This is a genomic window from Chitinophaga barathri (genome assembly GCF_003807585.1).
GTDB classification, from domain to species: Bacteria; Bacteroidota; Bacteroidia; order Chitinophagales; family Chitinophagaceae; genus Chitinophaga; species Chitinophaga barathri.
Map to the genome: position 1 here is coordinate 115,343 of NZ_RMBX01000010.1, position 57,671 is coordinate 173,013.

At 53.0% G+C, this 57,671-nt stretch carries 38 protein-coding genes (1 of these 38 cut by a window edge); 19 read left to right on the forward strand and 19 right to left on the reverse strand.

What is annotated here, in order from left to right; genetic code table 11:
• Window positions 1–3,263: the 3' portion of a SusC/RagA family TonB-linked outer membrane protein gene (locus EG028_RS18215; RefSeq protein WP_120515765.1), read on the forward strand. Its footprint begins 88 nt before the window's first position; only the last 3,263 of its 3,351 coding nucleotides appear in the window; the start codon falls outside the window, past its left edge; its stop codon occupies window positions 3,261–3,263.
• 26 nt (window positions 3,264–3,289) lie between these two features.
• Window positions 3,290–4,990, forward strand: a complete 1,701-nt coding sequence (locus tag EG028_RS18220; protein ID WP_120515766.1) for a RagB/SusD family nutrient uptake outer membrane protein — start codon at window positions 3,290–3,292, stop codon at window positions 4,988–4,990.
• Window positions 4,991–5,104: 114 nt separating this feature from the next.
• On the opposite strand, the gene EG028_RS18225 is transcribed toward EG028_RS18220, so the two are convergent.
• Window positions 5,105–6,004 carry a helix-turn-helix domain-containing protein gene (locus EG028_RS18225; protein ID WP_120516015.1) on the reverse strand — a complete coding sequence of 300 codons (900 nt, stop codon included), beginning with the start codon at window positions 6,002–6,004 and terminating at the stop codon, window positions 5,105–5,107.
• 258 nt (window positions 6,005–6,262) lie between these two features.
• Between EG028_RS18225 and EG028_RS18230 the strand changes: the two genes are divergently transcribed.
• The 3 genes from EG028_RS18230 to EG028_RS18240 all read left to right on the forward strand — a co-directional run bounded on the left by EG028_RS18230 (window position 6,263) and on the right by EG028_RS18240 (window position 8,894).
• Window positions 6,263–6,709, forward strand: coding sequence for a nuclear transport factor 2 family protein (locus EG028_RS18230; protein ID WP_120515767.1), 447 nt, complete (start codon window positions 6,263–6,265; stop codon window positions 6,707–6,709).
• Between the two features lie 229 nt (window positions 6,710–6,938).
• Complete coding sequence (locus EG028_RS18235) at window positions 6,939–7,754, forward strand: class I SAM-dependent methyltransferase (protein WP_120515768.1); 816 nt, start codon at window positions 6,939–6,941, stop codon at window positions 7,752–7,754.
• 207 nt (window positions 7,755–7,961) lie between these two features.
• Complete coding sequence (locus EG028_RS18240) at window positions 7,962–8,894, forward strand: alpha/beta fold hydrolase (RefSeq protein ID WP_120515769.1); 933 nt, start codon at window positions 7,962–7,964, stop codon at window positions 8,892–8,894.
• 85 nt (window positions 8,895–8,979) lie between these two features.
• Here EG028_RS18240 and EG028_RS18245 read toward each other — a convergent pair whose 3' ends face one another.
• Window positions 8,980–9,681 (reverse strand): hypothetical protein, encoded by a 702-nt coding sequence (locus EG028_RS18245; RefSeq protein WP_120515770.1) that lies wholly within the window; start codon window positions 9,679–9,681, stop codon window positions 8,980–8,982.
• A gap of 34 nt (window positions 9,682–9,715) precedes the next feature.
• Window positions 9,716–9,991, reverse strand: coding sequence for a hypothetical protein (locus EG028_RS18250; RefSeq protein ID WP_120515771.1), 276 nt, complete (start codon window positions 9,989–9,991; stop codon window positions 9,716–9,718).
• A gap of 367 nt (window positions 9,992–10,358) precedes the next feature.
• Here EG028_RS18250 and EG028_RS18255 point away from each other — a divergent pair, with 367 nt between their 5' ends.
• The 4 genes from EG028_RS18255 (at window position 10,359) to EG028_RS18270 (ending at window position 25,808) form a co-directional block, all read left to right on the forward strand.
• Window positions 10,359–22,340 carry a Calx-beta domain-containing protein gene (locus tag EG028_RS18255; RefSeq protein ID WP_120515772.1) on the forward strand — a complete coding sequence of 3,994 codons (11,982 nt, stop codon included), beginning with the start codon at window positions 10,359–10,361 and terminating at the stop codon, window positions 22,338–22,340.
• Window positions 22,341–22,378: 38 nt separating this feature from the next.
• Complete coding sequence (locus tag EG028_RS18260; protein ID WP_120516016.1) at window positions 22,379–23,380, forward strand: PorP/SprF family type IX secretion system membrane protein; 1,002 nt, start codon at window positions 22,379–22,381, stop codon at window positions 23,378–23,380.
• An 18-nt stretch (window positions 23,381–23,398) separates the two neighbouring features.
• Window positions 23,399–25,234, forward strand: a complete 1,836-nt coding sequence (locus EG028_RS18265; RefSeq protein ID WP_120515773.1) for an OmpA family protein — start codon at window positions 23,399–23,401, stop codon at window positions 25,232–25,234.
• Between the two features lie 163 nt (window positions 25,235–25,397).
• Window positions 25,398–25,808, forward strand: a complete 411-nt coding sequence (locus EG028_RS18270; RefSeq protein ID WP_162946350.1) for a response regulator — start codon at window positions 25,398–25,400, stop codon at window positions 25,806–25,808.
• 18 nt (window positions 25,809–25,826) lie between these two features.
• On the opposite strand, the gene EG028_RS18275 is transcribed toward EG028_RS18270, so the two are convergent.
• From EG028_RS18275 to EG028_RS18285, 3 genes are all read right to left on the reverse strand, one after another.
• Window positions 25,827–26,405 (reverse strand): dihydrofolate reductase family protein, encoded by a 579-nt coding sequence (locus EG028_RS18275; protein WP_206614406.1) that lies wholly within the window; start codon window positions 26,403–26,405, stop codon window positions 25,827–25,829.
• A gap of 208 nt (window positions 26,406–26,613) precedes the next feature.
• Window positions 26,614–27,660 (reverse strand): serine hydrolase domain-containing protein, encoded by a 1,047-nt coding sequence (locus EG028_RS18280; RefSeq protein ID WP_162946352.1) that lies wholly within the window; start codon window positions 27,658–27,660, stop codon window positions 26,614–26,616.
• Between the two features lie 45 nt (window positions 27,661–27,705).
• A complete protein-coding gene (locus EG028_RS18285; protein ID WP_120515777.1) occupies window positions 27,706–29,346 on the reverse strand; it encodes a glycoside hydrolase family 32 protein in 1,641 nt (546 codons plus the stop codon).
• Between the two features lie 237 nt (window positions 29,347–29,583).
• Between EG028_RS18285 and EG028_RS18290 the strand changes: the two genes are divergently transcribed.
• Entirely contained in the window at window positions 29,584–31,050 is a 1,467-nt protein-coding gene (locus EG028_RS18290) for a hypothetical protein (RefSeq protein ID WP_120515778.1), read from the forward strand.
• Between the two features lie 306 nt (window positions 31,051–31,356).
• Here EG028_RS18290 and EG028_RS18295 read toward each other — a convergent pair whose 3' ends face one another.
• Both EG028_RS18295 and EG028_RS18300 read right to left on the reverse strand, forming a co-directional pair.
• Window positions 31,357–32,037, reverse strand: a complete 681-nt coding sequence (locus EG028_RS18295) for a LytR/AlgR family response regulator transcription factor (RefSeq protein ID WP_120515779.1) — start codon at window positions 32,035–32,037, stop codon at window positions 31,357–31,359.
• 3 nt (window positions 32,038–32,040) lie between these two features.
• Window positions 32,041–33,036, reverse strand: coding sequence for a sensor histidine kinase (locus EG028_RS18300; protein ID WP_120515780.1), 996 nt, complete (start codon window positions 33,034–33,036; stop codon window positions 32,041–32,043).
• 176 nt (window positions 33,037–33,212) lie between these two features.
• Between EG028_RS18300 and EG028_RS18305 the strand changes: the two genes are divergently transcribed.
• A complete protein-coding gene (locus EG028_RS18305) occupies window positions 33,213–33,629 on the forward strand; it encodes a nuclear transport factor 2 family protein (protein ID WP_120515781.1) in 417 nt (138 codons plus the stop codon).
• A 57-nt stretch (window positions 33,630–33,686) separates the two neighbouring features.
• Here the strand turns inward: EG028_RS18305 and EG028_RS18310 are convergent, their stop codons facing one another.
• On the reverse strand, window positions 33,687–34,706 hold the full coding sequence (locus tag EG028_RS18310) for an alpha/beta fold hydrolase (protein ID WP_162946354.1): 1,020 nt from the start codon (window positions 34,704–34,706) through the stop codon (window positions 33,687–33,689).
• 48 nt (window positions 34,707–34,754) lie between these two features.
• On the opposite strand from EG028_RS18310, the gene EG028_RS18315 reads away from it, so the two are divergent.
• The 4 genes from EG028_RS18315 (at window position 34,755) to xrtN (ending at window position 41,063) form a co-directional block, all read left to right on the forward strand.
• Window positions 34,755–35,288, forward strand: coding sequence for a GNAT family N-acetyltransferase (locus EG028_RS18315; RefSeq protein ID WP_120515783.1), 534 nt, complete (start codon window positions 34,755–34,757; stop codon window positions 35,286–35,288).
• A 388-nt stretch (window positions 35,289–35,676) separates the two neighbouring features.
• Window positions 35,677–37,047 (forward strand): alpha-L-fucosidase, encoded by a 1,371-nt coding sequence (locus EG028_RS18320; protein WP_120515784.1) that lies wholly within the window; start codon window positions 35,677–35,679, stop codon window positions 37,045–37,047.
• Window positions 37,048–37,161: 114 nt separating this feature from the next.
• Window positions 37,162–39,750 carry an XrtN system VIT domain-containing protein gene (locus EG028_RS18325; protein WP_123864711.1) on the forward strand — a complete coding sequence of 863 codons (2,589 nt, stop codon included), beginning with the start codon at window positions 37,162–37,164 and terminating at the stop codon, window positions 39,748–39,750.
• On the forward strand, window positions 39,729–41,063 hold the full coding sequence (gene xrtN / locus EG028_RS18330) for an exosortase N (RefSeq protein ID WP_162946356.1): 1,335 nt from the start codon (window positions 39,729–39,731) through the stop codon (window positions 41,061–41,063). Before EG028_RS18325 ends, xrtN begins: the two co-directional genes overlap by 22 nt.
• Before the next feature lie 3 nt (window positions 41,064–41,066).
• Here xrtN and EG028_RS18335 read toward each other — a convergent pair whose 3' ends face one another.
• Window positions 41,067–41,846 (reverse strand): M90 family metallopeptidase, encoded by a 780-nt coding sequence (locus tag EG028_RS18335; RefSeq protein ID WP_120515787.1) that lies wholly within the window; start codon window positions 41,844–41,846, stop codon window positions 41,067–41,069.
• A gap of 81 nt (window positions 41,847–41,927) precedes the next feature.
• On the opposite strand from EG028_RS18335, the gene EG028_RS18340 reads away from it, so the two are divergent.
• Together EG028_RS18340 and EG028_RS18345 are read left to right on the forward strand one after the other, a co-directional pair.
• Complete coding sequence (locus tag EG028_RS18340) at window positions 41,928–44,360, forward strand: AsmA family protein (RefSeq protein ID WP_120515788.1); 2,433 nt, start codon at window positions 41,928–41,930, stop codon at window positions 44,358–44,360.
• 119 nt (window positions 44,361–44,479) lie between these two features.
• Window positions 44,480–45,064, forward strand: coding sequence for a type 1 glutamine amidotransferase domain-containing protein (locus tag EG028_RS18345; RefSeq protein ID WP_120515789.1), 585 nt, complete (start codon window positions 44,480–44,482; stop codon window positions 45,062–45,064).
• A 110-nt stretch (window positions 45,065–45,174) separates the two neighbouring features.
• Here the strand turns inward: EG028_RS18345 and EG028_RS18350 are convergent, their stop codons facing one another.
• Genes EG028_RS18350 through EG028_RS18365 form a run of 4 tightly spaced genes read right to left on the reverse strand, consistent with a single transcriptional unit; the run spans window position 45,175 to window position 51,914 of the window.
• Entirely contained in the window at window positions 45,175–46,287 is a 1,113-nt protein-coding gene (locus EG028_RS18350; protein ID WP_206614407.1) for a cytochrome-c peroxidase, read from the reverse strand.
• A gap of 38 nt (window positions 46,288–46,325) precedes the next feature.
• Window positions 46,326–47,864: a DUF6850 family outer membrane beta-barrel protein gene (locus EG028_RS18355; protein ID WP_120515791.1), complete on the reverse strand. Its 1,539-nt coding sequence runs from the start codon at window positions 47,862–47,864 to the stop codon at window positions 46,326–46,328.
• On the reverse strand, window positions 47,864–49,162 hold the full coding sequence (locus tag EG028_RS18360; RefSeq protein ID WP_120515792.1) for a DUF4876 domain-containing protein: 1,299 nt from the start codon (window positions 49,160–49,162) through the stop codon (window positions 47,864–47,866). Before EG028_RS18360 ends, EG028_RS18355 begins: the two co-directional genes overlap by 1 nt.
• A 10-nt stretch (window positions 49,163–49,172) precedes the next feature.
• Complete coding sequence (locus EG028_RS18365) at window positions 49,173–51,914, reverse strand: TonB-dependent receptor (protein ID WP_123864712.1); 2,742 nt, start codon at window positions 51,912–51,914, stop codon at window positions 49,173–49,175.
• Window positions 51,915–52,179: 265 nt separating this feature from the next.
• Between EG028_RS18365 and EG028_RS18370 the strand changes: the two genes are divergently transcribed.
• Window positions 52,180–52,899, forward strand: a complete 720-nt coding sequence (locus EG028_RS18370) for an SRPBCC family protein (protein WP_162946358.1) — start codon at window positions 52,180–52,182, stop codon at window positions 52,897–52,899.
• A gap of 126 nt (window positions 52,900–53,025) precedes the next feature.
• Here EG028_RS18370 and EG028_RS18375 read toward each other — a convergent pair whose 3' ends face one another.
• The 3 genes from EG028_RS18375 to EG028_RS18385 form a co-directional block, all read right to left on the reverse strand.
• A complete protein-coding gene (locus EG028_RS18375) occupies window positions 53,026–53,274 on the reverse strand; it encodes a hypothetical protein (protein ID WP_120515795.1) in 249 nt (82 codons plus the stop codon).
• 39 nt (window positions 53,275–53,313) lie between these two features.
• On the reverse strand, window positions 53,314–53,664 hold the full coding sequence (locus tag EG028_RS18380) for a hypothetical protein (protein ID WP_120515796.1): 351 nt from the start codon (window positions 53,662–53,664) through the stop codon (window positions 53,314–53,316).
• A gap of 144 nt (window positions 53,665–53,808) precedes the next feature.
• A complete protein-coding gene (locus tag EG028_RS18385) occupies window positions 53,809–54,624 on the reverse strand; it encodes a mechanosensitive ion channel family protein (RefSeq protein ID WP_120515797.1) in 816 nt (271 codons plus the stop codon).
• 124 nt (window positions 54,625–54,748) lie between these two features.
• Here EG028_RS18385 and EG028_RS18390 point away from each other — a divergent pair, with 124 nt between their 5' ends.
• Entirely contained in the window at window positions 54,749–56,116 is a 1,368-nt protein-coding gene (locus tag EG028_RS18390; RefSeq protein ID WP_120515798.1) for an exonuclease domain-containing protein, read from the forward strand.
• A gap of 87 nt (window positions 56,117–56,203) precedes the next feature.
• Here EG028_RS18390 and EG028_RS18395 read toward each other — a convergent pair whose 3' ends face one another.
• Together EG028_RS18395 and EG028_RS18400 are read right to left on the reverse strand one after the other, a co-directional pair.
• The gene (locus EG028_RS18395) at window positions 56,204–57,331 is read right to left on the reverse strand and encodes an alpha/beta hydrolase (protein ID WP_241559075.1); all 1,128 of its coding nucleotides are present in this window, start codon (window positions 57,329–57,331) and stop codon (window positions 56,204–56,206) included.
• Between the two features lie 72 nt (window positions 57,332–57,403).
• Complete coding sequence (locus EG028_RS18400) at window positions 57,404–57,601, reverse strand: hypothetical protein (protein WP_120515799.1); 198 nt, start codon at window positions 57,599–57,601, stop codon at window positions 57,404–57,406.
• Between the last annotated feature and the right edge of the window lie 70 nt (window positions 57,602–57,671).

Here is a 57,671-nt window from a genome sequence, read left to right on the forward strand (position 1 = left end):
TTTCCGCATCCGGCAGCGCGCAGGACATGACGACCAAAAAGATCACGTTATCGCTTACCAAAGAATCCCTTCGCAATGCGCTGGTAAAAGTAGAATCGTTATCCGGTTTCCGCATTGCCTACCCACCGGACCAGGTGGCGCGTTTCCGCAGCGTCAGCCTGCCCAAAGGCATACGCACGGTAAAAGAGACGCTGAACCTGTTGCTGCTGAATACGCCTTTACAATTCCGCCAGCAGGAGGATATCATCGTCATTTACCTGCAGGAAGAGAAAGGGGAGGCGGATACCACGGTGACGCCCGCCGCCGCACCCCGCCAGGAAGTGAAGGTGCGCACCATTATCGGCTCCGTAACAGAGACGCGTACCAATATTTCCCTGCCCGGCGTTACCGTGATGGTGAAGGGGACCAACCGCGGCACACAAAGCCAGGGAGACGGTACCTATAGCCTGCAGGTGCCGCCGGGGGCCGCCACACTGGTGTTTAGCTATATCGGCTACACGCCCAAAGAAGTGGAGCTGACCTCTTCCAACCAGCTGCATGTGGCGCTGGATCCCTCGAATACCGGCCTGGACGAGGTGGTGATTGTGGCTTACGGTGAACAGAAAAAACAGACCGTAACAGGATCCATCGCCTCGCTTACCACGAAGGAGCTGCAGCAAAGCCCTGTGTCCAACCTCACCAACGCGCTGGCCGGCCGCCTGCCGGGCCTCATTACCACGCAGCGCAGCGGCGAGCCCGGCGTTGATGCCAGCACGCTGTATATACGTGGTATTGCCACGCTCAACAGCGCCACGCCCATTTTTATGGTGGACGGTGTGGAGCGCAGCATCGATTATGTAGACCCAAACGATATTGAGAGCCTCACCATTCTGAAAGACGCCGCCGCCACGGCCGTACTGGGTATGCGCGGGGCGAACGGCGCGGTGCTGATCACCACCCGCCGTGGTAAATCAGGCGCGCCCAGTGTGAACTTCCGTGCTTCCGCCGGTATGCAGGAAGCCAATAAACTGCCGGAGTACCTGGGCTCGTACGACTATGCCCGGCTCATGAACGAAGCGCTGGTGAACGACGGCGCGCAGCCCGCCTTTACAGACGCGCAGCTGGAGGCCTTTCGCAACGGCTCCGCACCTAATACGGACTACTACAAGTTCATTATGAAATCTTCTCACGTAGGACAGGCGAACCTGAACGTAAGCGGCGGCGGCAACGTGGCGCGTTATTTCATTTCAGCCGGCTACAACATCGCGGAAGGTAATTACCGTCATACCAAATCCAACAAAGAAGGGTACAACGGCAACAATATCATGAAAAGGTATAACCTGCGCGCCAACGTAGATGTGGATATTACCCCCAACCTCTCCGCCCGCCTGGACCTGGCCGGTATCCTGACAGACAGGACAGACGGCAACAATTCCGCCGGTACCATCATGAACCTGGCGAACCGTATGGCGCCTATTTATCCCATTTTTAACGAAGACGGCAGCATGTGGGGCAACGGCACTTTCCAGAGCAATATTTACGGGGAGCTGTCGCAGAAAGGCTACCGGCGCTGGTATAACAATACCACGCAAGGTACTTTTGCCCTCACCCGCAAACTGGATTTCCTGACGAAGAACCTCAGTGCCAAACTTTCATTTTCTTATGACAACACCAATACTCCCAATGCCAGCTATGGCCGAAATTACGCTGTGTTTGAGCCGCTCCGCAATGCGCAGGGTGAAATTACGGGCTACAAACAATTCGGTAACGATACCCGCATAGACCCCAACGGCGGCTTCAGCGGCGGCGGAGCGGTGAGGCAGACATACGTGGAAGCCACCGCCAACTGGAACCGTTCTTTCAAAAAACATAACGCCACCGCCATGCTGCTGTGGAACAGGCGCCTGCTGGAAAACGGCTCCAGCATTCCCAACGCATACCAGTCCCTGCTGTTCCGCGGTACCTACAATTACAACCAGAAGTACCTGCTGGAACTGAGCGCTTCTTACCAGGGCTCTGAAAACTTCCCGAAAGAAAGCCGCTTCGGGTTGTTCCCTTCCATATCCGGCGGCTGGGTACTGTCTGAAGAACATTTTATCAAAGACAATGCGCCTTTCATCCGTTTCCTCAAACTGCGCGCTTCATATGGTGAAGTAGGGAATGACCGCAGCGGCGGCGACCGTTTCCTCTGGTTCACTTCCTGGGGCGGCGCGGACCCCTATTATTTCGGCAGCAACGCGAACCAGGCCAACGGCTGGGGTCAGGGCGCCATCGGTAACCCCGGCGTTACCTGGGAACGCGGCAAACAAATGGACCTGGGCCTCGATCTGCAAATGTGGAACGGCAAACTGGACCTCACACTGGACCTGTTCTCACAGAAAAGAAGGCAGATACTCATTTCCCGCAGTACCCTTTCCGACGTATTCGGCCAGAGCATCAAAGCGCAGAACATCGGCGCGGTAGACAACAAAGGCATAGAGTTTGAAATTTCCCATCGCAACACCATCGGCAAATTCCGCTACCAGATCAAACCCAATTTCACCTACGCGAAAAACGTGATCGTGTACAGTGACGAAGTGACCCGCAGCTATTCCTGGATGAAGAGGACCGGCCATCCCATCGGTACCAAGTTCGGCCTTATTGCCGACGGCTTTTTCACGGACGCGGCGGACATAGCCAACAGCCCCTTCCAGAATTTCTCCGCGTATGGCCCCGGCGATATCAAGTATAAAAAACTCACCGGCAAGGAATACGATTATATACAGGCCAGTTTTGATGAAACCCGCATAGGTTACGCCCGCACACCGGAAATTATGTATGGCGCCACATTGGGCGCCGGCCTGGGAAACTGGGATCTCAGCGTATTATTCCAGGGCGCCGCGCATGCTGATGTGTTGCTGAACAACGAAGCCGTGTACGAATTTTTCCAGAGCGGTAAAGTGAAACCCTTCCACCTGGGCCGCTGGACGCCGGAAACGGCTGCCACAGCCACTTATCCGCGACTGCACAGCAACACCCACGGCAACAACCACCGCGCTTCCTCTTTCTGGATACGCAGCGCCGACTACCTGCGGCTCAAAAACGCGGAAATAGGTTATTCCCTGCCCAAACGCTGGATTGCCCCGCTGAGCCTCTCTTATTTCCGTATTTATTTCAACGGCATGAACCTGTACACCTGGGACCAGCTGGACGATTTCCAGGTAGACCCGGAAATAGGCGACGGCAACGGTGCGATGTATCCGATTCAGCGTATCTGGAACTTCGGGATAGATGTCAAATTTTAACCACTCATCATTTAAGCTGATTCAAGATGAAACGTAATATTCACTTTACTATATTCTTACTTTCGGCGCTCGCCCTGCTGCCGCATTGTAAAAAAGGCTTTCTCGACCGGGCCGCCACCACACAGCAGCAGGACGTAGACATCTTCACCAGTTTCGCTATGACGGACCAGGTGGTGAACAACCTGTACAGCAAAATGCGCGGTACTTATACTTACCTTGGCGGTTACAACATGGGCTCGGCTACGGACGAGGCCAAAGACGCCTCCAACTGGATGGGCTCCATGCGCTTCAACAACGGTTCATGGTCGGGCAACGACAATCCCATCGGCAATACCTGGCGGGACAACTACGTAGCCATTCGCCAGGCGAACACCATTCTGGAGAACGTAGCCAGGTTCAACACGCCGGATGACGCGAACAACCCGGGCACCCTGGAAATCAGGCTGGGAGAAGTGTATTACCTGCGCGCCCATTTCCTGATGGAACTGATGCGCCAGTTCGGCGGCGTGATCATTGTTACTAAATCCATCGAGCAGACGGATGAGGTGGCGCTGAACAAGCCCCGTAGTACGTACGATGAGTGTGTGGCCCAGGTGCTGGCAGACTGCGATGAGGCGTTCAAACGCGTACGTTACACTTATGATCCAAATACGGAAGCGGGCCGTGTTACCAAAGGCGCCTGCCTGGCCCTGAAGGCCCGTATATTATTGTTTTCCGCCAGCCCGCTGTGGGCCAATGCAGGTAAAACCAGCTTCCTGGCGGATATCACCCCCGGCAGCATGCCCTCAGATCCCGCCAAATGGAAAAAAGCGGCGGACGCTGCAAAAGCGGTGATAGACCTGAAAGACGGCGGCAATACGGTATACGGCCTGGAACCTACGCTGGCCGCGCGGCAGGATATGTTCAAGAGTAAAACACTGCAAAGCAGGGAAGTGATCTTTGTGCGCATGCGTGAAGCAAACCAGGACTATGACCGTTATATTTTCCCCAAGGGTTACGGCGGCTGGAGCGGCTGCGCGCCCGCCCAGGAACTGGTGGACGATTATGAAATGAACAACGGCCTGCCCATCGACGACCCGCTTTCCGGCTACGACGATACCCGGCCCTATACCAACCGGGATCCCCGTTTTTATTCGGACATCCTCTACAACGGCGCCAACTGGAAAGGCCGACAGGTGGAAACGTATGCTACCGGCCGTGATAAACAAAGCACGGAGACAGACCATACCCGCACCGGTTATTTCACCCGCAAGCTGGCAGACGAGGCCATTACGCCCGGGCAGAGCGGCAGCCGCTTTATTCACGGGATTAACTACCGCCTTGCGGAAATGTATCTTAGTTATGCGGAAGCACTCAACGAGTGCGAGCCTTCCAATTCCGATGTGCTCACCTATGTAAACCTGATACGTACCCGCGCGGGACAGCAGCCTCTGCCGGCCGGCCTTTCGCAGCAGGAAATGCGTAAACGCATACAGAACGAAAGACGTATAGAATTGTGTTTCGAGAATCACCGTTTCTGGGATGTACGCCGCTGGAAAATAGCGGAAGCCACGCAGAAAGAGCTCTGGGGCATGCGGCCGGTCATTGATAATGCCGCGCCGGGCGGTTTCCGGTACGAACGTTTCAAGGTGGAAGACAGGCTGTGGAGAAGCGCCATGTACGTGATCCCCATCACAACTGACGAAACGCTGAGGAATCCCAACCTGAAGCAGAACGAGGGCTGGTGATGATCAGGCTGTAACAGTTAATCATACAAACAATCAGGAGGCCGGATGGTCCCCTGATTGTTTTTCTACCGCATAGGTCAATTGAATGGTATTGCCGTTTAATGGCTGCTGCCTTTAATTCCGCCCGTTCCTGTATTCATTCGGCGTACTTCCGACCCGTTGTTTGAACAGCCGGCTGAAGTGTTGCGGGTATTTGAATCCCAGCTCGAATGCAATTTCGTTCACGGATTTAGACGGGTCAAATAATTTGGATTTTGCCGTATCAATGAGTTTTGACTGGATGTATTCCTGCGCAGACTTCCCGGTTTCTTTTTTGATAAGGTCCCCGAAATAATTGGTGGAGAGATGCAACTCCTGCGCGCAATAGGCGACGGATGGCAGTCCCAGTTTCTGCGGCATATCGGATTGCAGATAGTTATTCAGCAGTTGTTCAAATTTCTCCAATATGCCCCTGTGTACGGTATCCCGTGTGATGAACTGCCGGTCGTAGAACCGTGTGCAGTAATTGAGAAAAAGTTCAATGTTGGATGCGATCAGCAATTTGCTGTGTTTATCTACCCCATGTTCCAGTTCAAACCTGATCTTATTAAAACAATCGAGCACAATCTGCCGTTCCCGCTCAGACAGGTGAAGCGCTTCATTCACTTCATAACTGAAAAATGAGTAATCACCGATGCGTTGCCCAAGCGGCGTACCGTGCAGCAGGTCCGCATGGAACACCAGCGCATATCCCTGGGGCTGGTAATATTCGCCGTTGTTTTCAACTCCTATCAACTGGCCGGGCGCAAGGAATATCAGTGTGCCTTCCTGGTAGTCGTATAGCTGTTTTCCATATCTTAAATCGCCGCACACCACGTCTTTCAGGAATATGGTGTAGAAGCCGTAGCTCATCCGGGCAAATTTCCTCGGCGCCGCTTTCGACAGGTCTATGACGCTCACGAGCGGATGCAACGTTTCATGGTTGTTGAAGTCGTTGTACTGGCTGATAGCGTCAAATCGCACAATTGCTCCCATATGCAGTGTTTTACTCCCCAAATGTAGGTTATTGCCCTGTTTGACACGCATCTTCAGGGCCGGAACAGTGATTTTGGTAGATATTCCGGTGATCTGTATACGCCCCGGCCCGGAGATAGGCGGACATTTGCACTGAGTTTTACCTGGGGTTTTCAGATTTATCATTTAATAAAAGAATAAGATAATGAAATACAGGGAATTAGGTAAAAGTACACTGGAAGTATCCGCTAATCCTTCACTTAAAATATCAATCCTCTTATGAAGACATTATTTCTCAGCGTCTGCCTGATCATTCTCTATGTACAATTGTCCAGCGCGCAAACCACCGCCCCAGCAGTGACTGAGCAGGAAATAATTACCCTGTCGAAGGAAAAGTGGCGCTGGATGTCGGAGAAAAAAGTGGATACACTGGCGGCCCTATTTCATGAAAAAGCCATGTTCGTCCACATGGGGGGCTCCATGAACAGGGACCAGGAGCTCAACGTTATTAAGTCTGGCGGCATACATTACAAACAGGCGGATATTCATGACGTTTCCGTGCAGTTCATCGGCCAGACAGCCATTCTGCTGAACCGGATCACACTGCTGGCGGTGGTTGGCGGCAACGAGGTGACGAATCCGTTTGTGGTCACGGAAGTGTATATCCGGCAGGGCGATGTGTGGAAGCTGGGCTCCATGTCTTTTACGCGGCTGCTCACGCGGTAGTTCAAGGGATTTGTCATAACCGGCCTTTTAAGTCGTGTAATTGGACGCCGTACCTGCCGGAAATTATCCCATAATCACTACTTTTGCAGATATAACAGGAACCTGATACGGCTCCTGGAAGAAAATATATTTTATAACCCCTGAGATATTGCCCGCCAGGTTAATCCCAAATTAGTCTGCATAAACGCCGGTAGGCCGGGGCAATATTTTTTACGAAAAAAGAATCAGCATGAATCCAAACAAAGCATTGTGGGAAAAGGGCGACTTCACCAAACTCGCTGAAAGTATGAGGGAAAGCGGTACCGCGCTTGTTTCCCGGTTAGGTGTTACTGAAGGTCTTAAAGTACTGGACCTCGGTTGTGGTGACGGTACCACGGCCATTCCTGCCGCCAAACTCGGAGCGGACGTTTTAGGTGTGGACATTGCAAGCAATCTCGTGGAAGCGGGAACCCAACGCGCAAAAGCTGAAGGGCTTTCCAACATTGAGTTTCGTGAAGGCGATGCCGTTGATCTACATGAGCTCGATGACCAGCGTTTTGACCTGGTAGTCAGCATCTTTGGCGCCATGTTCGCACCCAAACCCCAGGATGTGGCCAAAGAGATGGTACGTGTTACCCGCCCCGGCGGTAAAATTGTAATGGGGAACTGGATACCGGGAGATCCCACCCTGGTAGCCCAGATACTGAAGATCAGCTCCGCGTATACACCGCCGCCGCCGGAGGGTTTCATCAGCCCTATGTTGTGGGGGGTAGAAAGCCATGTCATAGAACGTTTTGCCAACGCCGGTGTGGCAAAAGAAGACATCTCCTTTGAGAAGGAAACTTTTAATTTTAGCATCAACAGCACACCCTCGGAATTTGTGGACAGGTTCAAAAACTACTATGGCCCTACCATGAATGCATTCGAGGCCGCCGAAAAAAACGGCAAGGCCATGGAATTGCAGCAGGAGCTGGAAACCTTGTTTAACAGTCAGAATAAAAGCGGGACCAGCGATACCACGCTTATTCCTGCCACCTTCCTGAAGGTGACAGTGACACGCAGGTAGTGGCAATACTACCCGGTTCTTAACAAACTCATCATCGTCAATCAAACAGGATAAAGAAGGTGTGGGCAACCGCGCCTTTTTTCATTTATACCGCGGAACAGAAGGGGGTTTGATGCGTACTGTCGTTTTTAACCCTGTGATTGTCGCATACAGCCTGTACCTGGCATGTGATTGTTACCGAGATTTGTATTGTAAAAAAAGCACGATATGAAAAAGCATATTATAATCGGTCTTTCAGTTGTTATTGCAGTGGTGGCATCCTGCCAGCCACGTACGAAGGAAGCGCAAAACGTTTCGGCGGAACAAAAGGAAACGGCCGTAAGCCAGGATATAAAGCCGGCTGAAAGCGGCTACGCGGACGTAAACGGGCTGAAAATGTACTATGAGGTATATGGCCAGGGTAAGCCTATCGTACTGCTGCATGGGTCGTTTATGACTATCCCCTTGAACTGGTCGCACATCATACCGCTGCTGGCTAAAGACCGGAAAGTGATAGTAGCGGAAATGCAAGGGCACGGCCGCACAAAGGATATCGCCCGGGAATTTAGCTACGAAGGCATGGCGGACGATGTATCCGGGCTGCTCAGGCACCTCAAGACAGACAGCGCGGACATATTGGGATATAGCATGGGAGGCGGTATCGCCTTCCAGGTTGCAGTACGTCATCCTGAGCAGGTCCGCAGGCTCATCGTATTGTCCGGCACTTATGCGCACGACGGGTGGTGGCCGAATGTAGAAGCCAGTTTTGCTACATTCACGCCGGATATGTTTAAAGGCACGCCTATAGAAAAACAATACGACAGTCTCGGAAACGATCCGGCACATTTCCCGGAATTTTTGAAGAAGGTGATGAGCATCGATCTGAAGTCGTATGACTGGTCCAAAGACGTCAAAAAGATACAGGCCCCGATCTTCATGGCCATTGGTGATGCGGACGGCGTACGGTATGAGCATGCACTGGAACTGTTCCGTGCCAAAGGCGGCGGGAAAATGGGGGACTTACACGGGCTGCCCGCATCCCGCCTTGCCATATTACCGGGAACCACGCATATAGGGATGATGCAGCGGACGGATCTGCTGATACCCATGATCACCGATTTCCTGGATTCAGACCTGAATACAGCTCCGCCTACTTTTTAAAAACCTTGTTACCATACAACACAAAGCCGCACAGAACTTATTATCTGTGCGGCTTTTTTAAATTAATCCGGAAGACTATTATCGCCTAAGCTGAAAGATGCGGGTATTGTTCATAAAACTTCTTTTTGAAATACCTGCCCATCAGGCCGAATTTCCCCTGAAGGTCGCCCATGCCCTGTACTTTCATAATACCTTCCCCGTAAAGGGCCGATTCAGGCGGGCGGCGTACTTCGCCGTAGTAGATCACGTCGGTGTTATTACCTTCAATGTCCATGCTCATTTTCAAGGGTTTCTGTCCCATAACGGACGAAAGGCGGGTTACTTTTTCGGCATTGGTTATGGCGGCGGTTTTGGCGCTGAGTAGGCGGAAACGGTCAAAGATGAGGTGTTCTTTGGCTTCGCCCTCTTCGAAGAACAGATAATGCAGGTTGTCACCGCTCAGTACCAGGTAAGCCGCATTGTCGGCCTCATGATAACGCGCTTTTACGCCCACCATGGCCCAGGCGGCGGTTTTGGCGGCTGTGGCGGCGGCGGATTTCATTTTGTTGCCCACCGTGGTGATGTAGGCGCATTGAGTAAAGGCATCCACCGGCGCGCCCTGCATTTGTTCTTTAAGTGCCAGGAAATGACTTCTCATGAGCTCGTCCTGTATGTGCGGGGCCTGGGCCAGGGCATCGTCCCCGGCATATTTTTGCCGGGTGGCTTTGTATTTTTTCATGTAAAAGACCATGAACACGCCATAGGCCACAGCGACGAGAATGATAATGGTGATAACAGTAGATGACATGCTGAAATGCTTGAGGTGGTTAATAATACAGAGGTTATACCTTTTTCGATTCAACGATCTTGTCTTTGTTTCCTTCATCATCTTTATCGACAATGAGGAAAAAACAACCGGCGATACCGATAACGGCGGTGATAACTGCCGCGATAATCTTACCAAAAATGCCGGTCATGACTGAAGCGATGAGAATGACAATGCGGAACTGCCTGCCCTGGAGGTGGTCGATATTATACATGGTGTATGCCAGGTAGCCGCATACGGCAAGGAAGATCAGCGCTTCACCTATTTTTAGTATAGAACGCGTTACCGTCATAGTTTTTCATATGGTTTTAGTTACGGCCCTAAAACTACGAAGTACCGGTATCCCGGGAGTGGCCATTCGATATTCGCCGGGGATATTTCCATATTCGTTGAAAATATGACCGGATTTAGAAGGGGAGGGGAATTTTGACCTGCGGGAAGGCTTGTAGTATTCGTACTACAAAGAAATTCAATAACAACATCTAATTTTGCCTCCATCCCATGCAAATGTGATTGTATATGTCCTGACCGATTAACCAAACCCAGATCCTATGTAAACATTTTACTTACCCGGAAACATTGCAGCCTATACATAATAGTCGTCATCCTTCTATACAGGATGGCCTGACTTCTTTTTGTTCCTCATATCCCGTATTAGAATGAAAAAACTAATCCTGTTCAGTATTCTCGCATTATTTGTGTCCCGTTCCTATGCAGACGACTACTATTGGGTAGGCGGCTCCGGCAGTTGGAGTGAGATCACCCATTGGTCCTCCACTTCAGGCGGCGTACCTAATAAATCAATCGTACCGAGTACCGGCGATGATGTGTATTTTGATGCGAACAGCGGCCTGATCGCTGGTTCCGTTGTAACTTTCCCCACCTCCGGCCATGCGGTTTGCCGCAACATGTCGTGGGTGGGCGTTACTACCGCCGCCATCTTCAGGAACAACGGCTCTTTCCAGTTGCAGATAAACGGCAACCTGGAGCTCTCCGCCACTGTGAAGTATGCGATGACGACCATCAATTTTCTCAACCCAACTGCCGGCCCGAACAATGTCACCTACCGGACAAACGGTGCGGTAAGGCTCGCTGCGAACTTGTATAACAATTTCATCGTCAATAAACCCGGCGGCTCGCTCACTTTGCTGGACGGGATGACCGCAAATTTGGGCACCAGTAATCTTGTACTGGCTGAAGGAACATTGAATCTGTCCGGGCAGACCCACGTATTCGGGAGTTTATCGGCGGGTGGTGCTACTGTCAGGAGCGTGAACATCAGCAATTCCACGATTACGCTCACCGGTACCTGGGAAACCAGGGGCACGAACATCACACTGAATGCTACGGGCTCTACCGTCACTGCTGACATGTTCCACTCGGCGGGCCTTACGTTCGCGAAAGTGATCGCGGAAAGGAATAACCCGGATATGGATATCAGCGGCAATACGTTCGCGGAGCTGATACTCAATGCCGAGGAGGCAAACATAGGAACCCAGCGTATAGGCGCGAACAATACGATCGCACGCCTTGAGTTTAAGGGCGGCGGCCGGCTTGCGGGCGCGGGCAACGTAATCGGCGAACTGGTGCTGGCGCCGGGGAAAGGTTATATTTTCCACGGCAACAATACGATCAATACCAGCATGCTGGCGAATACGCCGGACTGTGATGCACTGGGAGAACTAAGGGGCATTGATGCGAATGCGAGGCTTACCTTTGGGCCAGGCGCTACGGCCGATATACGGAACGTTTTTATGACGAGCCTCACTGCCGCAGGCAGCATTGTACCTATTACAGTTGTGGGGGTAGATGGAGGCAGCAATACAGGCTTCAATATTCAGCCGCGGGCGGCCGGCAATGCCACCTTGTACTGGGTAGGCGGCGGCGGCGAGTGGAACGACAAGGCTCACTGGAGCGCCACCAGCGGCGGCGCGGGCGGCGCCTGCGTACCGTTTATGACGGACAATGTGGTGTTCGACGCAAACAGCGGTTTTACCAGTGCCAGCAAAACGGTTATTTTAACATCTACCTCCTGGTGCCGCGACATGACCTGGACGAATGTGGCGAATTCCCCCATTTTTTCGACGAATGGGTACCCGATGGAGATCTGGGGCTCGGTGGAGCTGGATCCTACGCTGACCCTGCAGGCGGTATCCACTCAATATGTAAGGGATTTCATCACGATAAAAGGCAGTGAAGCTACTACCTTTACTGCCAAAGGATGTAAGCTGGGCAACCCCTTGTTTAATATCGACAAAACAGGCCCGAACGGCGGAGTGACCCTCACCGACAATATCGCGTTCCCTGCCTGTAGCCTGAGAGTAGCCAGCGGTAAACTCCTGATGCCCGGGCGCACTGTAAATATTGCGGAATTCAGAAGCCAGACCAACACGGTCCGTACCATAGACTTTAGTAATGCCACGATCACTGTGGACGGCTGGGCACTGGACGAAAGGAACGTCACTTCCCTGAATAATGGTGCCGGTTCGTTTATCACTGCCAAGACTTACTTTACTGCAAATGGCCTTACCTACCCGAAAGTGCATTGCGATGCCATCCAGAACACGGTGAACATCTACGACAACACCACTATCGGTGAGCTGGTGTTTACCAATACCAGCCCAAGCACCTTGCTCATTGCATTGAACGGCAATAATAATATTGGCACGCTCGATATCCGTGGCGGCCGCGTCCATATCCGGGGCTTTAATACGATCAACAACCTGCTGCTGACCCCTTCACGTATTTATTATTTCCGGGGCACCCAGACCATCACCGGCCTGATGCGCTTCAACAACCCGGCATGTAATGGCCTGGGTGAAATAAGGGATTTTGAAGGCACCGGGGCTACACTCAACTTTGGGCCTTCCTCCACACGGGATTTTGATAATGTGTATTTACAGAATATCACCGCTACCGGCAGCGGCGTCCCTATCTCCGTGGCGGGCGCGGATGCGGGCGGCAATACAGGTTTTAATATCACGCCTTCCGCGGCTGGCCCGCGTTACTGGGTAGGCGGTTCCGGCAACTGGAACGAATCCGCCCACTGGAGCACTACCAGCGGCGGCCCTGGAGGCGCTTGTGTGCCCACCGTAGCGAACGACGTATATTTCAACGCAAACAGCTTTACTGCCGGTAGCAGCACCGTTACCATTTCAGAGGGTAACGCTTATTGCCGGAATATGGATTGGACCGGCGCCGCATTTTCGCCTGTCTTTTCTAAAGCAAGCAACAATCTCTATATGGAGATATGGGGGAATCTTACGCTGAACAATGCGGTAACTATCAATGCACAGCTGCTTCCCACCGGGACCACGAACAGTACCTTTACTTCCAACGGCAACGCATTGGGTAACCTGGATTTTCTTTTGACCAAATCGGTGGGGTATTCGTTCCGTTTCATGGACAATTTCTCCAATCCCCGGACCAGGATAGATATCAGGGGTGGCGGCCTTGATCTGAGCGGCCGTACGATAACATTGGACGCGATAAGCGACGGGAACCAGAACGGTGCCACCAGTATAAACATCACCAATACCACTGTCAATGCGGGAGCCTGGGAATACCAGGGGGGCAACAAGTCGTTGCAGGCTGTGGGCTCAATCATAAACACCTCCGGGTATTTCGTGGCAGACGATGCTGCTTACAACAAAATAAGCACTGGCGCTACCGCATCGTCGTCTATAAGCCTCCTCAGAATATCCGCAACAGAGATTATTTTCACTCATCCCTCTGCTGCATCAGAGGCCCGTATTTATAGCGGTAATACCATTGGCAAGCTGGAGTTCAAAGGAAAAGGGTACATCGCCGGACCGGGTAATATCATAGATACGCTGATCTTTTCTCCTGGTAAGCAGTATGTCTTCTACAGCGGCTCCAATACCATCATCACCAAAGAATGGTTTGGCAGTGGTACACCCTGTAACCTGACAGAGATTACCAGTTCAGCTGGCACCCCCTTTACCGTTACTAAAACGGCAGGCGAAGTGAATTTTGATTATGTGAGGCTACGCAATATAACAGCGGCGGGCATTACACCGTTCAAAGCGCTGGAACACAGCGAAGATCTCACGGGTAATACGAACTGGAGCATTGCGCCGTATAACGGCTCAACACCTATCCTCGGTCTCGGGCCGGATATCACGCTTTGTGCAAATGAATTCCCGTATACATTAAATACAGACGGCTTCTTTGCCTCACCGCTGGCTTCCTTCTTATGGACCGGCGGCAGCACGGGAAAAACGCTGGTAGTCAATGGCCCCGGCACCTACAGCGTAACGGTAAGTTACCCTGATGGCTGTAGCCGCACCGATGCGATCACCATCACCCGCAGCGATGTGGTGATAGCTCCCATCACGGGCACTGCCAGCGTGTGCGTTGGCAATACGACACCGCTCGCCACTACCACGCCCGGCGGCACATGGAGCACCAACGCCGCCACGATCGCTACCGTAAGTACCACCGGCGTAGTAACCGGCATTGCAGCGGGCACGGCTACCATCACTTATACCTTTACCAATGGCGACGGCTGTACCGGTACGCAAACACGCATAGTGACTGTAAATGCCCTGCCAGTGGTAAATGCCATCACCGGCACTCTCACCTTATTTGAAGGCGGCACTACCGCGCTTTCCAACACCACGCCCGGCGGCTTATGGTCCACCGGCAATCCCGCCGTAGCCACAGTGAACGGCACCGGCGTTGTAACCGGCGTATCCGGCGGCACAGCGGATATTACCTATACCGTTACCAACGCGAACGGCTGTACGGTAGCCCGCACCGTGACTGTAACGGTAGACGGGTTCTCGCCCGCCAAACGCCAGCTGAGCATTACCCAAACAGCAAACGGATCCGAACCCACCACTAACGGCGCGTTCTCCATCCACCTGCCCACCGGCATACTTGCCGTGGAGCCTATTACAATTACTTACACGGTAGGCGGCACAGCCACCGCCCCCGGAGACTATACAGCCCTGAGCGGCACAGCCACGATCGCAACAGGCCAGAATGGTATAACCGTTCCCGTTGCCGTACAAAACGACGGGGTGATTGAAAGCACCGAAACGGTGATCGTGACGATCAACCCCGGCACTTCCGCCAATTATACTTACACGACCGGTACAGGCAATGCCACCGTACAGATCGCGGATGACGATAACGTTTCTGCCAACCGCATCCTGAGCGTGACGCGCCAGGGTGGGGCAAATGAACCGGCAGATGCAGGCACCTTTACGGTAGCCCTTCCAACTGGTGTACTGGCGCCTGAAGACATTACCGTTAGCTATACGCTGGGCGGTACTTCCACCAACGGGGTGGATTATGAGCTCCTGCCGGTTACTGTGGTAATCCCCGCAGGTCAGAACAATGTGGTGATCGATGTAGAGGCGAAAGATGACAAGATCATAGAAAGCATCGAGACCATTGAAATAACCCTTACCGGCGGTACCACGCCCACAGCAGGCAGCTTTACAGTAAGCGCCACCCAGGGCACCACCGTTATGAGCCAGGCCGATGACGATTCAAACATATCATTAAAGGTAATTTCCGTAACAGGCAACGGCGATGCCGGTGAACCCGGAACGAACAGCAGCTTTACGATCAGCCTGCCTGCGGGTTACACCACTTATGTGCCGGTCACGGTTACCTATGTTATAACAGGTACAGCCACGAACGGCCTGGACTATACCGGGCCTTCCACTACGGTCATCCTGCCCGCAGGCGATAATAGCGTAACGGTGCCCGTGACTGTTACAAACGACGACCTGATCGAGCCGCTGGAAACCGTGACCATGGATGTCAGGAGTGGACGAGGTATTAACAGTGGTGGAACGACTGTCATAACATTCTTCCGCAGCACCACCGCAGGTATCGCTACAGTGAACATCACCGATGAGGACAATACTGTCGCGAACAGGACTTTGTCCGTAACCGCGCAAAACGCCGCAGAGCCGGCCACTTCAGGCTACTTCACTGTTAGCCTGCCCTCCGGCAAACTGGCTTCAGAAGATATAACCGTCAACTATACCATATCGGGTGACGCTACACCGGGATCTGATTATACTGCCATCAACGCAACCGTGAAAATACTTGCCGGCAGGAATAACGTACAGGTGCCCTTGAACGTAATGGACGATCCGATCATAGAAAGTATTGAAAGGGTGACATTCTCCATTACGAATGGTACTTCCACCAATTTCACCTATACAGCGAGCGCGACCAATGGCAGCGTTGACGCTGAAATAGCAGACAATGACTTTGCAGGCAACAGCCAGGTGGTATTGCTCACCAAAGTTTCGGATGCCATGGAAGGCGGGGCCGACGGACGATACAGGCTGTCGTTCCCTCCCGGCGTAACCTCTTCCGAAGAGGTAAGGGTGAATTTTACAATAGCCGGTACAGCTGGCAATCCGTTGCCCAATACTGATTATGCCCTGAATGGCGCCAGCGCGGGCCTGATCGTGATCCCACCGAACACCAATGAAGTGTTTGTAGATGTGGACGCACTCACCGACGCGGTGGTGGAAGGACCTGAAACAGTGGTATTGACGATCACCCAGGCACTTTCCGATTCTCATACCTATACGATAGCGCCGTCCTCCAACTCAGCGACGGTGAATATCATCGACAATACCGCGACAACTTTCAGCCAGTTGCATGTAACGGCAGGCACAGCGGCATCAGAGCCTTTAGTAGGAGCAACCTTCACAGTAGGCCTTCCCCCGGGCGTTACCGCATCATTCCCGATCACGGTGGCCTATAAGCTCACCGGCTTAGCTACACCGGGTACGGACTTCCAGATGGGTACCATTGTGATACCGGCCGGAGACAACTCTGTGTCTGTTGTGATGAGTACCCTGGATGACAAGATCATCGAAGGCCAGGAGGATGTGGTCTTTGAGATCCTTTCAGGTAGCGGTGTAGACGGCGGTACGCCGTATTATTTCACGCCGGACGCAGGCGCGAATGCTATCACGATACCCATCACGGATGATGATGTGCTTACTGCCCGGGTATTAAAAGTAACACCGGGTGCGGACGGGGCAGAGCCGGGCACGAACGGCAGCTTTACGATCAGCCTGCCGGTGGATTATACTTCAGATGAAGACATCACGCTCATGTATAATATGAGCGGTACCGCTACTGCTACCGGGGATTATACATTGTCCACCGTCATACTCCCTAAATTCCAGAACAGCGTAACCATACCTGTGTTGGTAACGGACGACCCGATCATTGAAGGAACAGAGACGGTGATCCTTACACTGAATACCCCCAATGCGGGAACCGATGGCAATTTCTTCGACTATACCCGTGACGCTACTGATTTCGAGGCCACGGTGAATATTGCGGATGATGACAATACGCCGGTCAACAGCATTGTAAAAGTCGTGAAGATCAGTGACGGGGTTGAAGGCGGTAGTACTGTCGGATTCAATTTCGAGCTTCCTGCCGGGATTGTTCCTTCAGCGCTGATAACAATTGATTATACCATAGCAGGGACTGCGGCGAACAGCACGGACTACAACGGTGCCACTGCAGGTGATTTCAGCGGAACAGCAACAATTCCTGCGGGAAGTCTCACCGGCACCGCCATTGTGGCCAATGTTGTAAACGACCTGATCATAGAAGGTACCGAGACAGTGACCGTTACTATTACCGGACTGTCTTCCCCCGGCTTTACCTATACGATCGATCCTGTGGAAGGCACAGCCACAGCGGACATCCTTGATAATGATGACCTGGCTGCAAACCGTGTGCTGAGCGTGGAAAAAACAACCGACGCACAAGAAACATCCACCAATGGCCGGTTTACCATCAGCCTGCCCGGAGGCGCAGTTGCAGCCAACGACATTGCCGTGAATTATACGGTGAGCGGAACAGGCACCGCAGGTACGGATTATACAGACATCGGTACTTCCGTGGTAATCCCCGCCGGGCAAACCAGCGTAACGGTAGACGTGCCGGTAATAGACGATCAGTTGATTGAAACCACTGAAACCGTCGTGCTGACGATCATAGACGGCGATGCGGCTGGCATGGCATTCACCGCCAGCACCACAGACAACGAGGCAACCGTGGACATCCTGGATAACGACAATGTTGCAGGCAACCTGATCGTAAGCGTACCGGCTACAGCCGATGCGTCTGAACCCGGGACTAACGGAACCTTTACAGTAAGCCTTCCTGCCGGTTATACCGCTACGGAAGACATTACCGTAACTTATACAACCGGCGGCACCGCCACAGCCGGCGCCGATTACAGTACGCTGGGCAGTACCGTAGTGATACCTGCGGGGCAAACCAGTGTACAGGTAACAGTTGCCGTAACAGATGATGACATCATTGAATCTGCTGAAACCGTAGAACTGACCATTACAGCCGCATCTTCGACCAGCTTTACGCTTCTGCCCAGCACAACCAACGGCAGCGGTACCGTACTCATCAATGACGATGAAAACAGCAGCCCGGCGAACAGGACGCTTACCATCACCAAAGGAACGGATGCATCAGAGCCGGCGACTAACGGCAGCTTTACCATCAGCCTGCCCGCAGGCATCAGTGCTGCTGAAAATGTGACGGTGAACTATACGGTGGACGGCACCGCAACCGCCGGCGCAGACTACGTTGCCCTGAGCGGCATAGCGGTGATTTCCGCCGGGCAGAACAGTGTAAGCGTACCCGTTACTATAAGTGATGACCAGCTGATAGAAGTGACCGAAACCGTACGAGCTACGATCACCAGTGCCGGCTCCGCCAGCTTCACGTTTACCGCCAGCGGCAATGCAACGGTGGATATAACGGACGATGAAAGCACCCTGCCCGCGAACTTCACGGTGACTATCGCGAAAGGCGCGGATGCGGCTGAACCGGGCACCAATGGAAACCTGATCATCAGTCTGCCCATAGGCATCGCTGTTTCGGAAGACGTAACGGTGAATTATACTGTAAGCGGCACCGCTGCGGTTGGCAGCGACTACACCGCTCTTAGCGGATCGGTGATCATACCCGCAGGGCAGAACTCCGTATCCGTACCCGTAATGGTGGCGGATGACAATATCATAGAAACAACAGAAACAGTCATTACCACCCTCGCCGGTGGAAGCAGCACCAGCTTTACTTTCACCGGTACCGGCAACGAAACGGTCAATATCACAGACAATGATAACACCCCGGTAAACATAGCGCTGAGCATCACCAAGCTGAACGATGCCTCAGAACCGGGTACAGCGGGCCGCGTCAATATCGAATTGCTTGCTGGTATTACCACCACAGAAGACATCACCGTAACCTATACCATCGCCGGCACTGCTACAGCGGATGTGGATTATGCAGCGCTGACAGGCACGGCCATCATTCCCGCCGGTCAAAGCAGTGTAATGGTACCGGTTTCCGTGACGGACGACCAGGTGATCGAGCAACTGGAAACAGTAATGCTTACCCTCACCGGCGGAACAAGTGCCAGCTTCGCCTTTACAGGCAGCGGCAATGTGACTGTCAATATATCGGACGATGACAATACGCCGGCAAACCTGGTATTGAACGTTATCAGCAACGGCACCGCGGCAGAGCCGAATGTACCGGGCAGCTTTACGATCTCGCTCCCGGCCGGCATCACCGCTACGGAAGACATCACCGTTAGTTATGCAGCTGGCGGTACCGCCGCCGGCGGAGATGACTACAGCCTGCTTTCCGGCCTGGTGGTTATTCCTGCGGGAGATAATAGCGTGGATGTGCCGGTGGCCGTCGTGGACGATCAGCTCATCGAAGGCACCGAAACGGTTACCCTTGAAGTAACAGGCGGTACTGCTACCGGTCTGGGCTTCGCTCCGGGCCCGGATAAAACAGCTTCGCTGGATATCACGGACGATGAACTTGATCCCGCCATACTGGTGCTCAGCATCGCCAGGGGCACGGATGGCGCAGAGCCCGGCACGAATGGCAGCTTTACGATCAGCCTGCCTTCCGGAGTTCTTTCTGCCGAAGATATCACGGTGAACTATACGGTGAGCGGCACAGCTGCTTCAGGCGCAGATTACACGGCGCTCAGCGGCACGGTAACCATTCCTGCCGGAGATAACAGCGTGACCGTACCGGTAACCGTGGTGAATGACGATATAATAGAAGTAACAGAAACAGTGATCGCGACCCTTACGGGCGGCAGCAGCACGAACTTCACGTTCACCGCTGCCGGCAACGCCACTGTAAATATTACTGACGATGAAAGTAATGTGCCGGCCAATCTCGCATTGACCGTTACCAAAGGCAGCGATGCATCAGAACCTGCCACCAACGGCAGCTTCGTGATCAGCCTGCCAGGCACAACGGTTTCATCTGAAGATGTAATGGTTAACTACACCATTGCCGGCACAGCTACTTCAGGCGCAGATTACACGGCGCTCAGCGGCACGGTGACGATCCCCGCAGGAGATCACAGCGTGACCATACCGATGACTGTGTCCAATGACGATATCATAGAAGCCACAGAAACGGTGATACTGACCCTCAACGGCGGCAGCAGCACCAGCTTCACGTTCACCGGCACCGGCAACGCTACTGTCAATATCACAGATGAAGATAATGTACCGGCTAACCTCGCCTTGACGGTTACCAAAGGCGTTGATGCATCAGAGCCTGCCACCAACGGTAGCTTCGTGATCAGCCTGCCAGGCACTACGGTTTCATCTGAAGACGTAACCGTGAACTATACCATTACCGGCACGGCTGCCGCAGGCGCGGATTATAACGCCCTTACCGGCACAGTGATCATTCCTGCCGGAGACAACAGCGTGACTGTACCCGTGACTGTATCCAATGACGATATCATAGAAACCACAGAAACGGTGATACTGACCCTCAGCGGCGGCAGCAGCACCAGCTTCACATTCACCGGCACGGGCAACGCTACGGTGAATATCACAGACGAAGAGAATATACCGGCCAACCTGCTGCTGAATGTGGCTAACAATGGCGATGGAGCAGAGCCTTCCACCAATGGCGGTTTCACTATCAGCCTGCCGGGTGCTCTCACCGCAGCCACGGATATCACCGTGAATTACACCATCACCGGCACGGCTACCGCAGTCACGGATTATACGGCCCTTAGCGGCACGGTGACCATTCCGGCCGGAGACAACAGCGTTTCCGTACCAGTTGCCGTAAACGATGATCAACTGGTAGAAGGTAATGAGACAGTAATACTGACTATTACCAACGGCACCGCTACCGGCCTTACGTTCGCACCGGGCGCCGGCAGCCCGGCCACTGTGAACATCGCGGATAACGACGCCAGCCTGGAAGTAGTGGTAAGCGCTGGCACGCCTGCGCCCGCAGAGCCTGCAACCCCGGGAGCATTTAACATCAGCCTGGCAGGTGGCAGAACACCCGCCGCAGATGTAACGGTTACATACACGATCAGCGGCTCCGCTACCGCGGACGCGGATTACACGGCCCTCACCGGCACCGCTGTGATCCCCGCAGGCAGCAACAGTGTGTCCGTTCCGGTTACTGTACTGGATGACAACTTCGTGGAATTAGGAGAAACCGTGATCATCACGCTCTCCGGCGCCACATCTTCCGGCACCACCTGCACGATCGGCACCGCCAATAACGCCACTGTAACTATTGCGGATGATGATGCCAATACCCTGGAACTGGAAGTAACCGCCACTCAGCCCAACGCGGCTGAACCGGCTGCAAACGGTGCATTCACCTTCAGTATCGCGGGTGGCAAACGAACCACCGAGGCCGTTACAGTTCACTACGCAGTGGGCGGGTCAGCGATCGCTGATGCGGATTACCAGGCGATCACGGGCGTCATTACCATACCTGCGGGGCAAAACAGTGTAACTGTACCGGTAACCGTAATAGATGACATCATAGTGGAAGATCCGGAGTTCGTACAACTGAACATAAATGGAGGCCAGTCTGCCAGCTTCACCTGGACCGCCGTCGCTGCACAACATGCCGTGGTGACCATCAGCAGCAACGATCTGCCCATCGGCGACCTAACGATCACCAAAGAGATCGTTAGGCCATTATCCGGCCCGTACCGCATTGGCCAGGAGATCACCTACCGGATCACGGTAAGGAATATCGGCAACGGCCCGGCTACCGGTGTGGCGGTGAAGGATACACTGCCCGTTCAATTGGGCCTGCCTTCCGGCACCGTTACCAGCACCGGCCAGGTGAATGTGGTAGAAGCCGATAAAGTGGTAGTGTGGACCATCGGCGAAATGACGCCCAATGCTTCCGTGCAGCTGGAGATCCGTTGCAGGATCACCGAAGGCGGAGAACTGGTAGCCATCGGCGAAGTGGAAAGCGTAACCACGGACCCGGACCTGACCAATAACAAGGCTGAAATAAGATTGCAGATAGACGGCCAGGACCTGAACTTCCCGAACGTATTCACGCCGAACGGCGACGGGAAAAATGAGAAGTTCGTGATCGGCGGCATTGAAAAGTACCCGGGCGCCAAACTCCAGGTATTCAACCGCTGGGGCGGACAGGTATACCGGTCCAACGACTACCGCAACGACTGGAATGGCTCCGGTCTCCTGGAAAGCACTTATTACTATATCCTGGAAGTGAAAAAACCGGATGGTATTAAAACATATAAAGGATGGATAGTAATCGTACGGTAATGGCAACAATATTCTCTGCTGATCTTAAAAATAACAAGATGCAAACAATACTCAGGGCAGCGATAACGGTTTTGCTCCTCATTCCGGGAGCCTGCGCAGTGGCGCAGCAGAACATACAGTTCAGCCAGTATGTTTTTAACGGGCTCAGTGTGAACCCGGCTTATGCGGGATACAAGGAAGACCTTTACCTGAATGCCACCTACCGCCACCAATGGGCGGGCTTTCCGGGGGCGCCGCGTACGGGCGGTGTATCCCTGGATGGTGTAACGCCCGCCAGCGAAGGCAGGGTAGGGCTGGGCGGACAGGTATTGTTCGACCAGCTGGGGCCGCAGGAAGCTTTGTCTTTTTACGGTTCTTATTCCTACCGCATCCCGCTGGATGAGGAAAATACAAAACGCCTCTGCATCGGCATCGGCGGTGGCGTCACACAATATTCCATCGACGGTTCCGCATTGCAGTATGTGGACAACGATGACGTGGCGATCCCTACCGGCAAAACCAGTACCTGGGTGCCTGATGCGCGTTTCGGCGTTTATTATTATACATCCAGGTTTTATGCGGGCGTTTCGGTGATGGACCTTTTTTCATTGTATTCGGACGCTTCGCGGTATAACTGGAAGGGGAACAATTATTCCACTATCCGCAAAACGCAGCACCTGTACGTTACGGCAGGCACGGTGTTCCCGCTGGGGGAAAAACTTCAACTCAAACCTTCTTTCCTCGTGAAGGAAGATTTCAAGGGGCCTACCAGCCTGGACCTGAACGCATTCCTGCTGATCGGTGATAAGCTGTGGGTGGGCGGCTCATACCGCACCAACGTGAACATCTGGAAAAAGACCGAACTGCAGCGTGATCTCCAGGAACAGAACGCCGCCAGCGCGATGGTGGAATTTTATGCGACAAAACAATTGCGCATAGGTTATTCCTACGATCTGAACGTAAACAAGATGGCGGGTTACCAGGGCGGTTCACATGAAATATCCCTGGGGTTTTTATTCCCGTCCAGGAAGTACACGATACAGAATCCCCGGTATTTTTAAACCTATTACTCAGGAAGTATGATGCGACGTAGTTTAACCTTTATCATCGCCATAACGTTTGCGGGCGGCTTGTATGCGCAGGAACAGAAAAGTGTGCTGCAACTGGCCGAAGAGGCATATGCGCGGGAAGAATATGCGGTAGCGGGTGCGCTTTACCAGCGCCAGGCCCGTGGCAAAGAAAACAAAACGCCGGTGGCATTGCTCATGAAGATGGCGCATAGTTACCAGGAGATCGGTTATTTCAAAGAAGCGGCGGTTTTTTACCGGCAGATCATCGCGCGGCCGGATCGCCCCGCGGCGGCTTATTTCTCTTATGGAGAAACGTTGCGGCAGCTGGAACAATACGATTCCGCCAGGCAGCAATATGCCCTGTTCACCACCGCGAATGCGGACAGCCTGAAGCTGAAAGAAATAGCGCTGCGTGGCTGCGACAGCGCCGCTATATGGATACGACAACCTGCTCCCGTCCAGCTAACACCGCTGAAGGAACTGAATACCCCCGGATCCGATCTGGTAAGCGGAGTGCTCCGCCAGGGATTGCTGCTGATGTCCAACGGTTACCGCTCGCTGAACCTCAACGGCAATGCTGAGAAAGCACCGCGTACGGATCTGCGTACGCAGCAGCCTTATTACAAAGCGTACATGTACCAGCAGTACACACAAGGCAATGCGACCATGTACCTCGAAGAACTGGTGCCGGAATTGCTCGGGAAAAATGATTATCATATCGGCCCCGTTTGTATGAACAGGACCGAAGACACGCTTTACGCCACCATCAACATCCAGGGGAAAAACGTTCCTTTCACCGGTAAAGGGCCGTCCAACGGGGTGCGTCAGCTCCAGGTCTACCAGTCTGTCAAAATAGCCGGCAAATGGAACCAGCTGACGCTGCTTCCGGGCATCAATGTGGCGGGTCATTCCTCCAGCCATGCGGTGCTGAACACAGGCGGCAATATTTTATACTTTGTATCGGACCGGCCCGGCGGCTTCGGGCAGACGGATCTCTGGTATTGCGAAAGGCAGGCGGATGGAAACTGGGGCGCGCCGGTGAACTGCGGGGATAAGATCAACACGGTTGCGGCGGAAACATTCCCCACGGTGAACGAAGAAGGTATTCTTTACTTTTCCAGCAAGGGGTACGCCGGTCTTGGCGGTTATGATATCTACCGTGTCAAAGGAGATAAAACGAGCTGGGGAACACCCGAGAACATGAAGGCGCCTTTTAATTCCGGTGCGGACGATATCGGCCTTGTTCTCAAAAATAACGGGCCGGAAGGTTACCTGGCTTCGAATAAAGCCGGTGGCATGGGCAGCGATGACATTTATAATTTCGTTGACCGGGATTATTTCAACCGTGTAAACCATGTTTCGACGCCATCGGTAATAGAGCGGCCCGCGGGCGGGAAAGACCCGTATGCGCCTACTACGCCGGCTACAGGCACCGGTGGCGGGCCGGGCATCCTTAAGCGCCCGCTCACCGCGGAAGAGGAAGAAGATAAACGGCGGCTTGAACAACTGAAATTACTTTACGATTACAACAGTGCAAAGCTGATCGCGGAATCGCGGCAGGTGCTGGACCAGGTGGCGGAAGTAATGAACCGCAGAAAGGATTGGAAGATCGTGATCGCTTCCTTTGCGGACAGCCGGGGATCGGATCAGTTTAACACAGACCTGTCCGCCCTGCGTTGTTTTGCTGTTATCGACTATCTGATCCATAAAGGCATTGATCCCCAACGCCTCTATTATGCGAACAATGGTGAACTGGAGCCGGTAAACAAATGTAAGGATGGGGTACCCTGCAACGAAGAAGAGCACCAGCAAAACAGGCGTTCGGAACTGAAAATAAGATGGTAAGATGATTTCCGGGATGACATCCCGGTGCGATCAGAAAGGTGCGGACAACCGCACCTTTTTTTGTTACAGAATGCCCTACCGGGGGCGGCTAAGTTTTTCGCCCGGTTTCGGGGCAAACAACTTCGTATTTTTTGTATTTTGCGTCAGGTCGAAATCATTACATATGCCTAAGAACGGCTTGATTTTATACTCTTCTATTTTGTTGTTGGAAGATGATCCCGACGATTGCAGCATGTTCCGCGACATCATCAACGGCCTGGACGAAAGTTCACAGATTGAAGTCCGGGTGGCGAAAAATGGAGCAGAGGGGCTTTCCCTGATCAAACAGAAGATACCGGACATTATATTTTCCGATGTGAATATGCCGGTAATGGATGGTTTCCAGTTTGCGCTGGCGATTTATGACAGTTTTCCGTCGCTGAAGGTCCCTATTGTTTTTATGTCCACCGCGGACCTGAAAAAGGATATGGCTTATGCTGAAATGCTGAACGTCGTGCATTACATCCGGAAGCCGGAGACGGTGGCGCAACTGGAGGAGGAAGTAATTCAGGCGCTTAGAACGCAGTTTATATAAAGCTGCCAAAAGATGTGCTTATGCGGGCGGGATATGATGCCTGTTTGTTTTATACGTCTGCAACACCACTCCCGATTTATAACCTTTTGTTTCCACCAGTGTCAGGCGGTGTTTTCCCGCGATATCCTGAAACAGGGGTTTGCCATTTCCCAGGATCACCGGGTGTACCGCAAGCCTGTATTCGTCGATCAGATCCAGGTTCAGCAAGGTTGTTACCAATTTTGCGCCGCCGTACAACCAGATGTTTTTACCGGGCTGTTGTTTGATCTCCAGGACCCTTTCCCGGATATTCGAGTTGATAAAAATGGCGCCGGTGCCGTCACCGGTCTTTGTTGTTGAAAAGACATACTTTGTTTTGCTGTGCATCAGTTTGTACGCATCCCTGATCTTCTTCCCGGCAGTGTCATCGGGGCGGGTATTGCCCCATTTATCATAGCTCACACGGCCATAAAAGATCGCATCCTTATCACTCAGGATATCGTTGAGGATATCTCCGAAATCAACATCAGGGTCCCGTACAAGCCAGTCAAGCTCGCCGTTGGGGCCTTCAATAAGGCCGTCCAATGAGATGGCCAGGTTTAAAATGATCTGTCTCATCTGTATGTTGCCACTAATGCCATGCCAACCTGAAATTACAGCGATAAATGACCGGTTACCTTCCTGAACAAATCGATGCCCTACGTTGTTGGAGTAACCGATATAGTATATGTTATGTATGATCGTCTATGTATGACTATTAGGAAGGGCCGGATTATTCCGGCCTTTTGTTATTGACTGTTGTTCACCCATGCGCCGCAGGGGTTCGTTAACGATAGGCGGGAAGGATATATTTCACCAGCATGTCAAAGGCCTGTTTGGCCATCCGGTTCCCGTAATTGCCTTGTGTAAAAACCACCACCAGATCCAGTTCCTTCAAAATAATAATATATTGCCCGCCATTGCCCGATGCAAATATTGTCTTGTACCGGAAATCTTTTGTTTTGACCAGTTCATTGTACCAGTAAAATCCATAGGTGGTGGGTTGTGGAATACCAACAGCGGACCGGCTGACGGCCATAAATGAAGATCCGGGAATTGGAATGGTGGCCGTTGTCGACAATTTCAGCCATTGTTCGGATACAATGCGTTTCCCCTTCCACATCCCGTTGTTCAGCACCAATTGGCCGATCTTGAGCATATCGCCGGGAAGCAGGTAGAACGAGCCCCCGGTCATGGCATTCCCGGCAGGGTCGAGCGTCCATCTGTACCGGGTGATGTTTAGCGGGGCGAACAGGTATTTCGCCGCAAAGTCCATAACTGACATGCCGCTGGCTTTTTTGAGAACGCCGCTCAGTATCATCGGATCGCAGGAAGTGTAAGCCCAGATTTTTCCCGGGTCATCTTTCATCGGCAGCTTTTCTAAAGCGTATTGAACCCAATCCGCCGTCTTATCCATCATGGATTCACAATCCCTTCCACGGTCCGTCCACTCGTCGCAATCAAAACCCGCACGCATCTCCAGCAGGTGCCGGATCGTAATTTTTCTTTTCCTTGGATCGCTGCTGAAAGCAGTGTCCTCCGGGAAAAATGTATACACGGGGGTATCGATATCCCTGATAAAACCTTTATCCACCGCGATCCCCACCAGCAGGCTGGCAACGGATTTGAAGGAAGAACGGCTGTCGTGCAGGGAGTCCGCGTGATAACCATTAAAGTATTGTTCGTATTCAATCGTCCCGTTTCGGGAGACAAGGATACTGTGCATGTTTTTATATTCCTGCTGAACGATGGCCTGATTCATCTCATCCGGAAGTGGCTTTTTCTGCTGAGCAAGACTGTTCCCCGGAAAAGAAAATATCATGATCACTGCCATACCGGGTAATAAAAAGCGGTAGTTCATAATTGTAAATGATAAACATTATTGCCAGATAGACTTTACGTTAAAAACCTCCAGCGAGGTCACGGTAATATTATTCCCCCAAAACTTAAACCCTTCCCGGTTGCCGTTCCCGGGCTTCCTTTCCATGGAATAGGAAAAAGCGCCTCCGTCAATAAACACCTCTATGGAGGACCGGTCTATGTAGATGTCCGCCGTAAGTTCCATGCTGGTAGGGTCCTGAGGGGAATAGAACATGCCGTTCAGCATATTGAAGTTCATGTCGTACCCGATCAGGCGCTGGCCGTAAAGGTTCAGGCCGGCTTCTGTGGCGTGGGAGAGACGGATAGTGGCGCGGATGCGCAGCCGGTCCGCCTGGCTGAATGCGGCCAGGTGCCGGTCCGCTTCATTTGCCGTTAATCCTGTCCACTTCCCGGCGGCGGCGAACAGCTGCTCCGTTTCCTTCACCGGTGCGCTGAACAGGCGGATGCCGTCTTTGGTAGTGCGCAGCGTAAGCGTGGTGGGCAGCAGCATCATGTTGTTAAAAGGCATGCCCTGTTGCGGGATCCGTCCCCAGCCGATCTGTATCCTGCGGCCGTCAGACTCCGGGATGTTGTTGAAGGTCTGGGCGGCATAGATGGACCCGGCGGAAAAATAGTACTTCCCGCTTTCGGGTGTAAAGGTCTTGCCGTTGAAAGAACCGGTCATATAGGTATTGGAAGCGCCGTATATCACCCATTTCTTTTTTGCGGGGTTGCCGTCTACCGGCAGTTCAAAGAGATCCGGGCATTCCCAGAAGCCGGTGATATGGCTTTCGTAGGCCCAGTCCTTCAGGTTGCGGGAGGTATAGATGGAATGGCCGTCGCGTTCGTTTAGCACCATCACCCAGTGTTTGCCGGGTGCGTACCAGAACACTCTCGGGTCGCGGGTGTCTTTACTGTTCCATTTGGCTTTGGAATCTATGACGGGGTTCCCGCTGTATTTGCTCCAGGTACGGCCTTTGTCCAGGCTGTAAGCCACGCATTGTACCTGTTTGTCCGGGCTGTCCGCCGTGTACAGCGCTACCATTGCGGGATTACCGGGCTTGCCAAAGCCGGAGGTATTGTCGTAATCGATGATGGCGGAGCCGGAGAACATCGTGCCGGTTTTATCCGGGTGCAGGGCCACCGGCAGTTCTTCCCAATGTAGAAGGTCTTTGCTCACGGCATGCCCCCAGGACATATTCTCCCATTCCCGTTCAAAGGGATTGTGCTGGTAAAAAAGATGATATTCTCCTTCATAGAACACCAGGCCGTTGGGGTCGTTGATCCAGCCGCGGCGGGTGGAGAAATGATATTGCGGGCGCCGTTGTTCCCGGTAGAGGGAATCCTGCCCGGCTATCCGGTCGCCCTGGTAAAGGTGGCGAAGGCCTTCGCCGCTGCCTTCGTAGCTGATCCTGATCTTCTTCCCCTGGTAGGCGCTCATGTCTGAGAATACCCAGTACTCAGGCCTGGGGCTCAGCCTGATCAGGAACCGCTGCGTTTCCAGGCCGTCCGCCTGGTAAGACATATAGGCTCTTTGCTGCTGCTGCGATACCGGGAGGTTGAGATAACGTTTTGTAATGGTGATCGTGGTGTCCGCCGCACCGGCGTAGCGCACGGTGGCACAGCAGAGGAACATGATCAATGGGAGTATCTTTTGCATATCGTGAGTTTCGTGATGACCGTCCGCCCGGGCTATTGAAACGGACTGTTCTCCCAAGATAATCCTCTTCAAAGAATAATTCACCTGTCACTTGCATTTATCCCCGCCGCCCGTTATATTGCAATAGCTTGTTTCGTGAAGACCCTGTAACCCGTGTTTATACCCGACCTGTTGTAAGAGAGCCCTGTGCCTGATCCCTTGTCCATCTATTCATTACCAATACTTTAAAATCCACTTATGAAGTTAAGATCACCCCTTGCCATCCTGCTGCTATTGCTGCTTGCCGGAGCGGGTACTTTCCTGGCCTGCCGGAAAGACGCCGCAAAGTCGGAACAGGCGGAAAAGACACCTTTGTTCAACGAAAAGATTGCCCGCAAACATTTCTACAAATCCGTACGCCCCGCCATGGAAAAAGTAACGGTGGCGCCGGGGCAAAAAGCGCCTAAGCTGTACCCGAAATGGGATTTGGCTCAAGTGTATATTTCCGGCGATTACCAGATCGTGGAAGTGCCCGTATACTGGGAAAACCGGTTGCTGATCACCACCCGCAGAACCACCATAAAGGATACCGCGGTAAGGGTAATGCCCTCGATGGCGGACATGGGGAATTTCAACCGCCTGGTGATGTACATGGACAAACAAGGCCGGATCACCCAGCGCGTGGTATCTTATCTGCCCGATTCCGCGTATATGTCCCGGCATCACAACGATGCCAGTCATAACACGCTCAACAAACTGGACAAGGATTTTTCCGGTGAGCTCATTCACCGCAACCTGCAGGGCGAGCCTTTTAAATTCCTGAAAGTACAGGAAGGGAAAGTGAGAACGGTGCAGAGCTACAACAAAGCCCGGGCGGCCGCGCGTAAAAACAATCCCGATGCAAGATGGGAAGAACGATGTACACTCGTGGATACCAAGGAAACCTGGAGCCAGATGTGTACGATCGCAACGGTGGACGAGCCGGATGGGGAGCCCAATTGCGGCGACTGGGTACTGGTGGAAGTGATCGAAATTTATGAATGCGAACAGGTATGGATAAACGATGATCCATGCTGGATCAACCCCGCCGGCCCCGGCTGCCCTGGCGCGGACGGCGGCCCCGAACCGCAGGAACCGGACCCCAATGATTACCAGACACAACGCACCCTGCGGCATTACCCTGCTATCTGGCCGATCCTGAACCTCAACGTGTACCTGTATCCCTTCAATACCAATTCCGGCGGCAAACTGATCGTATACGCGGATCAGCCGGTTGCGGGCTCCAGGGTGGGGGTGAACGGCTACAACATGGGGCATACCTATATTTCCTTTGAACAGGTTATAAATGGCAACACGATACGCAGAACCATGGGGTATTATCCCACTACGACGGTAACCAACAGCAACATCACTTCCCCGGGCCAGTTCGGCAACGATATGGGCCAGGAATATGATGTAAAACTGGAAGTGGACGTTCCCGGCTGGCAGTTGCAATCGCTCTTCAACACGTTGTATTATGCAGTGGGGCTTGATTTTCACATGGACACCTACAACTGCACGACCGTGGCCATTGAAGTGCTGAACGATGCGGGTATAATGATACCTTATTCCACCAGCCTCTGGTACGCCGGCGGCGGCTGCAACCCGGGGGCACTGGGAGAAGACATGAAATCTTTCAGCGGAGTATCCGCCGTGCCCGGCGTGATCCCTGTAAACGAAAACTGATAAGACACAGGACTGGCCTTGTTTGTGGCGTCGTTGTGAAAAGGTCGTCATTGCGAGGAGCAGCCGGGGATCTGTGCAGGAGCCGCGACGAAGCAATCTCCATATCCTGGTGTACCTCCATTCGATGGAGGAGATTGCTTCGTCGCCCCGCCCACTTTACCGCTGCTGCTCCTCGCAATGACGGGCTTTGCGTTAGCCTGCGGTACTCATGTGGAGGATCAGCACCGAAGCAGGACTTTTAGTCCGGATTCCAAACCTCTGCACTGAAAGTGCAGAGGTTTTTAGTTATACAGGAGCCATATTTCCTCACAACATACTCTGCCGTATATACTCCAGGAACGAAGCCCGGTATTTATCCGTGATCGGGATGCGCTGACCCGGCATATGTACATGATTGTCCTCGATCTTCACCACATGCCGCATCTGGATGATATAGGAATGATGTATCCTGAAAAAGCCCGGTCCCAGGCTGTCTTCCAGGTCCTTCATCCTTTTGTACACGATATGTTTTTCCGTGAGCGTATGTATCGTTACATAATCCCTCGCGCCTTCGATGTAGGTCACTTCCGGGAAGGATATCTTCACGATCGTTTTACCGCTTTTGATGAACAGCGGCGGCTCCGGAACTTCTTCTTCAATTCTTGGGTATTTTTCCACGGCCTGCAGGAACCGTTCGAAGGTAATGGGCTTCAGCAGGTAATCCAGCGCATTGCGGTTGTAACTTTCCACGGCATATTCGGAATAGGCCGTGGTGAATATGATCCTGCGGGTGGGCGGCAGGATGGCGGCCAGCTGCATGCCGGTGAGCTGTGGCATATTGATATCCAGCAGCAGCAGATCGGCGGGGGAGTGGCTCAGGTGCTCCAGGGCTTCCACCACGTTGTAACACTTACCCGCCAGCGTGAGGTAAGGCACCTGGCGCACGTAGGCTTCCAGCAGTTCTACCGCATATGGTTCGTCATCTACAATCAGGCAACTGATCTGCATGAATTAATATTTTAACGGAATGTCTATCCCCGCATGGTAATAACCGTTTTCCCGCGCCGCCGTGAGCTGAATGCCATCCAGGTAACGGAGGCGTTTGCGGAGGTTTTGCAGGCCGTTGCCGCCGTTCAGCACCGGGGCTGCGGCCAGTTTGTTACGCACCCTGAAACTGAGCACGCCGTCCTGTATTTCCAGGCGGAGAGAAGCCTCGTTGTCCGTACGCAGCTGATCGATGCCGTGTTTGAACACGTTTTCCACGAGCGGGATAAACAGCATCGGGGGCACGGAAAGATCGCCGGGTATCTCGCATTGTTCAAAACGGATGTCTATCTGGTGCCGCATTCTGATCCGTTCCAGTTCAATGTAGTTGTTCAGGAAGTCGATCTCCGTTTGCAGCAATACTTTTTCTTTCGGCGCCTCTTCCACAAAATACCGCATCAGCTCGGCCAGCCGGGCGATCAGGCCGGGAGTGAGGTCGGATTTGATATAAGCGAGGTAATAGATATTGTTGAGCGAATTGAACAGGAAATGCGGCTGCACCTGTGCTTTCAGCAGGTTCAGCTCCGCCGTGCGGTGCTGGTGGCGGAGGGCTTCCTGGTGGCGCCGCAGCTGCACATAATCCAGCGCAATACGGTAAAGCGAACCGAAAAAGAAAGCGATCACCAGCGTGATACCGGAAAAGGTAAAGTGACCGGCCGTCCAGGTATAAAATACATTGATGCCGCCCAGGAAAAGCCTTTCAAGCCCCATTCTGAGGGCCAGCATGGCGGTGAAAAAGAGAAACGAATACAACACATACCGGCGGCCGGAATAACGGGGATAAAGCCAGTGGCTGTTCCCGTACACGATCAGTGCATAACAGGCTACGCTGATGGTGACGCTGAGGATGGCGGGTATCCACTCGCCGTCCCATTTGTAAATGGAATAAGCGATCATAAACGCATAAAAGAGCGTCCATATCCCGATCTGTAACCATACCTGCCGCGGCGCCACATTTTTCATATCCTAATGTACGAATTCAGCGGCAGGCAGCCCCCGTTTTTTAGACAATCCAGCCTGTTTCTTCGACGGTTCCCGGGGGTGCATCCCCATTGCCTTAACGCTGCGGCTGTTTGCCGAAATCGTTTCTGCGGGCTTGTTTTTAAAGCCAATTTCGGGGGGAAATAAAAACACCTGTTATGAAACATTTTCTTTTACCGGTATGGTTCCTTCTTATTTGCGGCGCCGCTTCCGCCCAGTCCGACGAGGCGGGTGTAAAAACCACGCTGGAAAATTACATGTCGGGCAAAGCGGAGCGGATGCAGCTGGCTTTCCATCCTTCCGCGTATATGAAGTATGTGGAACGGCAGACCGGCGTTTTTAAAGACGTGCCCATCGCCTTGTTCCTGGAGCGGGTAAAAGCAAACGAAAGCAAGGCGCAGCCGCATACGCAGAAGCGGATCGTGTCCATGCACGTCAAAGGCGATGCGGCGCAGGCACAGATCGAGATAGACGGTTCTGAACTGGTGATGACGGATTATATGAACCTGCTGAAGATAAACGGGGAGTGGAAGATCGTGAGTAAGATATTCACCGCTGAGGTGAAGACCGACTGAAAGCCCGGAACCACGGTTCCGGGCTTACCTGATATCGTAACGGCGGGATGCCGTGTCTTATTTGCGTTTTACATTAAAAGCGATGATCTCCTGGATCAGCTGCGTACGTCCTTTTTCCGGGCGGTCCAGGAACACGTGATGCGAACCTTCGGGCAGCGTCACGAATTGTTTTTTGGGTGTGTTGGCCAGCCGCAACTGTAAGGCCAGCAGGTCTTCCGGGCGGCTCCAGTTGTCATTTGCGCCACGGATGTACAGGATGGGCACCCTGATCTCCTTGGCATGCCACTGGCCCCTGCCTTGCGCGGTGTAAAACGCTTCCGCGCGGTAGCCGCCGGGCACGGCCAGGATGCTGTCCTCATAAAAACCAACGGCGGTGGCCGCATACAGTTCCGCCAGCGCGGGGTCGCGCCATTTGGATTTATCGGCGTCGGGAATGCTTTTGTTCCAGCTTTCCAGCAGCTGCGTTTTGCTGGCTTTTCTATATACGTGTGTGGACGCGTAATTGAACTGCGAGGTATCCAGCGGGCTGCGGAAGGCATCGGTGAAATCCCAGGGAGCTTTTTCGTTGTACAGGCTGTTCAGCATGATGAGCGCCGCCACGCGGTTCGGGTAAATGCAGGCGTAATATCCCATCCACTGGCCGCCGGTAGCCCATCCGAAAAGCGTGATCTGTTTGGTTTTGGTCCTTTCGCGGATAAAATCCACCACGGCGTCTATATCATGAGATACTTCCACGGAGGAGGCCGCGATGGTCCAGCGTTTGAGCGTATCGTAATCGGGGCAGGTGGAAGTTTCCCACCCACGGGCATCCATGATAAATACGTGCTGGCCTTGTTTAACGAGGTCTTCGGCGAGGGAACCGCCCGCCACCGGCAGGTCAAAGGAAGCGACCGCACCGGATCCGCCGCCGTGCAGCAGCAGGATGGGGGGCTTGCGGCTGCGTTTGCGCCCGGTGATCTCCCGCACGAATATCCGCACGCCGGGGTCACTGGCTATCATAAAATCTTCACGTTTGATCGTTTGCCCGCTGGCAAGTTCAGCAAATAATAAGGGTAAGACGAACAAGGTTTTCCACATAATTTTTCCAGAAGGTTCCGTTGCAAAAATAGCATAAATTACGGTCATATGACGGAACCATCTGTAAGACGGGCGCAGGAAGCGGACCTGCCCGCCTTATCCATGCTGGAACAGCAAACTTTCCGCGATACATTCAGCAACGTGTACGACCCGCGGGACCTCGAGGAATTCCTCTCCACCAAAAAGAACCTGGCCGCGATACAGGACACTTTTAACCAACCGGGTACGCTCTATTTTATACTCAGCCACGAAGGTGAAGACGCCGGTTTTCTGCAACTGAACCTGCACCGCCAGCCGGATAACGGCACACTGCTGCCCGAGCCGGTGATGGAGCTGGAGAAAATTTATGTATTGCCCGCATACTTCGGTAAAGGTTTTGGTAAAATACTCATGGACCATGCGTTGAAGATTGCCAGGGATAATTTCGTGCGTACGTTATGGTTAGGCGTATGGGAAAATAACCACCGTGCAAAAGCCTTTTATCAGAAAGAAGGATTTACCCCCTTCGGTGAACATAGTTTTACCGTAGGCCGGCAAACGGACCGGGACCTGCTGCTGGCAAAAGTGCTCCAGGGTGTATAAAGGTCAACCGGGTAGCCTACTGACATCCTGCTGACATTCCCAACTAAATCACTAGACTAATAACCCTTCATCATGGCCGGTTTCCCGGCATTCCTACTGACATCCTCCTGCCATCCTTCGGTGATCCTTCGGTTGGCTTCGGTCGTGGTACGGGTTTGAGGGTGTTTCACCGAAGGATCACCGAACGATCACCGAAGGATGACCGAAGGTTTATCAGGCAAGCAGGGGAGAAGAGTACCGGCCTGAGGGGCGATTTACGCCACCGGGAACCCGGGAGAGGAGCTTTGGGTAAAAAACTACCAAGATTGGTGAAAAACCTCGTAACGGCAGCCTCTGTTTTGTCGGAACTTGGTGAAACTGCAAACGATTGCATTTAAAAAGAAATTCCATGAGAAAAATTGCCTGTCTGCTGGCGGTGCTTCTTGCCGCCCAGTCCTTATCAGCACAACAATCGAACGATGAAAGAATGAAATGGTGGAGGGAAGCGCGCTTCGGCATGTTTATCCACTGGGGCGTATACGCCGTTCCCGCCGGGACCTACAAAGGGTATCCCATGGCGCGTGGCGGCGGCGAATGGATCATGAACCGAAGCAAAATACCCGTGGCCGAATACCAGGGTTACGCCAAACAGTTTAATCCCGTTAAATACAATGCGGAAGAATGGGTGAAAATGGCGAAGGACGCGGGGATGAAATACATCGTGATCACAGCCAAACACCACGACGGCTTTGCGCTGTTCAATTCCAAAGCCAGCAAATGGGACATTACGGATGCCACGCCTTACGGCAGAGACCTCCTGAAACCCCTGGCGGAAGCCTGCAAAAAACAAGGCATCAAACTGGGCTTTTATTATTCCCAGGCGCAGGACTGGAACAATCCCGGCGGCTCCGCCGCGCGTAAAGACATGCGCGAAGGCTGGCCCAATCCCGATTCCGCGAAGATCGACGCATACACCAAAGATCATCGCGGCCATTGGGACCCCGCACAGGAAACAAAAACATTTGACCAGTACATCCACGATGTAGCGGCGCCCCAGGTAAAAGAACTGCTCACCAATTACGGCGAAGTAGCCGTGCTCTGGTGGGACACGCCGACCAACATGACGGACGAGGCCGCCAAACAGCTCCAGGAGCCGCTGGCGATACAGCCGAACATTATTACCAACGACCGCCTCAAACGCCCGAACTTCCCCGGCGATTACAAAACGCCGGAGCAGAAAATTCCCAACCTCAGCGAACTGGATGGCCGTGACTGGGAAACCTGCATGACCATGAACGGTACCTGGGGCTTCAAAAGCTACGACCATAAATGGAAGTCTGTGGAAACGCTGGTGCGCAACCTGGTGGACATTGCGTCCAAAGGTGGCAACTACCTGCTGAACGTAGGGCCCACCGCGGAAGGCGAATTTCCGGCGGAAAGCATCCGGAGCCTGAAAGGCATAGGAGCGTGGATGAAAGTGAACGGAGAGGCGATCTATGGCACCAAAGGCAGCCCACTGAAGCCGCAAAGCTGGGGCCGTGTGACCCGCAAACAGGATGGCGGTAATACCGTGCTGTACCTGTCTGTGTTCGAATGGCCGGCAAACGGCTCGCTGGAAGTGGCGGGGCTGAACAAAAAGATTAAGAACGCCTCGGTGATCGGTACAAACGCTGCTGTAAAATTCAGCAACGGCGGTGATAACACCATGTTCACCGTACCGGCAAAAGGCACGAATGATATCGCCACGGTGATAAAAGTTGAACTGGACGGAATTTTATAATTCAGTTGGTTTGTTCGGAAAATTGATTTTACTTTGTAACTCAAAGTGAAAGAAGGGGAGTCAGATCCCCTTCTTTTTCGCCTCTTTACTTTGAAACACAAAGTACTTTTAAATATGGAACTACGACCTAAACTTACGAATCCCGCTTACCTCGTTTACCTCGTGGTGCTGATCCTCAGCCTGCTTGTGCTTTTTATTGGTCAAACCTTTACGGGGATCAATGACGACAACCAGCTCGGCCTGGCCTTTGTCCATTATGTGGCTGCCTGCCTGGCCCTCTTTTGTTTATTCGCGAACAGGGAGGAAGGGAAGGACCTGTTTGTGATCGTCTGCCTGATGTTCTTCGTGAGTTGTTACGCGCTGAACCGTTTTATGAATGTCTTTAATTCCACCACGCCCTGGTTCGCCGTTTATCTCATCATCACGTCCCTGAGCCTGCTGATGTTCCGGTACATGCACTATCTCCCGGGCTGGGCGCGTGCAGCCACTGGTTTTGTAGCCGGGCTGGCCCTGCTGGCCTACGTTTACCTGGCCGTATACCTGTTCCCTCTTTACCCTGTGAGCATTCCCGGGCTGATCGCGCTCGGCCTTTCCATCCATACGTTTGTGCCCGCCGTACTTTGTTATGTGACCTCCCGCAACCTGATCCGCCACCGTTTGTGGAAAACCGGTATTGTCGGTTTCGCTGCCGGCTTGCTGGTGGTGATTGTTTTCAGCCTTACGTACAACCGCCACGTCAATCAGCTGACACGTATTTACAACCGCCAGCAGGTGAGGGGCGACGGCCGGCTGCCCGCCTGGATAGAGGCTGCGCAGCAACTGGATAATGGTTTTGTGATGGAACGGGTGTTAAAAACAGGCATCGTGTACCTGGAAGGGGAACGGGAGTTCTTTTCATTCCGTGGGCTGCCTTCACGCAACTGGGGGAATTCCCTGGAGCACGACCCGCTGGTGACCATCGCCTCTCTTGTTTCTCCCAAAGCCGCAGCACTGCCGGAAGAGCGCATAAAAATACTGGAAACGATGTATGACAAACGCCACGAAGGAGAAGAACGCCTGTGGTCCGGCCATGCGTTGTACACCAGTTATGTAAGCACACAGGTAAAGATCTGGCCGGAGCTGCATCTTGCCTATACGGAGAAGGCGCTGACCGTTACCAATACCGAACGCTGGGGCAACCAGGAGGCGATTTACACCTTCCAGTTGCCCGAAGGGGGAGTAGTGACTTCCCTGTCCCTCTGGATCAATGGTAAGGAGGAAAAGGCCATTCTCACCACCAGGGAAAAGGCCGATACTGCTTACCGTACCATCGTAGGCGTTGAAAGACGTGACCCCTCCGTAGTGCGCTGGCAGGAAGGCAACCGCGTATCGGTGCGTGTATTCCCTGTAGGGGCAAACGATACGAGGATGTTCCGCATCGGGGTGACGGCGCCGCTGAGCGCTGTGAATGACCGGCTTCAATACGACAATATCACTTTCCAGGGCCCGCCCAACCGTTTTACAACCGAAGACATTTCCATCGCGTTGGAAGGCAATGCGGACGGTTTTACGCCGCCGCCCGGTTTCAGGCGCGCGGGCAATGCCTGGGAGCGCGAAGGCCGTTATGATGCTCACTGGCATTTGCAGCTGGACAGCAGCCCTATTATACCGAATACATTTACTTTCAACGGAAGGTCCTTCAGCATTGAACCGTACAAGCTGCAACGCAGCCCTGTACAAACGGACGTGATCTACCTTGACGTCAATTCCGCATGGAGCCATGCTGAATTCAGCGAAGCGGTAAGGCTCGCCGGCACAAGGGCGGTGAAAGTCCCGCTCGGCGGTCAGCTGCTGAACGTTACCGCGAAAAATAAAGACGAACTGTTTGAAGAATTGCACAGCCAGCGCTTCAGCCTGTTCCCCCTGCAAAATATCACGGACCCGGAGCACGCGCTGCTGATCACGAAAAACCCGCCGGCATCGCCGTCTCTCCGGGACCTGGAAGGCAGTCTTTTCCGGGAAGAGCTGGCCGCTTACCTTGCGAATAATGCGCTGCCGAAGATCAGGCTGATGAACCTTGGCGGGAATACGCTTTCGCCTTACCTCAGGGCGCTGAAGGAATCCCGCGTATTCCGTTATGAACAGGGCGGGCTATTGCAGCTGAATGTGCTGCTCACCACGAATACGTTTGCCGGAGACACCGAGACGGAAAACCGCGTGGTGATAGACCAGGCGCAGGCCGCGATTGTTCAGACGTATGACAGCGCGGTAGTGGTACAGGAAGCTGCTGCTGCCATACGCGACACCGTTACCACCGCCGCTCCGCCCGCCGCTCCGGCGCCTGGTAAAAAAGATACGCCGGGAGTCACGGCCGGCAAACCGCTCAGCAACGCGCCCGATCACCTGATGCGCATCTTCGCCTACAATCATATCCTCCGCGAAACGGGCAAAGGCCTCATCACTGCCTCCGAAGGGCAGGAAAAACTGGTGGATGTTGCCCGCGAGGCCTACGTCGTGTCTCCGCTCAGCAGCCTGGTGGTGCTGGAAACACAGCATGACTATGACCGTTTTGGTATCAAAGACGAAGGAGAGAGCCTGAAGAACGCTTCCCTGCAATCAAAAGGCGCCGTTCCCGAACCGCACGAATGGGCGCTCATCGTCATAGCCCTTTTATCCCTTACCTGGCTTATTTATCAACGCAAATGGAAACCTGCAAACGTTTAATTCCCGCCATTCTGATCACCGGCGTGTACCTGTGCATTGTGCTGTATGCACTGCCCGGGTACCTCGCCTGGAACTCTGCGGGTTTCCTGCTGGGGCTGCTGGCCGTGCCCATTGCCACGGTCAGCAATCCGCTCCAGCGCCGCAGCCTTCGTTTTTATTACGCCGCGCTGGCCGTATGCGTGCTCGCCTGGATCATCCCGGTGAAGACCTTTCTTTTTACCGCGCTCGTGCTGGCCTTGTGTTTTGTGGCGGATAGTGTGTTCGGCAAGATCAACGGGCTGCCTGTTGTTGCCATGTTGCTGATGTCCCCTTTGTTTTCTTATATCACCAATATCTTCACGTTCCCCATCCGGCTGGAACTGACGGCCGTGGCGGGCAAAGCGCTTCAGCTCACGGGTGCCCCGGTGGCGGTGGAAGGCAATTCCATCCTGCTGGGCGGCAACAGCTTTTCCGTGGATGCGGCCTGTATGGGGCTGAGTATGATGGTTACCTCTCTGCTGTGCGGCATTATGTTGCTGGGATATAGCCAGCGCAAAGAAGGGCTGTATGTGCCCTGGCCAAAGATCGTGCTGCTGCTGGGGTTTATTTTTGCGGTGAATGTGGTCAGCAATCTTTTCCGCATCATCCTGCTGGTGCAGTTTAATATACCGCCCGGTGATGTGATGCATGATATAACAGGCATTCTTTGCCTGGTGGTGTATGTGATGCTGCCGTTGGTATGGATCTGCGCCCGGCTGGTGAAACGTTACGGCAAACCCCGCGTATTCAGCGCGCCTAAAGAAAAACTGCATATCTCCATGCTGGTGCAGTCGCACCTTTGCCTGGCGGCCTGCGTGTTTATGGTGGCGTATAAGATATCCAAACCCATGGAAACGTTTCCTGCCGGCGAGGAACCGCCGGTTGTAAGCGGTTACCGCGTCACACCCATGAACGGCGATATGATGAAACTGGAGAATTCCTCCGTGCTGGTATACATCAAATCCATCCCGGACTTTTATTACACAGATCATCACCCCACGATCTGCTGGCAGGGGAGCGGGTATACTTTCAAAAAGGTGCGCGAAAGCGGCATGGCGGGCTGTACGGTCTATACCGGCCTGCTGGAAAAAGGAGCGGAACGGCTCTACACCGCATGGTGGTATGATAACGGGGAAGTACAAACGATATCACAACTTGCCTGGCGCTGGGAAGCCCTGCTCAACAGAAGCCGTTTTGCCATCGTGAATGTAACGGCGGGCAACGCCCGCGCATTGGAAAAGGAAGTGACGCAACTGCTGGAAAAAGGCGCGGTGAAAAAGTGTATGATACCCTGACGTTTATCCCTGCCGCGCCGCGGGGTCCTGCCGGAATATCTGGCTCAGCAGCCGGTACAGCTCCGGGTGATGCTGCGACATGGTATCAGGTTTTTCGAAGAAATATTCGGATACCACCGCGAGAAATTCACTTTCATTCATGGCCGCATAAGGATTGATATCCGAATGCCCGCTTTCGATCCGCCTGATCTCTTCATGCATCACTTTCAGCCAGGGCAGGGAATAACTATGCTGTATCAGGCTGGAGGGCATGCCATCCACCGTGCCGTCCGTTTTGTCCACCAGGTGCACGAACTCATGTATCGCGGTGTTGCTGCTGCCGGCGTGTTCTGAAAAACCGTTGCGCAGGGCGGACTGCGACAGGAGCATTTGCCCGTTCAGATGACCGGTGCCTACCATCCCCAGGATGTTGCGGCGGTCCCCCTCAAACTGGTATTTTTCATCGAACGTATCCGGGTAAAGGATCACATTGGTGAGATTGCGGTATTTCCAGCCGGGAAAGGCAAAGATGGGTATCACTGCGCTGGATGCGATCAGCACCTTATCAAGATCTTCCACATCCGCACCCACCCCCTCGATGGTCGTATGACCGAGGAATTCCTTTACCTCCGCGGCAAAGCGGGCTTTTTCCTCTTCACTCAGCTGGCGGTAATAACGTACATTCTTTTCCAGCAGGCCTGTAATATCCACCGGCACAAATCCGGGTTTCTGTTTCTTAGGACGGTAAAACCACCAGAACAGGAAGGCGATCACCACAATGGGTATGATAATTGGTAACATCATCTCTAAGATCGGATTAATTTGTCAATTCAACATTTTGACTGTTTTAATTGTTTAACTTAAAGATGATCAATAAATTAGCCCATGCCCCGTTGGTTACGTATCACACTTATCACTTCCGGAAGCCTCCTTGTACTGGTAATCATACTCTGGTTTGTACTGGCCCTGGTTGTGCGCGGCCGCAAGGCGGAAATCCTTGCTGAGATCACCAGCCAGCTCAGCGAACGCATCAGCGGGAACCTGGAGATACAGGACATGGAGCCCTCTCTCATCCGTTCCTTCCCCAACATATCCGTTACCCTCAAAAATGTATCGCTGAAAGACAGCCTGTACGCCACGCATAAACACGCGCTGCTGGACGTAGAGGAAGTATATGTAAAAGTGAACACCTTCGCGCTGCTCCGCAAAAAAGTGGACATCCGGGAGGTAAGCCTCAAAGACGGGAAAATATTCCTCTACACAGACGGTTCCGGTTACACGAACACTTACCTGCTCAAAGGGAAACAACCCGCCAAACCCGCCACGGGAAAGTCTCCCACGATCCGGCGCATCATCATGGAAAACATGAAGTTCACCATGGAGAACCACATCAAACTCAAACTCTTCAATTTCGATATACGCAACCTGCGCGCCGAAATGGATTTTGACGGCTCCGGCTGGCAGGCGAAAGTGAACCTTGAAACATTCATCAACGACCTCCAGTTTAATACCACCAAAGGCAGCTACGCGAAACAAAAACTGCTGAAAGCGGACATCGGCGTACAGTTCACCCGGGAGAATAAAACACTTCGGATCCCGCAGCAGGACTTCCGGTTCGACGGGCAGCCCGTAAAGATCGGCGGCGAATTTAACTTCTCGCAGCAGCCCGCGCTGTTTGCCATCAATATCAACGGCAACCAGCTTCCATTCCGATTCGCAACATCGCTCGTGACGCCTAATATTGCCACCAAGCTGGACAGTATTGACTTTGAAAAACCGATCGACGTGACCGCGATTATCCGCGGGCGTATGAAATTCAGGGATACGCCTTATGTGAAAGTGAACTGGGCGGTGAAGGACAATGTGCTGGATGGCAAAGCCTTACGGCTGGAAGTCGTGAATTTTACCGGTGAGTTCTTTAACGAAGTACAGCCCGGGCTGGGGCACAACAATGCCAATTCGCGGCTGAGCATCCGGCAGTTTTCCGCTTTGTACGACAGCATTCCCATCAAAGCGGACACTATCCGTGTGATCAATCTCGAACATCCGGTGCTCACCGGGCGTTTTAAATCCTCTTTCCCGCTGACGCGGCTCACCAATGCCATCAGCCCGGAGCTGTTCCGGTTCACCGCCGGCCAGGCCCTGGTGGACCTGGATTATGCGGGCACCTGGAACCAGAAAGATACGATACCCGGTTACCTGCGGGGGACCATACAGCTGAAAGACGGCGCGTTCACCTACGTGCCGCGCAACCAGGCTTTTCATACCTGTCATGCCACGCTGGACTTTGCGGGGGAGGACCTGTATTTCCGTAATATCAGCCTGCAATCCGGCTCCAGCAGCGTGCAGATGGAAGGCAGCATGAAAAACATCCTGAACCTGTATTTTGCCGCGCCGGACAAGGTACAGATAGAGTGGTCCGTGCGCAGTCCGCTGATCAATATCAACGAGTTTCAAACTTTTTTTACCAAAAGGCAAAAAAAAGTGACTGTTCAACAGGCGCGGAAAAACAAACAGAAAACGAGCCGCGTGATGAAACAACTGGAAGTGGTATTGGAGCAGTGCAGCGTGAATATGGACATGACGGTGGAAAAGATCCGCTATAAAAATTTCAACGCCGGCAATGTAAAAGCAAACCTCCGCATGGACCAGCAGGGCATCGCGCTCAGCAATGGAGCGTTGCAGGCGGCAGGGGGGCATATGAACCTGAACGGGAATATCCGTCATAACGGGAACGATGAGAAGTTCACCGTAAAAGCGGACATCCGGCAGGTGCAGGTGGACCAGCTTTTCCAGGGCTTTGGTAATTTCGGGCAGGATGGGGTGACGGCCAAAAACATCCGGGGCGTGTTTTCCGCTACGGCCAATGTAACCGGTAACATGAAAGATGACGCCACGGTGAAACCTCACACGATGTACGGCACGGTGGCCTTTACACTGAACAAGGGCGCGCTGGTGAATTTTGAGCCGCTGATGAATGTGGGCAAATTTGTGTTCCGCAAACGGGACATGAGCAATATCACTTTCGAGAAGATACAGAACACGCTTGATATCAAGGGAAACAAGATCTACATCCACCCGATGCTGATCGCCTCCAGCGTGCTGAACGTGGAGATCGAAGGCGTGTATGGCATCCCCAAAGGCACGGACATCAAACTGCGCGTGCCGCTGCGCAATCCCAAAAAAGACGAGCTGGTGACTGATGGGGAAGAGCTGGACAAACGCCGTAAATCCGGCATTGTGATCAACCTTCACGCGGTGGACGGAGAAGATGGCAAGGTGAAATTGAAGCTCGGAAAAGGAGACAAGGGAGAGTAACCCCGTATTGAGTAAATAAATCCCCGCTGGTTTGCCGTCATTGGATCAATGCCGTTGTTGTTTCGGCACGGACCCGTTTTTGCTGCATGTCGGGTATTGTCTCATCTAAAACAACCATCATGAAACAGCAATCTCTGAAGGACAAAAAGGTGGCCGTATTGGTAACGGACGGCTTCGAGGAATCTGAATTCACCCAACCGGTGGAAGCGTTGAAGGAAGCGGGCGCGGAAGTGACGGTGGTGTCTCTCAGGAGCGGCATGATCAAATCATGGGCGGAGAAAAACTGGGGAAAAGAATATAAAGTGGATGCAATGGTAAAAGACGTAAGCTCAGGAGATTTTGACGCGCTGGTATTGCCGGGCGGCGTGATCAACCCGGACAAGCTCCGGATGGACAAAGACGCGGTGGCTTTCGTAAGCGGTTTTGCGGACGAAGCCAAACCTATCGCCGCCATCTGTCACGGCCCCTGGACGCTGATAGAAACAGGCGTACTGGAAGGCAGAAAAGTGACCTCATGGCCTTCGCTCAAAACAGACCTGATCAACGCAGGGGCTAAGTGGGTGGATGAAGAAGTAGTGGTGGACAATGGCATTGTAACCAGCCGTAATCCCGGTGATCTTCCCGCGTTCTGTAAAAAGATGATCGAAGAGATCGGCGAAGGGCAGCATTTGTCAAGGACACGCGGCGTGCACCAGTTGGGTTAAACAAACTTTGATACAAACAATTATTCCGGAAGTTTCGGCCGGCTGATGCTGTTCAGCCGGCTTTTTTTGTGCTGTGCTGAGAAAGGTGCGGGGCTGCTGCCGCTGCTGTTTTATTGCGGAAGCTCCGGCCTGCTGATGCGGTAAGAAGTAGTGCTGATGGCATGCAGGAATGCGACCAGCGCTTCCTTTTCATGCGGCGTGAGGCCCAGCGGACGGAGGATGGAACTGGTGACCGGGTATAGCGGGTCTTTTTCTTCCTCCGGTGTTTTTTTCCTGCGCGGATGGCCGCCGCCCGCGTTGTAGATGTTGATCACGCCTTCCAGGTCGTCGAAGAGGCCTACGTGCATGTAAGGGCGGGTGATCACCACGTCGCGGAGGCCGGGCGTTTTGAACTTGCCCACGTCCTGCGGCTGGTGTGTAACGTTATAAAGACCAAGGTCTTCGTATTTTCTTTTGTAGTAAGTAAGCCCGATATTATGAAACTGGTTGTCCGTGAAAAGCGGGCCGTTGTGGCAATTCATACAGCGGGCTTTTGTGCGGAATATATGCAGCCCTTCGATCTCCAGGTCGCTCAGGGATTTTTCACGGCCCTGGAGAAAAGCATCGAAGCGGGAGGAGCGGCTTTGGATGGTGCGCTGGAAAGTAGCCAGGGCAGTAGCTATTTCCTGTCCGGTGATCTTTTGGGTGCCGAACACTTTGGTGAATTCCTTTTTGTAACCGGGGATGGCGGAGAGTTTGGCGGGCAGTTTGTCCACACCCTGGTGCATTTCCACCTCGTTGCCGATGGGTGAGAGCGCTTGTTCCTCGAGTGTTTTTACGCGCCCGTCCCAGAACAGGGGCGTGGTGGCCCAGACGTTCAGCAGGGTGGGCACATTCCTTTCGCCGGTACGGTGGTCGTGGCCTACGGCGGTGGAGCGCCCGTTTGTCCAGCCCAGTTCGGGTTCATGGCAGCTGCCGCAGGATATCTGGTTGGAGCCGGAAAGGCGGGGATCGAAGAACAGCTGTTTGCCCAGCTCGGCTACAGCTTTCTGGCTGCTGTCCGCCGCTACGGGAGAGTTCGGGCGGAGGCCCAGCTCTTTCCATACGATATTGCTGTCTATATCAGGCTTTGGCCACTGCGCGGTGGGGCGCGTGTACAGCTGCCTCAGGCTGTCCGCATAACCGGTGGGTACCGGCCGGGTGTTCCAGCTGATGGTGCTTCCTGCCAATGCGACTAATGCCAATGATACCGTAATTAAAAGTTGCTTCCCGTTTGCCATTCCTAAAAATAAAACTGCAAGTTACAATTTATGTAGAACCTGTTTCCCTGCGGGTCAAACTTTGCGTTTGCCGCGGGAGGAGTATTTGTATTCACTGCGTGCATAATGCCCGATTCCAGGGAGAATTCGGCCTGTGCGCTGCTTTTCAGCTGGTGCAGCCAGCCTATGCGGGCCGCCGCTGTAAGGGCGGATTCCTGGTAATACCTCACTTCCGGCAGCGCGATGTTCCTGGTAAAGAAGTTCATCTGGCTGGCCGGTACATGGAGTTTGGAGCCCACATCCGCGCGGCCGCCGGCCCGCAGCATGGCGGTTACGGCATTCAGCTCATTCACAGGGAAGGCTTGTTCCCGCTGGATATACCCTTCGATGTACGATGCCTGGAAAGTATGTTCGGTAGCGCCGTCCAGCTTCTGGAAGTCGGTGAAGGCGATATTGCCGAGCCAGCCGTTTTTGACCATGGCGCTTTTGTAGCGGTAGAGGCTGAGGGTGGCGGTGTAAAAATGTTTCTGGTAACGGTAGTTGTTGCCGCCCAGCGAATCGTTCTGGTCGTGGCCTTTGGTGTTCAGGCCTTCCAGCTGCAGCATGGCTTTGCGGTTGCCGGGGAGGGAGCGGAGCCAGGTGAAGCGGGCGGAGAGGTCGGTTGAGAAGTATTTGCCCACAGCCATGTAGGCGACATCGCCTGATTTGGCTGACTGCCTGGTGCTGTCCCGCTGGTATTTGTACCCCGCTTCAATGCGGAAATCGTTTGGCCCGGACTGGTACCATGCATTCAGGCCACCTCCGTAATAGTTGAAATGCCGGTGCATGAATTTGTTTGGTGCAAATGAAACCGTACCATATCCCAGCATATTATAGAACTGAAGATCTTTATCCGCCTGGTCCTGTGCGGCTGAAAAGTCCACCGTCGTCTTTTCGTAGCCATACCCGTATTGACCTTTGAAGGCAGCGCCTGCTTTGGAAGAGAATTTCCAGCCAAGGTTGGCTTCAAAGCCCAGCAGGTAATTGGAATGGCCTGCCACGGGCATTACATCCCGTGCTGCATCACCTACCTGGTAATTGATACCAAGGCCCACCAGCAGATGATCGTTGATGGTGGTAGCCGCCTTTCCTGAAAGATGATAATCTGCGGTTTGCAGGCTGCCTGCCCTTTCTGTCGCAATATAATAGGGATTGGCGCTGAGAGGATCGAGACGTTGCGTCCACGAAACACTGTCCTGCCACTGCCTGCGGTAGCTAAAAGCGCCGTAAAGGTGGATATTCTTCAGTACCGTCTGGCCCTCGGTGGAGGCCTTCAGACCGCGGATGCGATCTGCCTGCTGCGGTAACCGGAAGTCCCCGCTTTCGTATACGCCTTCGAGTTGTACCCGGTTCAGCATCGACTGTGGGTTGAACAGCAGGTCTGCCGGTGAGCTGACATATGACCTGAATACTGCGTTCTCCTGTGCGGAGGGGCGGTTTAGCCCTTCTTTCGATTGTGCGGCAACTTGTTGGCCGGCTGCGGCGAGTACCAGGATCGTTGTATATATGATTTGCCTGCGCATTAGAATTCTTTCGGTTTAGCGGGAGAGATCAGCTGGAAGTCAGCTGTTGAATTGTTGGTGTCCTGTAAGATGATACGTCCGTCCACGGTACGCAACTGTTTCCTGATCAGTGCCTGTGAGGAATATTGATTCAGGATGCTGACAAAGCCGGCGTCCAGGTTGGCATTCAGCTTTTTGGGGCCGCGCCTTGCAGGTGTAAAATGGAGGCAGTCAACGGCATCCAGTACGAGGGAGTCCGGCACCTGGAAATGATAGGTGGTTTTGGTATTGATCACGGTGAACTCGGGGCTGGGATACTTTTTCAGTGGCTCCAGGGGCATGCGGAAGAGTACATAGGCATCACGGCCCTGGATGTCCAGGATCATGTCTTTGCCCTGTTTCTGGATATTGATCATATCCGTCACCTCGGGGTTGTTGATGTCCGATGCAAGCCCGTCGCCGAAGAACACTTCAAATTCCGCACGGCTGAGATCCACCGTGAGGGACGGGTCTTCCGGTGTTATGACGGTGCCGTTCGGATTGGTGTAAGGCGCCTTATGGTTTTGAGCGTTTTGTGCCAGCAGGATGCTTTTTCCGGGAGCTACGGGATACTGGTTACCATTCCCGGGGAATTGGTACAGGCTCTCGGTGTATACGTAAGTTCCATTTGCGTCTATATCAGCGGGCATGCCGATGGATTTCTGCCAGTTGAGCCTGCCGTCTTCAAACAACCAGGAAGGGAGCGGCTTGGGGATTACATTAGATACAGTGCCCTTGAGCTGGGCAAAACAAAGCCCGTCTGCATAAAGCGTATCGGCCGAGTTATTATATATTTCCACGAACTGGTCGCGGAGGCTGGCGCCTTTTTGAATGCTGGAGCCGGAGTAATAGAGTTGTTTGATGATGAGCGCGCCGGAACGGCCTGTTTTAAGCACCATTTCAACATTATTGGCCCTGGCGGTGATCCGTTTATTTGCAACGGAGGCGTTGAAGATGGATGAGTCGGGCAGCAAAATGCCGCTGAATTCGAATACCTCTTCGGCGCTGAGGGCAATGCTGGCGGAAATATCATAAGTACCCGCCGGGATATGCCTGAATTCCAGCATGCCGTCTGTATTGGTTTTTTCCATGTACAGATTGCCGGTGGTCACATCTTTAAAATGTACTTCAATTCCCCCCGCAGGCATGCCGCCGAAAGCCGGGTCGTATTTTACGCTGATGCCGACGGAAGTTGGCTTCAGGTCAGGGACGGCCGCCTGCTTGCAGGCAGCGGCAAATGACAGTGCACAGAAAAAGAGGATGGTATGTTTGAATGACATAACAGTAAGTTTAGAATTTAAGTACGATTTCACCGCCGAAGGCCGGGGCCTGGTTTAATTCTATCACAGACTGGCCGCTGGTAGCAGGATTGGGATAGGAAGGGCGGTGGTTCAGGAAGTTATTCGCATAAAAAGAAAACCTGTATTTCTTTTTGATCTCTTTGGCCAGCCGCATATGGTAGTTGGTATACACCATCGGCACTTTTGTTTTAGAGCCGCCGGTAGCGGTGCGGTCCAGGTGCGCATAGCGGGGATCAAAAATATCCTTTTCCGGGATCTCATGATAGTTGTATTGCTGGTCGAAATACCCGATCGCATAACCGGCAAGCCGCTCGGTTTCGCTTTCCATCAGCCAGAATGCCTGGATACGGAGATTCAGCAAGAGGCCGAGGGGCGCAATATGATGTGTTGTTGAAAGCGTGGAGATCATTTCCTTCGCCTCTTGCCAGCCTGTACGGTACCGGCCTATAATGGCTTCCTGGGTGAAATCGATATTATCCGGCGGCGCCACCGTCGTTCCCCCGTTGTAAGAACGGGAATGAATAAAAGAAGTAGCGAAATCGAAGGAAGTCTGGATGGCATTTATCTTTTTTGTGCTCAGGAAAACCTCAAAACCCTTGCTGGTATTGTGCATGTCGTTTGCGAGAACGTAGTGGGTAAGCGGGTATTTATTTGTACCCTGTGCCTCATAAACAGGCTGCTGACCGGCCGGGCTGCTTATCAATACATAGTTGGGCAGTACAAGCGGCGCCAGTTCGTTATTGGAAGTAAACCCGTCATTCGTCTGCTTGTAAAACACGGTCAGCGAACCGTTCAGGAAATTCTCCCTGAAGCTGATGCCGCCTTCGGCGGTGAGGGATCGGGAGCTTTTCAGATGTGTGTTCACCGGGTTCTCCACGAGCGTGTAGGTCAGATTAAGATTGCGCGCCGGATCGTTCACGTAGTGATTGATCAGCACCACGTCCCAATAAGATCTACCGGGATAGAGATATGCCATGGACGGGGCTTTGGTAGCCAGGCCGAAGGCTGCATTCACCCGCCATACACGGTTCAGGTCATAGTTGGTGGAGAGGCGCGGGGAGAAGTTCCAGTACTTGCCCTGCCTGTCGGCCCGTACGCCTATGCTGTTGCGCAAGGTGCCTCCGCCGATGCGGATGTTGAAATTATCCTGCGCATACAATCCCAGCTGTGCCAGTGATTTCTCATCACGGAAGCTCTCGGGTCTTTCACCGGCATAGGTAGAAGGTACTGTGCGCGGGCGCAGCGGGTTATACTGGCGGCCATCCCCGAAATTGTCGTCGTAAGAAAAATTGGCGCCATAGGACACCTGGTGTTCCACGTTCGCGGTGTATAACTGGAAATTACTTTCCAGCCTGGCGAATACGCTCATCGGCTTGCCGGAGATACTTTCTACTACTTTATAGTTCGCGGGCGTGAACTGGCCTTGTTTTTCTCCCGTCTGGAGATTGTCTGTCACCGGTTTTACGCCGCTGTTATAATTACTTTCGGAATAGTCTTCCTGCACGCTGTAGGCAAAGCCCAGTGTGTAGGAAATATTCCTTGCGAACTTTTTATCGATGGCGATATTACCTCTCATGGAACTGCGGAAGCCCTGGTTGCGGATGCGTACATATTGCTGGTTCACGCTTTTGGGGTCGGCTTTACCGCCGTCCAGCGTGGTGAACACATCTACGGCCACCGTATTTTTCCATATCTCGTTTTTGTCAAGGAAGCGTGTCCAGAGCACTCCTGCATTCAGGCGGTTGTAACTTTTCAGCCTGTCGCGCGGGTCGGTTACGGAGTTGATGTAATCGATGCTGGTGTTCACCATGCCGCCACGGCCACCCAGCTTAAAACCTTTGCTGGCGCTCACATTCGTGTTGCCGCTTTGGAAACGGGTGGATACATTGAGCGGGGAAACACCTGCCACGCGCTCGATCAGCACCGCTCCGTCCGTAATATCGCCGTAACGTGCCGGCGCCACGCCGCTGATCACTTCAATTTTTTCAATATTGCCTACCGCCATCTGGCGCAGGTCAAAACCATTACCGGCGCTGCTGTTCACTGAATACGTTTCGGCTTGTCCGGTGGAGGGCGGCGTAAATGAACGGATAAGACCGCTATTATTGCCGATGTTCTGCGTCTGCATGTTCCCGTTCATCGAGATAGGCACATCATCCACGTAAAATCCGATACCAAAGGCATTATTCCTTTGCGCGGAATTGCCATCCGCCACGGAACGGAGGTTCAGCGCCTGCTGGTTCTGAAGATCGGGATTCCGGATGGTCTGCCCCGGCAGCAATTGCAGCACATCCGCCAGGCTATATGCCTGTATGGATTCAATGGCGCTTCGTTCTATCACTACAGAAGAGTTGCTGAGCGTATTGCGCCCGCGCGTGGCATTCACCTCCACCTGGTCGATGGTAAGGGAAAGCGGCTGCATCTGCACGAGCTGTTCGGTTATTTTGCCCGGTTGCGGCAGGATCGTCAACCGGTACGGGCGTTTGCCGATATAATAAAGTGAAATATGAATGCTGTCCGGCTTCTCCGGATTGTAGGCGATAAAAGCCAGCCCGGCTTCATTCGTCACGCGCTGTATGTCCCATTCCTTCACGGAAATGCTCACGTAGGGCAATGGTTTGCCGGTTTCCCGGTCCGTCACCGTCAGCCGGATGCCGCTGGTATTGGTTTGAGCGTTGGCAGTAAAGAAAGCACAGACAATCAAGAGTATAGGTAATGCTAGTCGTTTCAATGGTCCCCGTTTTATTCGCCGCAAAGTTACCACATAGCCCCGCGTTAAATTTATGTGAACAGGAAAACTGTTGATTGTTAATTATCTGATTATCAATAAAAACCATGATCAGATCGGGAAAAAATGGAACACAACGCTGCCCGCTTTGTTTACAAGATGGGAAATGCTGGGGAATTAACTACACAGCATTGCACTCCATATTATTGAAAATCAACCGATTTATACTCTCGCAAGGTTTTGGATGATGTAACACAAAATGAACTATATGCAGCAGGAAAAAGATACACCCCGCGCCGGCGGATTATACGAAAACTCGACCGTGATCAACGTGTCCAAAACAGGCAGGATCGTTTCTTCCGCCGCAGGCGCCTCTCTCATGTACATAGGGCTGGCGGACATTGGCAAGAACCCCGTAAAAAGTTTTTTCCGCATCCTGGCGGGCAGTTATCTGCTCTACCGGGGAGTATCCGGCAATTGCCCCATTTCCGCGATCGTAGAGGACAACCGGCCCAAACATGCACGCTCAGTGAATATCCGCACGACCTTTGAGGTGAACAGGCCGCGCACCGAAGTATACGGCTACTGGCGGAAGCTGGAAAACCTCCCGTCATTTATGGCCCACCTGCATGATGTGGATGTGCAGGATGAACGTTACAGCCACTGGACCATCCGCCTCGCCGGGAATATCAAACTGGAATGGGATGCGGAGATCGTGGAAGACATACGGAATGAAGCGCTGAGCTGGCGTTCCCTGGAAGGTGCGCAACTGGCCAATGCCGGCAAGATACGCTTTAAGGATACGGAAAATGGCGGCACGGAACTGCTGGTGACGATCACCTACAGGCCGCCCGCCGGTTATGTGGGAGAAGGCATCGCGCGTTTGTTTAACCCCGCTTTTGAAAGCCTTGTGCGGAACGACATCAGGGGATTCAAACAATACCTGGAAGAGAAAAATGAGGGTATCGGAAATATTGCGGTTGGATAACCATACAACCGGGCAAAAAAGAAAGGCGGTTTCCTGGTCGGAACCGCCTTTTTATATAACCGGGATGAAAAAAAGAGCGGTCTTTCGAACCGCTCTTTTTACATGTCAAATCAAACATCCTGTATGCTATGGCCGAAATGATGTCTTGAAAGTATCCGGTTTCGGCAGGTTGGATGTATCCTTGTCCCTGTCTTTTTTCTTTTTCTTCTTTTTGGTAGTGTCCTGCGGATTTTCGGGAACAGTGTCCTTCACCATTACAGAATATCCCTGATTCGACGGGAGCGTGGATTCACCTACAAACCCGTTACCTGCCTGGGCCACTACAAAGGCTATCATAAGCCCAAGAATGCCTACTGGTACGATACGTGATTTCATTTGTCTTTCAATTTATGTGATGGATATGGTTTAAACTTTTTAATAACTGCCTCTTTTTTCTTCTTCGTCTTCTTCATCCCCTAAGTCATCATAACCCCATTCGTCTTCCTCCTCCTCTTCATCTTCTACTTCGTCATTCTCTTCCGGCGGAGCGCCTGATGCGCTGCTTACGATGTGCCCGGGGCGGTCGTCTTCCACAATATCTTCGTCTTCCGCTTCCTGCACCTCTTTTTCCCGCTCAATAGCAGCATCCTGGTCAAAATCCGGCACCCGTGCCTGCGGATCTTCCGGCCATCTTTCCTCTTCACCGCCCGCCCTGAAATCACTGTTCACAGGGTTTTGACTGGCAACTGGGTTGCCGGCGGCCTGCTGTTGTTTTGTGTTTTGCATGGTAAGAGTTTTAAAATAGTGAACAGATAATGTATCTGTATGATCATGGTACAAAATCCGCTCCATGCGGAACAACTGCAAAACAACCATGATAATTGGGTGTATCAGTGGCGCAGATTGTGCATTTGGCTACCCACCGGGTAATTATGGTAATAGTTGTTTTTGCCGCAAGGCGTCCAGCACCTGTGTAATAAGCCGGTGCCGCGCCTGGTTGAACGAACTTTCCCGGCTGTTGCTGATCCAGAGGCTCACCAGCAGTTTCAGGTTATTACCTTCTATATTCTCGAAAAACACTTCCGGCGCTTTCCTGACACCGCTCTGCCGTTCTTTTTTGACAACGTTGCGCAATGTCTGCACAATGTCTTCCAGCACAGGAGCGGGGTCTTTGTTGAAAGGCACGGTGACGTGCAGTTCTATTTTCCTTTCCGTGGTGAGGGAGTGATTGATGATGGGCTTCTGGAAAATATCCTTGTTCGGGATGATGAGGTGCAGCCCGTCGAAGGTGCGCATGGTGGTGGAGCGGAACTGGATGTTCTCCACGCTGCCGGTGAACCCGTTGGTCTCGATGATATGCCCTACGTCAAAGGGTTTGCGGAAGGTGATGTAGATGCCGGAAATAAAATTGGAAGTAAGGTCCTGGAAGGCGAAGCCCAATGCAAGACCGATGATACCGGCGCCCGCCAGAAGGGAGGATACGGCCTTATCCAGCTTCAGTATCTCCAGGGAAATGAACAGCCCGACGGCAAACACGATAAAATGCGCTACGGTGGCCAATAGGTTGCTGATCGCCTGTTTGTCCGATATCCGGCAGGCAAGTTTGTACACCAGCCGCCTGATCAACCTTGCCAGCAGGAAAAACGCCGTAAATACGATCACTGCCAGCGCCAGGTTCGGCAGCATTCTGATGGCGGCCTGCGTCCACCGTTCGAGTTTTTCCCAGATAAGGTTCGTCCATTCCATAAAATAAAGTATACAAATACTGCACCATTCGGATGATATTGGTTTTCAGCGCCCCACGGATGATTAAAATACCTATGGGTAAGGGTGCGCAGATACCTTGCGCACTAAGCAGTATATTTGCGCTATGTACGCCATTGTAGACATCGAAACCACCGGCGGCCACGCCAGCGCAGGCAGTATCACAGAAGTTGCCATATTTATCCACGACGGAAAGGAGATCATCCGGCAGTATGAAACGCTGGTGAACCCCGGTATGCCCATTCCCCGGTATATCCAGGCGCTTACCGGCATTACGGACGAAATGGTGGAAAATGCGCCCGCGTTCGAATCCGTGGCGGAAGAGATCTACAACCTCCTGCAGCCTAATATTTTTATCGCCCATAACGTCAATTTTGACTACTCCTTCCTGCGCCACCAGCTGGATATCTGCGGGTACAAACTGCAAAACAAAAAGCTCTGTACCGTAAGGCTCAGCCGCAAGGTATTCCCCGGCTTCCCCAGCTACAGCCTGGGCAACCTGTGCCGCCAGCTGAAGATCAATATCCAGAACCGCCACCGCGCTACCGGCGATGCACTGGCTACCGTACAGCTGTTTGAAATGCTGATGGCGGCTGATTCGCAAGGGGCCATTGCACAGGCGCTCAGCGGCCGCTCCAAGGAAAAATGGCTGCCGCTTCACCTCCCCCAGGAACATGTGGAAGAGCTGCCATCCACGCCCGGTGTGTATTATTTCCACAACGAAAAAGGAAAGGTGGTGTATGTAGGCAAGGCCCGCAACATCCGCAAACGCGTGACCAGCCACTTTACCGGCAATAGTTCCGGCCGCCAGCGCCAGGAATTCCTGCGTAATATCCACAGCATCAGTTTTGAAAAGACCGGCACCGAACTCATGGCCTTCATCCTCGAATCCGTGGAGATACGCCGCCTCTGGCCGCAGTACAACAATGCGCAGAAAAGGATCGAATCGAAGTTCGGGTTTTATGTGTTCGAAGACCAGCAGGGGTATCTGCGCCTGGCCATTGAGAAAAGAAGAAAATACAGCACTCCTCTTTATACGTTCAACATGATCGCGGAAGGCCATACGCGCCTGCGCGCGCTGATCCGTGATTTTAAGCTCTGCCCGAAACTGTGTTTCCTGCAAACGGACAACGATGAATGCGTCGGTATTGCGGACAAATCCTGCAAAGGCGCCTGCAACAAAAAAGAAAAACCGGTTAAATACAACCAACGCGTGCTGGAAGCGGTAGAGCACCTGCAATCGGAGCAGCCGTCCTTCGTGATCCTGGACAATGGCCGTATGGCCACCGAGCAAAGCTGCATCCTGATGGAGAAAGGTAAATTCTACGGTATGGGTTACGTGCCGCGCGATGTAGCCGTGTCCGACAGTACCATGCTGAAGGACTGGCTGACGCAGTACCCGGAGAATGAGTTTATCCTTAACCTGCTGCGCACCTATGCCACTACCAATGCGGCCAGGCTGAAAGTCATCTAAACGGTATTACAGGTGAGAAAGCTGGTGAAGGTTTTTCACGTATGAAGGAACTGATTAAAGCAGCCCTGCCGGTTGCGCCATCTTTTTCTACGGCAACAGGGTATGTTTCTCCGGCTGATGTTCCAGCACCTTATCAATGAATGCATAGGCTTCAAGCCTTGTTCCGGGCGGGAAATCGTGCGCCGCATCCGGGTATCTCACCTGGAGGTCCGCGGAGGCACCGTATAAAGCGTATACCGGCATCACGTTTGCCCAACCTTCTTTTACACCTTTTACATTAAAATTGGCGTCGTTCAGCGGCGAGTTGGAGAAAAAGGGGCGCGGCGCCAGGGCGGCGATCACCTCGTCAAAGTCAAATGGGATACGCTGCTGATCCAGGCCATACTTGTCACGCAGCAGGGGCATGTAACGTGTCTGCGCCCATGGGCCCAGCCGGCCGCCGTATCTTTTGGAGGCTTCTTCCCCGATATCATAATAATTGAATAAGGTCCAGCCGCAACTGGCTACGATCACTTTAATCCTGTAGTCAAAAGCAGCTACGAACATGGCATTATGGCCGCCGAGCGAATGGCCGATCACGCCGATGCGCTCCTGATCCACTTCCTGCAAGGCCTGCAACAGGTCAATACAGCGCATATGATTATAGATGCCTTTCATCGTGCCCGATTCATAGCGGTCGTTTTCGAAATCATAATCTTTCATATCGCCAAAGCTGGGGTAATCCGGTGCGATCACTACATATCCTCTGTCCGCCAGTTCTTCTGCATAAGACCGGTTTGTTTTGCCGCTGTTTTCACTGGTGGTTGCCCTTTTGCCCAGGGCGCTGGTGCCATGCAATGCCAGCATAGCGTGGTGTTTTCCTTTCTTTAACGGCAGAAATAGAAGGGCGGAGACAGGTTCGTTTTTGGCAGCCATAAAGGTGATCTCGTAACGGATATGGTTACGTTGCCGCACGCTGTCCTTGAAGGCAAGTTGAAACACTACAGCCCGGCTGCGGTCAGGCAGGGGCCCCATGGCTGACTGCATGCTGTCCAGTATCTGCTGCCGTTTTATATTCCATTGAGCGGTGTTCTGCACAGGTTTTACATGATGGCTGGAATCCCGGTAGCTCAGCAGTCCGGCGGCGGTTGCCTGGGCATGTAATACATGGGCGGAGAGCAGGATAAAAGCCGGGATCAGGGCCATGAGATGCAGGCCGGCAGTATGTTTTGTCATACCAACAAGATAATAAACAAATCCGGGAATACCATGCCCGGGAACGTACCCGGAATGGCGGTCTGAAAGTGTCTATCCGCGCTTTTTCCTGAACCAGTGCCGCTTCCACATCCAGAATCCGCTGAGCGCCACCACAGGGAGGAAAATGAACCTAACCGCGTTGGCGGCTGAGGGAATGTCCGCCACCGGCCCGTAGATAAAACCTATAATAGGTATGCTCAGCAGGATATGCAGCCAGCGGACGATCTTTCGTTCTGTAGATGCTTTCATAAGGTTTTGTGTTTTGCTTCAGATCAAAGCTAAACACTGGCAACGGGGGAAATACGGGATGTAGATCATC

Coding starts and splice junctions, on each gene's coding strand:
- EG028_RS18220 (WP_120515766.1), top strand. CDS start 3,290: ATGAAACGTAATATTCACTTTACTATATTCTTACTTTCGGCGCTCGCC.
- EG028_RS18225 (WP_120516015.1), bottom strand. CDS start 6,004: ATGGGAGCAATTGTGCGATTTGACGCTATCAGCCAGTACAACGACTTC.
- EG028_RS18230 (WP_120515767.1), top strand. CDS start 6,263: ATGAAGACATTATTTCTCAGCGTCTGCCTGATCATTCTCTATGTACAA.
- EG028_RS18235 (WP_120515768.1), top strand. CDS start 6,939: ATGAATCCAAACAAAGCATTGTGGGAAAAGGGCGACTTCACCAAACTC.
- EG028_RS18240 (WP_120515769.1), top strand. CDS start 7,962: ATGAAAAAGCATATTATAATCGGTCTTTCAGTTGTTATTGCAGTGGTG.
- EG028_RS18245 (WP_120515770.1), bottom strand. CDS start 9,681: ATGTCATCTACTGTTATCACCATTATCATTCTCGTCGCTGTGGCCTAT.
- EG028_RS18250 (WP_120515771.1), bottom strand. CDS start 9,991: ATGACGGTAACGCGTTCTATACTAAAAATAGGTGAAGCGCTGATCTTC.
- EG028_RS18255 (WP_120515772.1), top strand. CDS start 10,359: ATGAAAAAACTAATCCTGTTCAGTATTCTCGCATTATTTGTGTCCCGT.
- EG028_RS18260 (WP_120516016.1), top strand. CDS start 22,379: ATGCAAACAATACTCAGGGCAGCGATAACGGTTTTGCTCCTCATTCCG.
- EG028_RS18265 (WP_120515773.1), top strand. CDS start 23,399: ATGATGCGACGTAGTTTAACCTTTATCATCGCCATAACGTTTGCGGGC.
- EG028_RS18270 (WP_162946350.1), top strand. CDS start 25,398: ATGCCTAAGAACGGCTTGATTTTATACTCTTCTATTTTGTTGTTGGAA.
- EG028_RS18275 (WP_206614406.1), bottom strand. CDS start 26,405: ATGAGACAGATCATTTTAAACCTGGCCATCTCATTGGACGGCCTTATT.
- EG028_RS18280 (WP_162946352.1), bottom strand. CDS start 27,660: ATGGCAGTGATCATGATATTTTCTTTTCCGGGGAACAGTCTTGCTCAG.
- EG028_RS18285 (WP_120515777.1), bottom strand. CDS start 29,346: ATGCAAAAGATACTCCCATTGATCATGTTCCTCTGCTGTGCCACCGTG.
- EG028_RS18290 (WP_120515778.1), top strand. CDS start 29,584: ATGAAGTTAAGATCACCCCTTGCCATCCTGCTGCTATTGCTGCTTGCC.
- EG028_RS18295 (WP_120515779.1), bottom strand. CDS start 32,037: ATGCAGATCAGTTGCCTGATTGTAGATGACGAACCATATGCGGTAGAA.
- EG028_RS18300 (WP_120515780.1), bottom strand. CDS start 33,036: ATGAAAAATGTGGCGCCGCGGCAGGTATGGTTACAGATCGGGATATGG.
- EG028_RS18305 (WP_120515781.1), top strand. CDS start 33,213: ATGAAACATTTTCTTTTACCGGTATGGTTCCTTCTTATTTGCGGCGCC.
- EG028_RS18310 (WP_162946354.1), bottom strand. CDS start 34,706: ATGTGGAAAACCTTGTTCGTCTTACCCTTATTATTTGCTGAACTTGCC.
- EG028_RS18315 (WP_120515783.1), top strand. CDS start 34,755: ATGACGGAACCATCTGTAAGACGGGCGCAGGAAGCGGACCTGCCCGCC.
- EG028_RS18320 (WP_120515784.1), top strand. CDS start 35,677: ATGAGAAAAATTGCCTGTCTGCTGGCGGTGCTTCTTGCCGCCCAGTCC.
- EG028_RS18325 (WP_123864711.1), top strand. CDS start 37,162: ATGGAACTACGACCTAAACTTACGAATCCCGCTTACCTCGTTTACCTC.
- xrtN (WP_162946356.1), top strand. CDS start 39,729: ATGGAAACCTGCAAACGTTTAATTCCCGCCATTCTGATCACCGGCGTG.
- EG028_RS18335 (WP_120515787.1), bottom strand. CDS start 41,846: ATGATGTTACCAATTATCATACCCATTGTGGTGATCGCCTTCCTGTTC.
- EG028_RS18340 (WP_120515788.1), top strand. CDS start 41,928: ATGCCCCGTTGGTTACGTATCACACTTATCACTTCCGGAAGCCTCCTT.
- EG028_RS18345 (WP_120515789.1), top strand. CDS start 44,480: ATGAAACAGCAATCTCTGAAGGACAAAAAGGTGGCCGTATTGGTAACG.
- EG028_RS18355 (WP_120515791.1), bottom strand. CDS start 47,864: ATGCGCAGGCAAATCATATATACAACGATCCTGGTACTCGCCGCAGCC.
- EG028_RS18360 (WP_120515792.1), bottom strand. CDS start 49,162: ATGTCATTCAAACATACCATCCTCTTTTTCTGTGCACTGTCATTTGCC.
- EG028_RS18370 (WP_162946358.1), top strand. CDS start 52,180: ATGCAGCAGGAAAAAGATACACCCCGCGCCGGCGGATTATACGAAAAC.
- EG028_RS18375 (WP_120515795.1), bottom strand. CDS start 53,274: ATGAAATCACGTATCGTACCAGTAGGCATTCTTGGGCTTATGATAGCC.
- EG028_RS18380 (WP_120515796.1), bottom strand. CDS start 53,664: ATGCAAAACACAAAACAACAGCAGGCCGCCGGCAACCCAGTTGCCAGT.
- EG028_RS18385 (WP_120515797.1), bottom strand. CDS start 54,624: ATGGAATGGACGAACCTTATCTGGGAAAAACTCGAACGGTGGACGCAG.
- EG028_RS18390 (WP_120515798.1), top strand. CDS start 54,749: ATGTACGCCATTGTAGACATCGAAACCACCGGCGGCCACGCCAGCGCA.
- EG028_RS18395 (WP_241559075.1), bottom strand. CDS start 57,331: ATGACAAAACATACTGCCGGCCTGCATCTCATGGCCCTGATCCCGGCT.
- EG028_RS18400 (WP_120515799.1), bottom strand. CDS start 57,601: ATGAAAGCATCTACAGAACGAAAGATCGTCCGCTGGCTGCATATCCTG.